The sequence below is a fragment of the Plectonema radiosum NIES-515 genome, from assembly GCF_025753815.1.
GTDB lineage: Bacteria > Cyanobacteriota > Cyanobacteriia > Cyanobacteriales > Nostocaceae > Hassallia > Hassallia radiosum_A.
In genome coordinates, this window is the sequence record NZ_JAOWRF010000170.1 from 1 (window position 1) to 47230 (window position 47230).

Here is a 47230-nt window from a genome sequence, read left to right on the forward strand (position 1 = left end):
GCGAACTATACATCGGTGGTGATGGTCTGGCACGGGAATACCTTAACCGTCCTAATTTGACAAATGAGAAATTTATCCCCAACCCCTTCAATAATAAACCAGGTGAGCGCCTGTATAAGACCGGCGATAAAGCCCGCTACCTAAGTGATGGCAATATCGAGTTTCTAGGTCGGATTGACAATCAGGTGAAGCTTCGCGGCTTCCGTATTGAACCAGGAGAAATTGAGGCGGCGATCGCCCAGCACCCAGCAGTGCGAGAAACTGTGGTCGTGGCGCGAGAAGATGTTCCTGACCGCAAATATCTGGCAGCTTATATTGTTCCTAACCAGTCTTCCGCGATCGCCACCAGCGACTTGCGCGGTTTTCTCAAAGAGAAACTGCCTGATTACATGATACCTGGAGCGTTCGTTATCTTAGATGTCCTACCGCTTACCCCCAACGGCAAGGTAGACCGCCGCGCCCTACCAGCACCAGACTTTCAACCCGAACTGGAACGTTCATTAGTAGCCCCAAGAACTCCTATTGAAGAGATGCTAGCCAGCATTTGGACGGATGTCTTGGGAATTGAACTTGTAGGCGTTCACCACAACTTCTTTGAACTGGGCGGACATTCCTTGCTAGCGACTCAAGTGATTTCTCGGGTGCGCGACACCTTGGCAGTGGAATTACCATTACGTAGCTTGTTTGAATCTCCCACTGTTGCCTCCCTGGCTGAACGTGTTGAGATAGCGATCGCTCCGGGGCAATCTATAAAAGTCTCGCCTCTATTACCGATTTCAAGAGCCGCCGAAATTCCATTATCCTTTGCACAGCAACGCTTGTGGTTCATTGAACAATTACACCCAAATAGTGCATTATACAATATACCATTAGCCTTGCGTCTTAGCGGTCAACTCAACGTAGCTGCTTTAGAATCCAGTCTCAACGAAATTATCCGTCGCCACGAAGCATTGCGGACAAACTTCGCAATAATAGAGGGTAAACCCGTTCAGGTTATCGCTTCTACTCTGAATTTAAAACTGCAAGTAGTGGAATTGCTTCATATCATGCCGTCAAGCGATATTGGAGTCGAGACGCAACGATTAGCCAGTACTGAAGCAATGGAACCTTTTGATCTGGAACACTCGCCTTTAGTGCGAGCAACTTTGCTACAGGAAAGCGAAACAGAACACGTCTTTGTGCTAACAGTACACCACATTATTTTTGACGGGTGGTCAATGGGCGTACTATACTCAGAGTTAGCAACACTCTACTCAGCATTCTGTGCAGGTTCAGATCCAGTTTTACCAGAATTACCCATACAGTACGCTGATTTTTCTGTTTGGCAGCGGCAGTGGTTGACTGGGGAGATACTGTCAACGCAGCTTAACTACTGGAAGCAACAATTAAAGGATGCTCCGGGTTTATTAGAATTACCCACGTCCAGACCGCGACCCGCTGTTCAGACAAATCGAGGGGCGTATCATTCTTTGGCTCTTTCCCAGGAGTTGAGCGTGGCACTTACTCGACTCAGCAAGCGCACGGGAGTCACCTTGTTTATGACGCTATTAGCAGCGTTTCAGACATTGCTTTATCGCTATACAGGGCAAGATGACATCGTAGTGGGCACGCCCATTGCTAACCGCAACCGTAAGGAAATCGAAGGGCTAATTGGCTTTTTTGTCAATACCTTAGTAATGCGTACTGACTTATCTGGCAATCCCAGTTTTAAGCAGCTGTTGAGTCGGGTGCGGGAAGTGGCAATAGGAGCTTACGCTCATCAAGACTTGCCTTTTGAAGAGTTGGTAGAGGCATTGCAACCAGTGCGCTCCTTAAGCCACACACCCCTGTTCCAGGTGATGTTTACGCTCGAAAACTCTCCCATGCCTTCTTTCGATCTGCCTGACTTAACTGTAAGTTCATTGGTAGTAGAAACCACAGCGGCGAAGTTCGATTTGACTCTATCAATGTCGAATACCTCCTCAGGATTGATAGGTTCATGGGAATACAATAGTGACTTGTTTGACAATGACACTATCGCTCGTATGGCAGAACATTTCCAGACCCTGCTATCAGGTATTGTAGCGAATCCAGAACAGCGAGTTTCTGAATTGCCTCTGCTAACGCAGCGAGAGCGACACCAATTATTAGTAGAGTGGAACAACACCACAAAAGAGTATCCCAAAGATAAATGTATCCATAACTTGTTTGAGGAACAGGTTACGCTTACGCCCGATGCCATTGCGGTAGTCTTTGAAGGAGAACAACTGACCTATAAAGAACTTAACCAACGGGCGAACAGGATAGCACATCACCTGCAACGCCTGGGCGTAGGGACTGAAGTGCTAGTGGGGATATGCGTAGAGCGATCGCTAGAGATGGTAGTGGGATTGCTTGGCATCCTCAAAGCAGGTGGAGCGTATGTGCCCCTTGACCCAACTTATCCTTCCGAGCGTTTGGTCTTCATGCTAGAAGACGCATCTGTGCCAGTGCTGCTAACGATGGCGAAGTTAGTAGAGTCGCTTCCTAAACATCAAGCACGAATTGTCTGTCTGGACACAGACTGGGAGGTCATTGCCCAACAAAGCCAGGAGAATCTTAAAACCAGCGTGACACCCGACAAAACGATTTATGTCGTTTACACCTCTGGCTCAACAGGGTTACCTAAAGGAGTTCCTGTTCCTCATCTGGCAGTGAGCCGTTTGGTAATTAACACAAACTACATTAATATAGGGTCAAAAGATGTAATTGCTCAAGTCTCGAACAGTTCTTTCGACGCTGCTACATTCGAGATTTGGGGAGCCTTACTTAACGGGGCGAAGCTCGTTGTGATAGCTAAGGATGTAGCGCTTTCACCCTTGGATTTTGCAGCCGCGATCAAAGAGCAAGGCATTACCGTATTGTTCTTGACGACCGCTTTGTTCAATTTGGTAGCAAGGGAAGTCCCGTGCGCTTTCTCTTCGGTGAAACACCTCCTATTTGGAGGAGAAGCTGTGGATCTGCGGTGGGTCAAAAAAGTGCTGAAGAATGATCCACCTGTACGGTTGCTTCATGTTTATGGACCTACCGAAAGTACAACATTCACCACTTGGTATTTGGTACAAGATGTTCCAGAAGGGGCAAAAACCATTCCCATCGGTCGCCCCATAGCCAACACTCACTGTTTTGTGCTCGACGACCACCTACAACCCGTCCCCATCGGTGTCCCTGGAGAATTGTACATCGGTGGAGATGGTCTGGCACAGGGCTACCTCAACCGTCCGGATTTGACAAATGAAAAATTTATCCCCAACCCCATAAGCAATGAGCCGGGGTCACGTCTGTACAAAACAGGAGACAAAGCACGTTACCTAAGTGACGGCAACATCCAGTTTCTGGGTCGCATTGACAATCAGGTGAAGCTTCGCGGCTTCCGCATCGAACTTGGGGAAATCGAAGCTGTGTTAGCCACTCACCCCCAAGTTCAAGAAACCACAGTCATCGTCCGAGAAGATATTCAAAGCGATAAGCGCCTCGTCGCCTATGTCGTTCCTAAGACCGAGACGGAACCAAACGCAGCACTACCCACACTCAGTGAGTTGCGCTCCTTCCTCAAAAGTAAGCTGCCCGACTACATGGTGCCAAATGCCTTTGTAATATTAAAGGCAATGCCCCTGACTCCCAATGGTAAAATAGACCGCCACAACCTACCAGTCCCTGACCACACGACTAGACCTGATGCAGCTTATGTAATGCCACAAACCAAGGTCGAACAAATCGTAGCTGCCGTTTGGCAAGAGATGCTTCAGGTAGAGAAAGTGGGGATTTATGACAATTTCTTCGAGTTGGGAGGTCATTCATTGCTCGTGGTTCAGGTTCACCACAAATTGCAAGAAATCTTGGGAGTGAAGTTGTCAGTAGTTGAAATGTTTCAACACCCAACTATACATTCTTTGAGCCAACATTTAAGTATACAAGATGCTTCAAAACAAAGCAATGGTCATGGGTTAAATGGTAGCGATAGCGAAGCGCTGCTGCGAAGCGCAGATCGCCAAGCTTCAATGCAGCAACAAAGGCAACTTAGGCAGCATCATCAGTCTGATATAGCCATTATTGCTATGTCCGGTCAGTTTCCAAAAGCCCAAGATATAGATTCCTTATGGAATAACCTATGCAACGGGATAGAATCTATATCATTTTTTTCGGAACAAGAAATGGTCGCCGAAGGTGTTAACATAAAGTGGCTAAATAACCCTAAACATGTAAGAGCCAGCGGTGTATTGTCAGACATAGAGCTATTTGATGCTTATTTTTTTGGTTATAGTCCCAAAGAAGCTGAATTGATAGATCCACAACAACGCTTATTTTTAGAATGTGCTTGGTCAGCCATAGAAAAAGCAGGTTATGACCCAGAAAATTACAAGGGATTGATCGGGGTTTACGCAGGGTGTGGCGGGAATGATTATTTACTAAAAAATCTTTATCCCAACCGCGAAATTTTAGAGTTGAACGACTTTGACGACTTGAGTTTTGGCAATGCTCCAGATCATCTGGCGACTCGGGTTTCTTACAAACTCAACCTCCGAGGACCTGCACTTAACATACAAACGGCTTGTTCTACTTCATTGGTCGCCGTACACTTAGGGTGTCAAAGTTTGCTGAATGGCGAATGCGATATGGCGATCGCAGGTGGCGTTTCCATCCATCTTCCGCAAAAGACAGGCTATTTGTATCAAGAAGGCTTAATTTTGTCTCCCGATGGACACTGTCGAGCTTTTGATGCCAAAGCAAAGGGAACTGTAGGCGGTAACGGTGTGGGAATTGTCGTTCTCAAGCGCCTAGCAGATGCGATCGCTGATGGAGACTGCATCCATGCAGTGATTAAAGGCTCATCCATCAATAACGACGGTTCGTTGAAAGTCGGCTATACAGCTCCAAGTATAGATGGTCAAGCCGCAGTAATTTCCCAGGCTCAGGCTGTAGCTGGGATCGATCCCGATACAATTACCTATATAGAAGCTCATGGCACTGCAACTCCGCTAGGAGATCCCATTGAAATCACAGCGCTAACACAAGCGTTTCGTGCCAGTACCCAGAAGAAAGGCTTCTGTGCAATCGGTTCGCTGAAAACCAATGTCGGACATTTGAATACCGCAGCCGGTGTGGCAGGTCTGATTAAGACTGTTCTGGCACTTAAATACAAGTTGCTGCCACCTAGCTTGCACTTTGAACAACCATCACCCCAAATTGACTTCGCCAATAGTCCTTTTTACGTCAATACCAAACTCTCCCCGTGGGAAACAAATGGCACTCCTCGCCGTGCTGGGGTCAGTTCTTTTGGTATGGGGGGTACTAATGCACATATCGTTTTGGAGGAAACTCCTGCTGAATTTGAGTACAAGATTCAGGGAACCGGGGAGCCGGGGAGAAAGTTTCAGTTGTTGATACTCTCCGCCAAAACTGAGAGGGCACTCGATACTGCAACTGCAAATTTGGTTGAACATTTAACTCATCATCCTGATATTAACCTGGCTGATGTAGCTTACACGCTTGGAGTTGGTCGAAAGGCTTTCAACTATCGACGGATATTAGTGTGCAGTGATAGAGAAGATGCTGTCAATACACTTTCTACCCAAGATCCGAAACGAATTTTTACCAACGTCCAAGAACCTAAACATCGCCCGGTCGCGTTCATGTTTTCGGGTCAGGGATCGCAATATGTGAATATGGCTGGGGAACTCTACCAAGAAGAATCGGCATTTCGCGAAAATATCGACCTTTGTGCAGAACTCCTTAAACCTCACCTAGGACTTGACTTGCGGGATGTGCTGTATCCGAGTGAAGAACTTGCTGAACAAGCGGCAGAACAATTGAAGCAGACTGCCATCGCACAACCTGCACTGTTTACCATTGAGTATGCCCTAGCTAAATTATGGATGTCGTGGGGCGTGCATCCCAAAGCGGCAATCGGTCACAGCATTGGTGAATATGTGGCTGCGTGTCTTGCAGGCGTTTTCTCCTTGTCAGAAGCATTGTCCCTCGTCGCTGCACGGGGGCAACTCACGCAGCAAATGCCTCCAGGGTCGATGCTTGCTGTACCGCTTCCCCAACAGCAGGTGCAACCCCTCCTTAACAATAAACTCTCCCTAGCTGCAATTAACGGGTCATCCCTTTGCACGGTTTCAGGTGCCACAGATGCAATAGAAGCACTGCAACAGCAACTCCTGGCACAAGGCGTGGAATGCCGTCGCTTGCATACCTCTCATGCCTTCCATTCCCAGATGATGGAACCCATTTTAGAGACATTCACCGAACAGGTGAAAAAAGTCAACCTGAAACCCCCTCAAATTCCCTATATTTCCAACGTCAGCGGAACTTGGATTACAGCAGAGGAGGCAACAAATCCAAATTATTGGGCTAGACATTTACGCCAAACTGTGCTTTTCAGTTCAGGCTTGCAAAGGTTGTTGCAAGAACAAGACTTTATTTTACTAGAAGTTGGTCCTGGAAGGACGCTGAGTGCGATCGCGAAAAAACATGTAGATAAAGCGGCAGAACAGGTTATACTTTCTTCGTTAAGACATCCCCAAGACCAACAATCTGATGTGGCTTTTTTGTTGAACGCATTAGGCAGACTCTGGCTTGCAGGAATACAAGTAGATTGGGCAGGATTCTATGCTGGCTCTCAACGTCATCGCCTACCGTTGCCGACTTATCCGTTTGAACGGCAGCGTTACTGGATTTCACCGCCAAAAGTTGCAGGGATGCAAAAAGAATTAAATTCCCATACGGTATGCTCTGATGATGCTGTCAAGACGCATGTTGAAACTTTGGAGACTTTGTATCCAAAGAAAGATTTATCCTCACTCCACGCAACAAGACCGAATTTACCGAATCCCTATGTTGCTCCCCGCAGTCAGCTGGAACGGACTCTAACCGAAATCTGGCAAAAATTCTTTGGGATTGAGCCGGTGGGAATCCACGATGACTTCTTTGAATTGGGGGGAGATTCCCTCCTGGCAGTTCACCTGATTTCCAAGTTATGCGAAACCCTGAAAATAGAATTATCTCCCCACAGCTTGCTAAGTTCGCCCACTATTGCAAGGTTTGCTGAATTAATAGAACAGACTGCTTCACCCGCTGCCATTTCTAACCAACCAGCCCTTCCCTCATCGCTGGTGGAAATTAAGTCCGGCAGCTTTAAACAACCTCTTTTCTTAATACATCCGGTTGGCGGACACGTCTACATGTATCGGGATTTGGCAAATTGTCTAGGCTCAGATTATCCAGTCTATGGGTTACAAGCACAAGGCATAGATGGAAAAACACAACCACTCACCCAAGTTGAGGAGATGGCGACTAAATATATCGAAGCACTGCGCGTTGTCCAGCCTGATGGACCATATTTTCTTGGGGGTGCTTCTTTTGGAGGCACTGTGGCTTTCGAGATGGCACAGCAATTGCTTATTCTAGGTCAACAAGTAGCGCTGCTCGCTCTTATAGATACTCCAGGTCCCGGTCAAATGCCGGTAAAAATAGAAGATGATGAGCTGCAAATCCTGACTTATATACTTAATGTCGGTGCCAACCTTTCTTTTTCTTCAGACCATCTCCGGCAGCTTGAACCAGACGAGCGATTGCTCCACTTTTTGGATCAGGCTAGGCAATCTATGAGATTGCCTGCTGATTACGGGCTGCCCGAGATCCGCTTCTTCCTTGACCTCTTCAAGGTGGACGTTCAAGCTATGCGGAGCTATATACCACGAATCTACCCAGGTCGCATCATCTTTTTCCGCGCCCACGAGCGGGATGCAACCAATCCCCAAAACCCAGAGCTCCCTTGGCGAGATTTGGCAGCGGGAGGATTAGAGGTTCATGAAGTTCCTGGAAATCACATTACTATGAATTACCCTCCCAATGTCCAAGTCATAGCTGAACGGCTGAGGACAGGTCTATTGTCTTTGACAGGTCGAAGTTCTTCTGGCTTACAGTTCCCTTACTGATAACTTGCACCATTCTCAATAATTGGGAGGCAGAGCCTCCCAACCCTCGTTCCCAGGCTGCTCCTGGGAACGAGATATCAAAGCTCCGCCTAGTTGTTGATACTGCTGCAAGATGTGAGCGCCCAAGGGGCGCGATTACACGCCCGCAACGAATGAAAGAAACACCATTTATTTCCCTGTTCCCTGTTCCCTGTTCCCTGTTCCCTGTGTTTCTTAGGAACTTAGGGACTTGCAGCCATATTGGTTTCTTCTCACCTTATCAGTACAATGTCGAACATCGTTTATTTCAACCTACGTGCCCACTCAACTGTTAATTCCACTCTCGGAATAGTGCAGGAGTTAGTGCGGCGGGGAGAACAGGTAGATTACTACTGTTATGAGGAATTCCGGAATCAAATAGAGTCTTTTGGTGCCCAATTCCATCAGCTTCCTGCCAATCCAGATTTGTGGTTGGATGAAACCGCAACGCCGCAATCTGCCTCAATGGAAACCAGTTTGGAAGCGATCCCGATTCTATTGGAACATTTCCAACGCGATCGCCCAAAGCTACTTATCTTTAATTCAGCGTGCTTATGGGGATGCCTTCTTGGTGAGTTGCTCAAGCTTCCCACAGTTGCTACCCACATTCATCACCTTGTACCACGCCGATTTATTCCACCGCTTCCAGTACTTTTAGCACCAAACTGCATCAGAAGATTTTCTGAAACCCCAAAAATTGTTGACAAACACAGAAGCCTTTGGACTCAGTTGAAGCAAAAATATCAGTTTGAGCGCGTGAAAAAGAACGATTTGTTCAAGCTAATGCGCTATATGCTCTTCTTCCACGGCGATCTGAATATTGTCTTCACATCTGAAACTTTCCAGATCAAGCGAGAAAACTTTGACTCCAGTTACATCTTCACTGGTCCGTGTTACAGCAAAAGCTCGCTTGAACCGGAGTCTTGCTGGGCGAAAATTGAAGGAAAGTCGGTGATTTATATTTCACTTGGGACAATATTCAATGAGAATATTCCCTTCTTTAAAAAATGCCTGCAAGCGTTTGGACATAGCCATCATATTGTGGTGATGACTGTTGGCAATTCTGTGGATATTAATTTGCTAGGAGAGATTCCTCCTAACTTTATTGTCAAGAATTTTGTACCGCAACTAGAAGTTATCAAGTACGCTAGCGTCTTTATTTATCATGGTGGTATGCAGAGTACTTTGGATGCGCTAACTCACCAAGTTCCACTAGTTTTGTTTCCCCAATATTCAGAGCAATATTTGACAGCCCATAGATTAGAGGAGTTGGGTGCGGGGATATGGGTTAAACAGGAAAACATTCAGCCGCAGAAATTGCGCGAATTGGTGGAAAAGGTAATGCAGGATTCGTCGATTCGTTGCAATGTGGAGCGATTAGGCAGATCCTTGGTAGAAGCAGGAGGGACTCAAAGAGCCGTTGACAAGATTCTAGAATTCAAACAGCAATTTAGCAGATTTTAAATAAAGGATAAAGTAATGAAAGAAATAAATGTTGTACAAAAGAATTATGATGAAGTTGCTGACCGATATGATGAAAAGGTGCAAAGCCCTGAATTAAACGTGCAATATTTGAACGAGGTTAAAAAAATATTTCAAAAGTATAATCTTCAAAGAGGAAGTATCTTAGATGTTGGATGTGGAACAGGACTGCTGAGTGATTTTTTGTCAGGAGATTTTGAGTATACAGGAGTTGATGTTTCAGCAGGCATGCTTCAATATGCTTCTCAACGAGGTTATAAAACTATACATCAGACAATAGAAGATGCTCTTCCTGAGATTGAAAATCAATCTTATGATTTTGTAGTTTCTCTAGGCGCACTGTTGTTTGTAGAAGATATTCAGGCTTGTCTCAAACATATCAATAGAATTGCTCGAAAAGCTATTGTATTGGGACTAGACTGTGCCACGGATGAATTAATTCAAGCTATTCCTATGACTATGTACGATCATTCAAAAGTTGAAGTTTTAAATGCTTTAGAAGATTATTTAATTTTGGGCTGGACATATGCGCCTCAAAGTATTCCTGTTAACACACGAATGATATATATAGAACTTGTGTAGAAGGCTAGGAACGTGAATGGCACGCTCGAAAGAATCGCTCTTTATACAAGTACTTTAAGCTGTTGGGTCTGGAGAGTTCCAGGAAATGAAGAAAATAGCTCTATAATAATCATCATTCTCATCCGGATGGACGCAGAATTCTTCTAAAAAACTTCTTGTGCTGTGGGGTTAACGATTAAATCGCAACCAAGTTTTTGAGATGTTTTCTTCCTTTAAATGAGGCAAGGATAGAATAAAATGTCAAATATAGTTTTCTTTAACGTTCCTGCTTGGTCTCATATTAATTCAACTTTGGGTATAGTACAGGAACTGGTTCGACGTGGAGAACAAGTAGATTACTATTGTATTGAGGATGAGGAATTGCGGCATCCGATTGAGAAAGCTGGGGCACAATTCCAACCACTTCCTACCTCTCTAGATGCATGGAGTTCTTCATCAGTCAAATCCTATTTGATAGAAACCAGCCTAGAAGTGCTGCCGATTTTGTTAAAACAATTCCGACGCAATCCGCCAAAGCTGCTCATTTTTGATTCAATGTGTTTGTGGGGACGCCTGCTCAGTGATTTGCTGAAGCTTCCCAGGGTGTCTACCTATAACCATGTCGCCCTACCACCTGATTTTTTTCCAGAGATATCGCTGGAGTGGTTGGCAGCGTTCTTAGCGCCTCGCTTTTTTCCAGCGTTATCGTTTCTGTTTCCAGATGCCAACTTCTATACAATCCCCAAAAAACTGCAATTGATTTACAATCACAGACACCTGTGGGCGCAGTTGAGACAACAATACTCAGTTGAGGGCTTGAAAATAGACGAGCTGTTCCACGTACCGGGCGATCTAAATATTGTCTTCAACTCAGAAACCTTCCAATTTAAGCGCGAATTGTTCGACAATAGTTACATTTTCATGGGTTTGTGCGGCGGCAAGAGACCCCCTGACTCTGACTTTCCGCTAGCAGATGTTGAAGAAAAGTCCGTTATTTATATTTCGCTCGGAACGCTCTTAAATGAAAACATTCCTTTCTTCAAGAAATGCCTACAAGCTTTCGGTCATAGCCATCATCTGGTGGTGATGGTTGTTGGTAAGTCTGTGGATATGCAGTTGCTTGGAGAGATTCCGCCTAACTTTATTATCAGACATTTTGTTCCCCAATTGGAAGTCCTCAAGCACTCCAGTGTCTTTATCACTCATGGGGGTATGAATAGCACAATGGAGGCGTTAATTGACGGAGTGCCGTTAGTTGTATTTCCTCAAGCTACCGATCAGTACTTAGTAGCTAGTAGGGTACAAGAATTGGGTGCGGGAGTATGGGTGAAACAGCAAAACATTCAGCCGCAGAAATTGCGCGATCTGGTGGAAAAGGTAATGCAGGATTCGTCCATTCGTCGCAATGTGGAGCGATTGGGCAAATCCTTGGTAGAAGCAGGCGGCACTCAAAGGGCAGTTGACAAAATTATAGAATTAAAACAACGAGCCAGCACACCTAAATAGCGCGGGATGCAATGAATATATTGCCCGCATTGGTGGCGATCGCTTGCGTTACCCTCTGGAATTTCTGGATCAACCTAAAGCTAAACTGGCAGGTGAGAGAAGGCGATTAGAAAAATTTTCTTCCAGTTTAGAGCGAGAAATGTAAAGTATTAGAAAGTATTATAAAGAATAGCCATCTTTGATTAGAGATTTCGATGGAAAACAACGCAAGTCAATCGATAGATCAGACACTCTCAAGCCAAAATGACCTCGTTCCTCGCTTCTTCCAACTGGCTCTAGCCAATGTCTTCTCCAACATCATGGTACCGCTGGCGAATACGCTCAGCGTGGCTTTCTTGGGTCATCTGTCAGAAATCGATCACCTAGCGGGGGTTGCGCTAGCAGGAAACCTGACTAGCTTAGTCTTCCTGCTTTTAATCTCTTTGCGGATGAGTACCACTGGGCTGACTGCTCAAGCGGTAGGACGAGATGACCAGGAGGCAATACTACTGGTAGTACTGCGTAATGGCTTAATTGCTCTAGTGCTGGGTGTTGCCATTGTAAGCTTGCAGTACCCTTTGCAAGAACTGGGGTTTGCCCTGCTGAATGCCACCCCACAGGTCAAAGCTTCAGCCATTACCTACTTCAACGCCCAAATTTGGGGAGCGCCTGCGGTTTTGCTAAACTTCGTCCTGATAGGTTGGTTTCTAGGACGGGAAAAAAGTGGTTTAGTTGTGCTGTTGTCCGTCGTTGGTAATGTTGCCAATATCGCACTTGACTACCTGTTTATTATCCGGTGGGGCTGGGAAAGTATGGGGGCAGGAGTGTCCTATACTACCAGCCAGTATCTGACCTTATTGCTGGGATTGATTGTTTTCTGCCTAGAAGTCAAGTGGCAAGATTTACGAGCCGTAGCTGGAAAAATTTGGGACACCTCAACTATCATCTCCAGTTTCACCCTAAATGGAAACATTTTTGTCAGCAATTTTATTTTTCTCTTAGTTGTCCTCATCTTCAACTACGAGAGTGCAGCACTGGGGACAATTACTTATGCAGAAAATGCCCTGATATTACAGATATTCTTACTGAGTAGCTATTTCACAGAAGGACTGGGATTTGGTACGGAAACCCTGAGTGGAAACTTTCAAGGAAAAGGAGAATCCGAACAGCTAGTAGCTCTAGTTAGGATTTCTGTGGGAACAAGCCTGTTAGTGGGACTCATTTTCGCTGGTGTGTGTGTGCTATTTCCTCAAACTGTATTTGGGCTATTAACCAATCACACCGAAATCACTGAACAAATTGATATTTATGTTTTTTGGTTACTACCCGTCCTAGGATTTAGTTCAGTTGCTTTCATGCTGGATGGATACTTCTTGGGCTTAGCAGAAGGGCATACCCTCCGCAATGTTAGTTTAGCCTCTTTTGCTGTAGGATTTCTACCTATAAATGTCGCCGCCTTTTATTTTCATATTAACAGTAACCACATGTTGTGGTTGGCTTTGTCTTTGTTCTTAGTAGTTCGGCTGGTGCTATTTGTGGTAGAGCTGCCCAGGACATTTATAGCCTACATTCCGCACCCACAACTGTCACACCCCAAGGAAACGGATATATTTAGTACATAAGAACTATTTATTAGGAGAATTTACTAGAGCTAAATAGGAATTAGTATTATTAAGCTGGATGTACAGCTAATACAAGTTTGATAGGCGCACACCAAAATCATAATCATTCTCATGCAGAGGGGTGGAAGAGAGAGGCTGCCAATGGCAGCCTCTCTCTTCCCCTTTTTTATAATTCGATTAAGTATAAGATTTCTTGCACAAATAGGAACCAAAAATGTGAAAATTTAAACTTATATCGTTGTGGATACTTTGTTGTCATGGTTAATGTCAAAGATATTGAAATTAAGAATATAGACCATTTAGGCATAGTCGCAGGAATAATAGATTCCATTGGCTTGGTGGGAATAATTAATGATTTAATAGGGCAAGAACCAGGAGAAAAAGTTAGTGCGGGACATGTAGTTAAAGCAATGATTTTAAACGGATTAGGAATGGTTTCTCAACCTTTATATATGTTTCCTAATTTTTTTGAGAACATCGCTTGCGAGCATTTAATTGGAGCCGGAGTTAAAGCCGAATATTTAAATGATGATAAACTTGGTAGGGTGATGGATAAATTATTTCTAAAAGGGTTAAATGGAATATTTTTGACCATTACCTTAGTTGTTGTCAAAATTTTTGAGGTCTCGTTAAAAACCTCACATTTAGACTCGTCTTCATTTCACGTACATGGCGAATACAAGTATAGTTTACCCGACGTAATCTTTAAAAGTTTTGGTGATTTTCAATCTCCAGAGTCATCAGAAACTAAATCACTTGAAGCCATAGACATTACATATGGTTATTCTCGCGACCATAGACCAGATTTAAAACAATTTATCATGCAATTGATATGTTCGGGAGACGGGGATATACCAATTTTTCTGAAAACCGCATCAGGAAATCAAGCTGATTCAGCCTGTTTTGGCGCAATTGCTGTAGAATATCAAAATCAAATAAAAGTCGATGGTTTGATGGTAGCAGATTGTGCTATATATACAGAACAAAATATCAAATTAATGTCTAATATTAAGTGGTTGTCTCGCGTGCCATTAACTATAAAATCAGCAAAAATATTAGTTACAACTTTACCAGAATCAGAGTTGGTTCAAAGTCAAATAGATGGATATTCATGAGAAAAAAGTCAGTTATGCCGGAATAGAGCAAAGATGGTTAATAGTACAAGGCCATCTTAGAAGAAAATCAGACTTACGTAAATTATCACAAAATATTGAAAAATGCCTCAAAAGTACTGAAGCCAAGTTAAAAACATTATCTCAAGAGAGGTTTGCATGTTCGGCTGATGCCATGAAGGCATTATCAAAAATATCGAAACAATTTAAACATCATCAAGTAGAGAATATTGAAATAGCCGAGAAAGAGCCAGACAAAAAAGATGAAAAACAAGAGAAATATTTTCAAATTTTCGCAACTGTCTCTAAAAACGAAAATGCAATTGATATCGAAATTAGAAGTGCTGGGCGTTTCGTTATTGCCACAAATGTTTTAGAATCAAGCGTTCTCAGCAACGATGAAATGATTAGAGAATACAAAGCGCAGCAGTCATGTGAAAGAGGATTTGGGTTTTTAAAAGACCCACTATTTTTCGCAGATAGTATTTTCCTTAAAAGTCCAGAAAGACTCTTTGGCTTTGGCAATGATCATGGGGTTATGCTTACTAGTTTACACACTTACCCAAAGACAAATTAGAGCAGCTTTATCAGCGTCCAAATCAACCATTAAAAATCAATTGGGTAAAGGGATAAACAATCCTACATTAAGGTGGGTATTTCAATGCTTTCAATCGATTCATTTTCTCAGGTTTAATCAGGAAACAGATATTTCTAATTTGACTCCAGATAGAAATTTTATTCTCACATTGTTACCAGAAAAATGCCGCCGTTACTACACATGTATAACCTAATTTATTGATTAATTCTTGATACTTTATATACAGCCCACCCCGTAGGGCACAGAAGTGTAGTGAGTACACAAGCATACTTGTAAGTACCCAGAATCAGTATTGGAGTACAGCTACCAAGAGGCGCGTTTGCTCTTTTGGCGGTCTTGAATATAAGTCTATAGTACACTTCATTGACATGAATGATGCATTCTTTATGCGTAGGTAGAACGCACACTGCGTAAAAATGCGGTGAAAATCAAGGGCTAAAAGCCAACGCCCGCAGATATTTTCAGGTCAATTACTATTGACGCTCTATATACGCTTTATACAGGCAGTAGTCATCAGCAATAGTTGAGGCGTATACGTGCAGCAGTAGAACTACCGACGCACTTACAAAGCTGTTTTATGTGAAATTTACCGCAGAGTCTAAATAAATTTATACATGATTTTTAACGTAGAGAACCTCTAACTTTTGCGATTCTTCGTTACTGTCTGCCACATAACATCTGCAATAATAAAATGTTGTTCTCTTCACACAGCTACTAAGTGAAAATCGACGGTCACGGGAAAGCCAAGGTATTGTCCTAAGATGAAATCCAGCGTTTGTTTACCTCCAGGTTGCCGACCTGGAGGGACAAAGTGCTGTGCGCGGTAATGCTGTATACCGCGACTCCTGGCAACTAGTTTCGGGGAGCAAAAAAAGCAACTGTTCGCATTTATATCGTACAGATAGAAGCTTTAGTAGCTGCAATTGCTGCGGACAAGAACTGCAAGCCTCAATTCTTCTTCTTCCGCGCTTGGGAAAAATATCCAGCAGTTAGTCCGCTATTGGCATTACAGACGATTCGGATAACATCTACTCCTCCAAATCAAATAGAAACTTATCAGGACGGTATCAACGATGGCGCTCAAGCGAACCAGTACTCGCACAGCGAAGTCTTCTATGCTGCCGTCAGATAATTGCCTTGAGCATTACCTGCAAAAACACCATTCCTACAGATAAAAAAGAGATTCTCAGTTTCGCTCTTGTGACTCCCTATACCATAATCTTATACTGAGAAAATGTCATCTCTGGCTATCCCCCACCATCCCTAAACTAACCCCCTACATAGTAGAAGTATTCCCAGTACAAAAGTATTATCACAAATCACCCCGCATTATGGGATAGTTGCGCCTACTCCCGTCATGCCACCGCATTGCTACTGATGCCCAACGACAAAAAACCGAACTATCGCGCCCTCCCCCCACCTGACAAGACTTACCGCCTGAGATATACTTATCGCATACCCCCGTAGATTCTCTGTAGCGAGCAATGGCGGCGTATTACATTTCTGGGTGTGATTTTTAGATTGTAGCGCCACCAAGCTCGCCAAAGTGGGTTCCACCCAGGGCAAACGCGCCTTAAAGTGTAACAATAGATATTGACTGTGTGATCAAAATGTGTCTTAAAACTTTAAATTGGATTGCTAGTATAATAATGTTCGTATTTATTTAGATTTTACTTAGTTTCGTAGCTCCTAAAGTAACTATGAGATTGATATTAAGAATAGCTATAAAGCCTATCAAATAAAGATAAAAAATTATCAATGTTGATAATAAATGCTTTAGGATAGCAATTCAAATTTTCGGAAAATTAGCGATTATTGGCAACAATTATAACCAACACTTAAGCGAGTCTGAATGTTTTAGCTGTGAGATAAAATACAAGTATTTTGGCAAGAAAATATCTTTGTAAAAACAAACACTGAAATCAAAAAATATTTCGTTAAACCCCGTCTTTAAAGACGGGGTATTACTCTTTACAAAAAACCATTATTTTATATGATTAAAGAGAAGAAATAATCTTTCCATGAAATGAAAAAATAAATAAAATTTAGATTTTTTCAGGAGGTATAAATTTTTCTAATTTTCATTTGATCAAACAATCAAATGAAACATCAAAGTATATTGGATCACATATTATTTGGCATAAATACAATTGACAAAATAGCTATAGGTCAAAAATCATCTGATTTTTTGAATATTTTATTTTTAATCCACATTTTGCATTTCATTTTGTAATATACGAAGATTATCAAGTATAGCGATCGCTATCACTATCACCTCATTTTACCGTTGTTTGTGGTTCAATTACCTGAAAATTGCTGTAAATCAATAATAAATAACAATGCTTTTTGTGTATTATTTCTAGTATTAATAATTTCCAAAAGTCATGAAACTAAAACCAAAAATAACAATTTCAGAACATTTTAGTGATATTGATGACCCCAGGATAGAGCGTTCAAAGTTACATAAGTTACCTGATATTATGACGATAGCCATCTGCGCTGTCATTTGTGGAGCAGATACTTGGGAAGACATTGAACTATTTGGTGACTCCAAATATAAATGGTTTAAAGAATTTTTAGAATTACCAAATGGTATTCCATCCCATGATACTTTTTCTCGGGTGTTCTCACTGATTGATCCTTTACAGTTTCAACAATGTTTCGTTAGTTGGGTTCAATCCATTCATCGGTTAACGAATGGAGAATTAATTTCTATTGATGGAAAAACATTACGCCATTCATTTGATACTAAGAATCAGAAAAGTTCTATCCACATAGTTAGCGCTTGGGTAGCTTCTCAAGGGTTAGTATTGGGACAAGTTAAGGTTGATGAAAAATCAAATTAAATAACAGCAATTCCTGAATTATTAAAGGTCTTATCTTTGAAAGGCTGCATTGTAACTATCGATGCTATGGGATGTCAAAAAGAAATTGTTAAACAAATTGTTGAGCAAGGTGGAGATTATGTTATCAACTTAAAAATGAATCAAGGTTCTTTATATGAAAGAGTTGATGACTTATTTAAAGAAGCAATTAAATCTAACTTTCAAGGCTTTGAAGATAGTGAATTACGACTAACGGAACAAGGTCATGGGCGCAATGAAACTAGACTTTGTACTATGTTAACTAATGTTCATGACCTTATAGATTTGGATGGAAAATGGAACAAGCTGACTAGCATAGGTATGATAAATTTCATGCGGACTTCTAAGGATAAAACTACACTCGAAACTCGTTATTTTATTACGAGCTTATCCTGTGAAGCTGATGTTTTAGCACAAATCGTGCGGGCTCACTGGAATATAGAGAACCAATTACATTGGACATTAGATGTAGCGTTTAGAGAAGACGATTGTCGTATTAGAAAGGGTAATGCTGCCCAAAACTTTGCAGTGTTAAGGCATATTTCCTTGAACCTTTTAAATCAAGAAACAAATCTCAAAAAGGGGATAAAGCGTAAACGAAATCTTGCTGGATGGGATAATGAATATTTGATAGAAGTTTTAGCTGGTATCAATCAATTATCAAATAAGAGTAATTAATAGTTTTCTCAATTGGGTTGATGCAATAAAAGCATTTTTCCCCTCGGATTCTCGCATCCTATTTTACTAATAATTAAATCAAATATTAGATTTAATTATTAACTAAACCAATAAATGTAATTTTAAGTATGACTCTGTAACCTGAAGTCTTATACGTAGAAGCTACGTACCTATTATTTTTGCTTTTCGCGCATTTTGGTGCGTTTCCCCTGGGGTTCCACCCCCTTTGGAAACCCCCAAAACTCGATAAAATAACAGTGGATTTAATATCACCGAACCACCTCGCTTTGGAAGCTCTGGCTTCTAGCCGTGGGGTTGCTTACCAATATTAAGCGTGATTATCATTAATCACCTATAAATTTATCGACTTACTATAGATTAAAAAACTTCTTTTATTTATAAAAACTTCCCTATATATAGATGGATAAAAAAACTGAAGCCAAAAAAGTTTTCTCTTCTGGACGCAAGTCAAAACCCAAACCAAAACGAACTAGTCTCGTCAGCTTGCGATTGACTGAGGAGGAAAAAGAAGCTTGGGAAGCCAAAGCCCTTGCTGCTGGTATGGGTAACAATATCTCGAAATTTATCCGCTACTGTGTCGAACACGATCGCATTTATATTGCCCCACCAGTACCAGCTATCAACGAACACATATATATAGAACTGGGGAGAATTGGCAACAACATCAACCAAATTGCCTATGCAATTAACCGTGCTGTCAAGTTAGGAGAGGCGATCGCTATCGCCGCTGACCCCAGGAGCGAAATCGAAGCCCTCAAACCATTGCTGCTTGAAGTCAAACAGATGCTATTGGGACTACCCAACCAACCCGACCAGATATTTCCTTCACTGAGGGAGGAATCCGATTGATTGGCAATATCACCAAGGGGAACGGCTTCTACGGTTGTGTTGCCTACGTCCTGGGTAAAAAAGACGCGCAACTAATCAATACTAATATGGCTGGTGGAACACCTGCCCAACTTGCCTGGGAGTTCCGCAAGTTCGCCAACTTTAACCAGCGTGTTAAGAAACCCGTACTGCACCTATCCTTCAGTCCTGCCCCTGGTGATAGAACCCTCGACGAGTGGGAATTGTGCCAGATAGGACAAGACTTGCTTGACGGGTTGAAACTATCGAACAACCAATTTATTTTGGTGCAGCACAACGATGCCGAATTTGACTCCCAACCCAGACCCCACGCTCATCTGGTCATTAATCGAGTATCCTACGACGGTGAGTGCAATGACGATTATTTGGACTACTACCGTACCGAAAAAATCCTGCGCCAAATCGAACAACAATACGATTTAATTATCCAACCGTCCAGTTGGGAAGTCCAGAAGAAAAAAGCATATCCCAAACACATCGAACAAGCCCAACAATCAGGAGAAACAAATATAGTCGAACGGTTGCAAAATAGTATAGAACAAGCGGCGGCAGATAAACCCGCGATGCCAGTATTTGTAGCACGGTTATTAAAAGAAAATATCCAAGTCGATTGTAAATTTACCCGTACTGGTAAGCTCAAGGGAATTAGCTACTGTGTGGATGGACAGCCGTTCAAGGGTGGGGATTTAGGGAAGTTATATACACACATTGGTATCCGGGAACATTTAAAAGTTAGCTATCTTGAAGATTATCGATATCCAATTGAGTCGGTAATTGAAAGTTTTAAACGTGGTAGGGAAATTGATGACGATCGAATAAATCACCTGCAATCGTGGGTGTATTGGCGCAAACAAGATTCTTCATCTGAGTCCGAATCTGAAGACACAACAACTATTGATACAAAGGATATTAACGACAACTCCCGCTCTCTTACATTCCCAACCGCACAACCTACCTGTAAGAAACTGCAAACATAAACGCTTCAAACTGCAAACAAGCCAATGAGCGAAACCACATTAACTGCAAATAGAGGGGGTCTCAAAACCACATTATCTGCAAATGAAACCAAATTAGCTGCAAACAAACCACATTATTTGCAAACAGACCACATTGACTGCAAATAGCCTGAAAGCCTTGTAGAGAGGTTTTTTTGTTTTTGAGCCTCAAAACTGTCCAAGTTATATGAACTTTTAAGCTGGACATTTTATGTCTATTTATCTATATATAAACTGGACACTTTTAAAACAGAAAAATTCCATAAGTGGTTTTTTCCATTTTTTTGTAAATTTAATGACTAATTTATTTAATTCCTCTCTGACGCATACAAAGGAATTCCAATTTTTAGCATCTGGTCTCTCAAATCTTCTGTTCGACCAGGAGGTAATTGAGAGTGTAAAAAAGAGTTAATCTCACTTGTCCGTACATTTAATAATTCAGCTAGTACTTTAGCACTATAGCCATGCCGTATTAAACGAGGTTCTAAATCGTTAAGTCCAACAGACAATACCGCTTCAACCATTTCAATAGTTACAGGTTTAGTTGCAGCGATATCACGCATCTTCAAATACTCTTTGTAAGTAATGTTCGATTTGTAACGGAGTCATTAATCGTTCTGCCAAAAAAGCAATTGCCTCATCGGTAATCAAATCTTCAGGCAGATGACCATCGTGAATACACTCATTTAATAGCCATTTTATATACTCAGCCTGATGCCCTCGGATACCTTCTAAGCTAAAAACATTTGTTCTAGCCCCAATTTCTTCTAATGATGGTCGGCGTAAATCGTTTTTTAGCTTAGGATGCCCTACCAAAACCACAGATAAAGTGCCACCATTGTTGCGTACCAATTCAATGATTCGCTTAATTTGTACTAAAGTGCTATGTTGAAGGTCATGAGCTTCATCCACAAAAAGTACTACAGTTTTGCGACATTTTTGAATTAAAGCTAATAATTTTCGTTCCCTAAGTTCTGGTTGGGTGGGTGGTTTGGCATCTTTTTCCGTACTTAAGTCCCAAAATAAAGCAGTCATTAAAACAGACATGCTAACCTTACCTTTTGACACATTTCCCTAATTCCATTGTTGGGTTGGCTATCTACCCAATCTTCAATCCGGGAATGGGATTCGCTGCGATGGGGACGACTATTGTAATGCAGCAAAAACTTCATCAACCAAGCATTAGCCTCTGCTTCGGTCTCCGGTTCGTGCAAGTGGTAGAGGGTTTCATGCATTTCTTTGACGGTGCGAAACGGTCGTTCCACCTTGCCTTTGGAACGAGCCGTTACCCGACGTCCATCTTTGCCATTGGGTAAATGGGTACGTACATCAATCCCTAAATCTGCCATCACTTTTTGAAATACCAAGCTTTTGGCAATGGGACCGTTATCCATATAGAGCATTTTGGGAATGCCTTCAAAGGGAAAGTCGGATTCTGCCTTTTTTGACATGGCAGCAAACATAAATCGCAGTGCTGCTTCTACGTCTTCACCGTAAACACCGTTGTACTCCTGGTAGGAAACACCACTACGGTCATCGACGACGCTATAAAGCATTAACAGGGGATGTCCCCGTCCCGGTTCTATCCAGGTTGGTGCTTTTACATGCTTGAGGTCGCTTGGGCTAAGGTCAAAATGCCAGCATTCGTTGCTATATTCGGCTTGGAAGCGGACAGCAGGTGGCTGGCGTATCAAGGTATCGCGGTCGTAACCCCATTTTTTGAGGTAACGATTGACGGTGGTTGGTTTTAATAGCCCTTCTGGGGCTGTGACATGACCGTCTGGAGTATTGATCCCGTCAGATTCTAAAAGGCGAATTGCCTGTACGGTGGATAAATGGCGACCTTTGCGGTTTGATGTACGTATCTTAATGGCAGCAATTATTTCGCAGTAGCGTTCCAGTCCAGCTTGGGGGATCACGCGGGGGACATCGCGGTCGGCACGACGCACTGACGAAAGGTGCATATTTTCTCGTAACGCCCGATACACTGTATCTTCGGAAATACCATACAAGTGAGCTATTTCCTGCACTAAGGCTCGACGTTCTTTACTACGCGGTGGTAATTGGTTGAGACGACGACGTAGGTCTACTATCGCTTCTGCTGGAATTTGTTTCTTTGGCATCAATTACGCCCTCGTAACAATTGGGGAGTGACGCGGGTGGAGATGTTTACGCCCTAACCAGTCGTAGAGAGTGGAAGGGGAGCAATCTACGAGTTTGGCAATGGAACGCTTACTGATACCTTTGTCTAAATACTTACGAATTTCTGCTTCCCTTGTGTCCAGTTTTAAATGTGTAGATTGTCGCCCTTTAGGTCGCCCCAGGATTTTGCCCTCAGCTTTGCGTTTGGCAAGGGCTTCAGTTGTTCTGAGTACAATTAATTCCCGCTCGATTTCTGCTGCCAAACCTAAAACTGTTGCTGTAATTCGGCTTTGCATTGAGCCATCTAATACCATACCTTGTTTGGCGATATGGACATTGATTCTCCGACGCACGCAGCACTCCAACATTTCTAATACTTGCAGGGTAGAGCGTGCCATCCGACTGACTTCTGAGAAAATTACGACATCTTCGGCAATAGCTGTTTCTGTTAGTAGCAGTCCTATGCCACGCGACTCCCATTTCTCCCGTCCAGAAACAGTATCCTCTATAAACTGAATCGGACTCAAAGCATGTACGTTGGCATATTCTAAAATGCCATGTCGTTGGTTGTGCAGGTCTTGGTGGTCGGTAGATACCCTCAAATAAGCATAAATAACCATATAGTCACTCAAGTTACAGTTTAAACCGCAATTTGTATTTAACCGAACGTATATAGTTCAAATTAAACCACAATTAGTGTACATATGTGTCCGGTTAAAAAGTTCATATAACTTGGACAGTTTTGAGGCTCAAAAACAAAAAAACCTCTCTACAAGGCTTTCAGGCTATTTGCAGTCAATGTGGTCTGTTTGCAAATAATGTGGTTTGTTTGCAGCTAATTTGATTTCATTTGCAGATAATGTGGTTTTGAGACCCCCTCTATTTGCAGTTAATGTGGTTTCGCTCATTGGCTTGTTTGCAGTTTGAAGCGTTTATGTTTGCAGTTTCTTACACCTACCCCCTTACAATCTCAAAAACCACAGCCCAACTTTCAATCCGCAATTGGATTGCAACCCCCTTTGAACACAACCGAAGAAACAACCCGAAGCCAAGAATTTGAGGAAGTACCAGCACTTATAACTCAGGAGGGCGATAGTGAAATTATTCAATGCGGTGCAGCCGAACCACCCGCACCACCACCGGAGGTACGCACTGTAGCACCAACTGGCGAAGTGACAATAACGTTATTGTCGGATGACAAAACACCGTCTCTTGAGGGTTTACCCTCTTCGATGGCGAGTGAGCAATCGCTCTACGCGGCGAACGCACGACTTGAAGCACCATTAGTTGCAACTCCAACCAACAGTGACGACAGCACAAAAGTGCAACACGAGAACGCGACTTTGATCGCACAAACTGTACTCTTGTTGTGGTCACAACAAGACCTAGTTAAAAAGTCGAAGAAGTACTCTCTTCTTCTCGGTGAGGACAACTTTATATATGTAAGCCACAAGTCAGGAGAAATAATTGCGTCCATTCCCCTCAATGAGAATCAAACCCCCCAAGGGATTGCGCTTACAAAAGTTGATGTAGATAATTTCCAAAAAATACAACAAATATTGGATGCTCGTCAGAAATTACAGACTAAACCAAGTAATTTAGCTGGTGGTATAGAACTGTAAAGCAGCCAGAGCTATAGTTATACGGGTTAGATTCTAAAAACACATTTTACAAGCGTCTCGGCACAATGCCATTACTGCTCAACCCTACCCCCCTACATTAATTGCGGTTGGGAATGTTTTTTTAAGAACGCTAACCTTTCCCTCTCCGGTTGAGAAAGCAATGCCCAAGCCACTTGCCTCTCCTTACGTTCATAAAGTTCAAGAAAATCCACGACCAATTCCCACGAGTCGCACCCATATAGAATTTCAGGCATACTCAATTCAAATTCTACTATTTGTTGCGAGTCGCGGTTTAGCCGAATTTCCTCCAACTGTTCTTTATCCACAGTCAGTTCGACTTTTATAAGCTTATTAACCAAATGAGGATTTTCTAACGGGTCTAAATCCGGTACAAAAACTGTCCCCGACTGGCTGGAGATATAGTATTTCTTATATCTTTGGCTAGTTGGGGACAGTTCTGGGCTTTGTGAAAATCTCTTGTCAATCGCCTGTAACACAAAACGTGTAGTACTGTCAAATTTCGGTAAGGTGGTAGGATCTAGATCGTAGAAATACTTTCTTTCACCCCCTCCAACACGACGGCGATCGCGCACTATTTCAATACCTATTTTCTCCAAAACTCGTCTTAGCAAATAAGCCGGATCGCTATCAGCAGCAGCATTAATCGCCAACACAGCACGCAATTTGTAAGAATTTTTAACACAAACCCGTTTAAAATCAAGAATTAATTCCTCTTCCCCAGTCCATCCCCCAGATTTTCTACTCAACTTATCAACCAAAGAAGGCACACCCAAATCACACAACACGCTTGCTTGCATTGCACGGGAGCGCATATCCCAAATCTCATCACCGTAATTAAGGGATTTTAGCCAGCGCTCAACATCAAACATTTTTTGTTTTTCCAGATTATCCATAGCCCAGCGTAATTCCAGCCGACTGATATAATCTGGGTCTTTAAAGTGTTTTTCGTATATAAAATCAGCATCAAAATCAAAACCTGGTAGTCTATGTTTTAAAATTGCTTTTATAGCTTTGTGTCTATCTGATGGTGTCAGCATCATCGATTCCCAAAGCTTTAGAGCTTGCTCGTAACTTATATCTGATGCTGAATAAATAGATGAAGATTCCTCTTTCAGCCATTCGTCGCGAGCCTCATTAATATTTTTAAAAGACTCATAAACTTGCATGGACATTTCTGAGGCATTATGCCCTATATTCTGTAAATCTCGAATCAGCGATTCTCGCAAATTAGCACGACTGTGATTATCAAGTGCTGTATAGCTACAAACAGCTTTAAAATGTGGTGATTGCCACTTCTTAGAATTAGGATTAATCAATTGTTCGAGATTGTCAATCACACTAGTAGCCTCGTTTTTCTCAGGTAAATAATTGCAGATTCCCAACAAATCTATAGCTTGTTGGTGGTTGTTAAAATAATTGCGAGCCACAACTTCTGGAAGCGGAGAGCGAGAGGCTTGATTATCCAAGAGAGAATAAGTTTTGCAGAAGACAATCCGCTCTACAGGCTGTCTGTACCGTGCCAGCATCTGCATAATTTGCCGGTGGTTTATCACCCCAAAAAATGCACCGTACACCCGCTCAAAATAAGGAAGAGTAATATCCAAGCTACTTTCAGCGGTAGGAGATATCAATACTACTTGCGGTTTATTTTCTGCTAAATACTCGTTGGGGTTTTGCAGGAACTTGTTAACAGCAGAACTTGTCTTGGGGTCAGCTTTTGTATAGCTATCAACCCGTAAAACATCAAGACCAAAAGACTCTAAAACAATTTGTAAACCAACTAAGTTGCGTTGTGCGTCACTGACAACTAGCAATTTATTGCCAAGAGCAGCATCATAAACAAGTCCTTTCTCAAAGCCCCCACGAGCATTTTTCATTTCTCGGACTTGACCATTTTTCAGTACTTTCTTTTCACCACCATATACGCTGACATTCCATGCTGGAACTTGTCCTTTATTCCAAATTCCAAATATGTTTTTCCCAGAAATTTCTTGTAAATATCTAGAAGAAATTGCAGTGAGGTCAGCATCGAAGCAAAATACATAATCAGCTTCATGTATCAGACGAACAAAACTTTCAATAATAATCCGACGACGCTTGCGGCAGGTGCTTCCTGCTAGCATGTGCTGCAATAGTTTATCGACTTCTTCGAGGATTAAGACTTTTCGGGATGACAATAAAAAGCAAGAATCAACACAAGCAGCAATCCAAGAACAAAGCGAGCGTAACCTTTTATTTAAACGCTTGTCGGTAGTGGAAATATGATGGAGGTGAATGACTTTATCTTGAGATTTTTCACAAAATTGTTGTAGTAAAGAATTGCGGTAAGATAGTACGGTGCCTTCGCTAAAATGTTCGACAATTTTGAGGGCAAGTGTAGATTTACCAGTTGCCATTCCCGATTTCAAAAGATAAACACCTTTGGCGAGATTATTGAGGTTTAAGTTAAGGAATCTCTCTTCTTTTATCGAATCTGCCCACGGGGAGAAATCTTCTAAATATTGTTGCGCTGCTTGAACTCTTTCTTGGTAATCACCAAAATTAAGTGCCTTTTTATCAAACCAATTATCCTCTGACTGGAGTCCACCATGCTCACGGGCATACGCTAGGAATTGCTGCCAACTGATATAATCAATTTCGCTTCCAGAAGGCAGTTCGTCGATATCCTGGTGCTGTTCCTTATCAAGCTGTCCCCACCAACCAACACGGACGAATAATCCCAGGCTGCGGAAGAATTCGTATTGACGAATCCAGCGACGGATCACTTGGGGGTTTTTCACGTCCCCGGCATCTGGGAGAATTGTCGCGGTGGTTATATTAAAAGATGTGACAATTTCTTGAAATTGTTCGGGGGAACCGCTGAAGTTACCACTTGCTGCACCAATTGTTAGGCGATCGCGTTTGTGAGCGGCAATTAGGGGTTTGAGTAAACCCTCGGTAATCCATGCCTCGCCAGAAGTGTCGCCACCTGGAATAATGGTGATAGGTAGTTCGCCGTTTTGAAGGTGGCTGGATTTATAGCCTTTTAGCCAGCGATATTTGCCACCGTCGGCTTCGTTGTCAAGCCGAATTTGTCCGCCGTGGATTTCCCCAAGTTTGTTTATTGCGGGGCAGTATATCCCCTCAGATGCCACGCTAAGACTACTGGAGCGTACACCGGGGTAGTTTACGGGAAATAGGGCAGGTAGCCTAGAGCCAGGGGAAACACTGAAAAATCCGACTTGATCGATTATTTCATCAGTTAGTCCGCGCAATCGCAGGTTGTCCCGGTGACGACGAGATAATCCGAAATGTTGGGCTAATTTCTTAGTTGCAGCATTAATGGATGCTGGGGGGAGCTTTCCTTTGGCTTCTGCTTCTATTGCTTGTCTACGGTTACTTTCCCATTGCGATCGCAATTCCTCCCAACGCTCTAGTGAGCGATCGTCTCGCCCAGAGTCGGCACTTTCTGCAACCAGAATACCCCAAAATGCACCGCCCTTGGCATCGCCTAAATATTTCCAGCCGGGAATACTTTGGTGGGTGTTGAGGCACATTATAAGAGTGCGATCGCGTTTAATTTGGCAATCCCATTTGTTATTACCGCAGGCTGGACACAATAAGTGACGGTTAGTGCGGATAAAATCTTTTTTGTTAAATAAAGCAACCATGTTTACATCTCCTGGCAATAAAAGCGTGTTGCCCCGTGGAGAGAGTTGGTGCTAGTTGGTTCGTTTGATGTCGTAGCCAGAATGAATGGAAATTATTCGCATTCACGATCCGCTATATTCTTCAATCAAGATTAAAAATTTATTTGCGTGTCCTGTATCAGGCATCGTACCGAAAACCGTGTAATTTCCTGCACTTTTGGTCTGAAAACCCATATCCTGTCTTTCTTTTGATAGAAATCGAAGCACGCAAGTAAACAGTTGTTTCAAGTAAAGAATTGCTTTGCTGGCTTTCCCTCAGGAACCAGCTATAGAGAAACCAAATCCTTCTCACGGGAAAAAGTTGGACTCTATAGATGGGTGAAAAAATTATCCGATTCGGTTAAGGAGCGAAAGTTAGAGTCGTTATCAAGCCAAAAGTCAGATAATTTGTGAAATGTCAGCTTTTTCACACAATTTGAAGCTTGCGTCTTCCTTTCTTTCTGTAATCGGTAGAAATTAATTTGTCCACAGCAAGAAAATCCCAACTCGCGTAATGCTTTTACTAGTGCTGGGATATACAGCTTCTTTAATTCGGAATTCTTAGGTAAATCTAGCTCCGATGCTTGTGGAGACTGATTTTTATAATTTTTATCTGCGGTCGATTTTGGTTGATGCTCTGTAAGTAATACCATTTTTCGCTACCGGATGATTGTGGTGGTCATCGGTAGCCGCTATGGATCGTTAGCAAAAAACTGCAATTTAGCCTAAAATTGAGCTGTTACACAAAAAAATATTTGATTTGATTTTCTCTATAAAGTCAAAGTTGGTTGGTATTCCAACTTTGTTGTGAGCGACTGGTAATCGTCTCATTGGACTAGTGACTGGCAAGGCAACAACAGCGGTTGTATTTAACAAAGCGGTTGTATTTTAGGCTTCCTTCAGTTTCTTGGACTAACAACAAAGCGACTACCAGCTTTTTTCTTTTTTAGGAAATGCAAATTTACTTTTGGTCTTCATAGTCTCTTCACCTCTTAGATGCTTTTGTTTAACCCACAGAGTAGTACAATGAGCTACTCTAAGTAATCAACACTACTATACTGTAAAAAGTAGCTGAACATTTCTCAACTACCTCCTGATTTATGTCCTTCGTAAAGATTGACCCAAAGGACTGCTCGCCACTGGGAAAATTTATCCTTGAATATATGGAAGAAACCGGCACACCCATGCAACACCTCGCTAACCGGGCTGGTTTAACACGACCTGGATTGCGAGGGATGTGCTTTGTACAAGGGAATCCGACAGAAAGCAGCTTGATAAAACTTGCTCGCGCAATGGGGGTAGCACCTGCCCAACTGTATAAATTAGCGTACCAAAACAGAGTTGAAAATCCCTACAACGCTGATGCAATCGACCTCTTCATTGAGGGAGTTGATACTATTCTTAAAGCAATGCGTAAAGTAGTTGAACAACAACCCGAACATCAAAGACCTTCCGAATCGGAGCTTCTTGAGAGAGCTATTAGGACTGTTAAGTCGTTACAAGGGTAGGAATTTTTTTGCTACCACGCTCCCATAGGTCACAACCAACACTCAGGCAAACACCAAAAAAGATAACAGACTGGAATTATAAGTTTAAAAGTCAGTTACTACTGTGAAAATCCAGATTTTTATAGTAGTAACTAAAAATATTGATGCAAACCAATTAACTATGGCACTTCTGTTATTTAAAAAGCTGAAACCCTTATAGAATCAGCAAGTGCAATAAGAGTCAAAAAAGTGCAACTACACGTTCTGGCAGTTCAATTTTAATGAGTGTGTCGCCACGTTGCAATGCCTGCACTCAACACATGTCACAACATCAAACCCTTATAAACACAGGGTTTAAATCTGCTGCAATAGTATAAGCAATACAAGAAGTAATCTAAAAATACTACAAACGGCAGAACTACTGTTTCAGCCCTATAGCTGTATGGCAATATGGCAGTTTTGGCAGTAAGAAAATAAACCAAAATTTAGGATTTTTCCTGCTTTTGTCGTCTTTGCTCCAAAGCTTCCTTCATTAGAACCACCATCATTTGACTGACGGTTCGGCTTTCGTCAACAGCCAAGTTATCGATTTCGCTATAAATTTCAATAGGTACAACTATACTAGTTTTCTTACTTTTTTCTGGATTGACGGGCATCCCTATCTTCCATGTGCTTCACTCATCAGCCCCGCTAATTATCGCATAAGTTTTTTGTCAAAAAACTTAATGACTCCAAGGTGAAGATTAGTGCTTCACTTAGCTTCACCTATGCTAGTATTATTCTGTTTGGTAATACGACAATTATGGCACTGACAAATAATGCACGATTGAAAGCTTTTTTTGAGCTTAAATACGGCAAGCCAATTTCAGATAGGTCATGGTACAGAATTAAATCTGATATTAGAGTTTTAGGGCTGGAAGTAAACCTTGAAACAGTAGGTATGGCAGCAGATTTAAAGAAAAAAACCATGTTCCTAAAATTGCCGTTATTCATACTTATGGAACAGTATTTAGCAGCTGTAAACGACACCAACAATATAGTTGTATCCGGTGAAGAGGTCTTCAAATATCTCCAAAAAATAACGGAGAGTAAAGCTCATAAGACAACAATTATTAGGTGGTTCGCTTCCGTTGAACCTGTAAATAATCGACACTTTGATAAAAACAGAAAATACGCAGGTAAAGAACTAATACCTGTAGTATTAGCAGCAAGATTATACGTCAAAAAACACTTGCCTGACGCAACCAACAAATCAGTAAATCCCCAGACTGTTAATATCAAATCCAAACAAGTTGCGTAACGGTCGCTAAAGGAGAAATCAAATGACCACCTACACCAAAAGAATCCAATCTCGGCTCAACCGCATGGGCATTAAAAAATCACTAGCTGAAATAAGAGAAGTTTACACTTATCTTGTTGTTGATAAAGATAACCCAACAGAAGAAGAAATTACTTCTATAGTAGAAAGTTTTATGACTGCAATCGCAGCAATTGAAACAACAGAAACAGCCTCAGAATTAACAACAATCCAATCTTCAGATGAACAACAATCGCCCCAGTCGGAAAAAGTAACAAATAATCCAATTCAGCCAGTGTCAGCAACACAAGCTGAATTAGATGGAGTTGACGAAATACTGAGTCAGGAGAGCGGTGAAGTAGTAGAAACATCATCCATAGTATTTAGTACCGAACAGAAGCAAGATTTAATCACAACCCAAGCATCATTTTTAGGGATTGAACTATCTGATGTAGAAGTAGCCGACTTAGCATCAACCGTTGGGGATAAATTCACAGATTATGCAGAATTTATTCGAGAAGTAACTTCAGCAATTAAATTGTATGCCGACCATCACTATGATTCTTTAGAACAATCCATCGAAGATACCCATAAAGATTTAAAGAATCATTTTGCATACCGAGAAAGGCAACTCAATCAAAAGTTTGTAGAAGGTTTAGGCAATGTGAAAACGGCACTGTCGGTGAGCCAGTCAAACCTCAAAAGAACAAAAGCTACAATCCTCTCACGGCTCAACATCAAGGGAGCATAAACTTTATTTCTTGATATTGGGGCTGTGTTTTTTACCGCTATTAATTCAATTGTTGTGGAGTTTCCGACCTTTGACCCCCAGCCAGCAACGACAAAGGTTAGTCGAGCTTTCTTTTCATCTGTAAAGAACATTGCAAGGATTAATTATGAAAAACAAAGCCAAAGTTCGTGACCACGTATCAGGCTACGGTAAGCAAATAACCAAAGCTACAAATCTTCATTTTGGCATCAACAATGCTTTGATTATCAAAGCCGTAAACGGAGACGAGAAAGCCCTTAAACAGATTGGCGATATGGGTAAGCTGGGGGAGAGACTAGCTACGTCTATGCCACTTATCCGCGAGAATCTTAAAGCTTATATCGAGGGAACAACCGAATACAACACAGCCCTAGCTGATATTTATAAAAGTGGTGGTAAAGGTGCTGCTTCAATTGATAAATCTGCTAGCGATGTAAAGATCGAAAACAGCCGTTACAACAACCTGATTTCAGAGTATAAAACTAGTTTATTTGCCAAGCTAGAGTCTGAGAATCAACGTCACGATGATGCGCTGGACGTGATTGAATTACAGGCTTGGATAGATACTCAAATGGCTACAGTTAACGCCAAAGCTAGCCTTGAATCTATCAGCAATAAGCCATTCTTAGCGCAAATGAAAGCCGACGCGGATTACGAAGATAAAAAGATTAAACACCTACTAGAGAATGGCTCAGACAGCGATTTAAGCCTGATTCCCAAAAAGCATTACTCAACAAACCCAGTAATTAAGTTTTGGAACAATATTAGAGATATTTTCAGTTAATTAAAAAACCTCCAGACAGAATTGTAACTGGAGGATATTTTCAGTTAATTAAAAAGCCTCCAGACAGAATTGTAACTGGAGGTAAAAAATAAACAATTCATTGCTTATTTTTATGATGCCTGAATTTGAATTAGGAGAGGATACCAGCCAAGAATCAAATTATCCAATCCAAGAAGATACTGCATTTACTCCCGATGAAATCTCAGCTATTAAAGCCTACAAAGATAATCTCAACCGAAAGCTGAGTAAGAATCGAAGTATCTTAAAGGGATTAGAGACAAGCTTTTGGGGAATTACTTCCTACAGTTTAGCTAGATTTTTGATTATTACCAGTGGAACACAAGGAATAGCATTAGCAATAGCATCAATCCTCTTAATCAATCAAATAACCAATAGAGAAGTATTTGATGGAATAAATATTAATCGTAAAGATGGACAATGGTCAGCTGACAATATGGGCAAACTTATCAAATTTGGATTTTCAACCTTAGTAACTGCATTTGTAATATGGAGTGCCTTGGGTAGTTTTTTGAACATTGTTAACTCATCAAAACAAACCTACAACCAATTGCAGGATACAGTTACAGCTTTCAATAAGCTACCAGAAGACAAGCAAAATGGATTTATTGTTGTAGGTGGTTTACTCGTCTTAGCTGGTATCTACACGATTATTGACTCAAAAAGAAGATGAAAGTCTACTCAGGGTTAACAGTTATCGGGGTAGTAATTGCTTTATCAAGTGCGATGTATTTAAGTCAGTCGAATCGTCCGTATGACCTAGTAGCAATTAAATTCTGCCCGAAAACTGCCAACTTACCACCTCGCTACGGTGAAGAATTTAGTCAACGTTCGCAAGAGACTTTAGATAAAAAGTATTGCTCTTACGAACATAAATTGCTCAAAGAGATATGGTCACAAAAGCAATTTGAATCGTCTACACCATTACCCGAATCATCATTCAGCATTCGTCACATTCCTGCTAGTAATAAGAATGCAATTTGGTTTTTAGTTGCTCCTGTAGCTTCTGGAATCGCTTACTTAAGTTGGACTAAAAAGGCAGAAATAGACGAACTCTCAGCACACTACGAGTTAGAAGCTTATAAAAATTGTATTAAATTAACCACAGTTTCGAGTCAAAATGAGAGAGAATTTAAGACGCTTCAAACTAATCAAACATGGGATAAACAAAAAGTAAAGCATGGTTTTATATCCATTGAAGCGATGCAAGATAAGTTAAAACGTTCCTCTCTTATACAGGATAAAACCCACACATCTACTCTCAAACAGTTTGACTTAGCCGATTCCGATATGGATAAAAAGATTGCTGAAAACTTGAAAGATAAACACAAAGCTGATAAAGAATCCCAAAAGATACTAGGTAAAAAGTCCGGTAATGATTCAGAAACATCAAGTAACCCAGATTCCTATATCCAAGAAAGAGTCAACCAACTATTAGAAGCATTAAAACAATGGGAAGATGGTTGGTTGTACACAATTATCAAAAATAATAAACCTTTGTGGTTAATTGGTTCCCAAGGAAGCGGTAAAACTAACACAGCAGGGTGTATTGCAATCATCCGTAAATATTGCTTTGATGCTCCAATATATCAGCTTATCGACCGTCACGCTACGGGTGAAAATTGGCAGGTGTGGCAATTATTAGATGCACAAATTAAAGCAGAATCAGAATCAGAAATCGGACAGGCTTTAGAGGATGCTTGCTCACGTTGGTTAACGAGAATTAAAGAAGTACCAAAACAAAAGCAACAGCTAGTTATTGATGAATTTACCAACCTCAAGAAAATAGCATCTTGTAAAGAATCAGCTATGAAGTTTTTCTCCATGCACCTTACTGATACCAGAAAAGCGGGCATAGTATTTTATTGGCATCAATCATTATTTTACCAATGAAAGCACCGTAGAAGGTACATTTGAAGCACGTAAGGCTGGCACGATTCAAATCAAAAAGTTTTCTGCAAATGGTGAAACACCATTACCAAGAGTACAAATTGTACATGGTTTGGTGGATAGCAATGGGAATGAATTAGAAGAAGTTGAGGTGACGCTACCTAGTTGGTTTGAGGCAGTCAAGATTTACAACCATTTCAACGGTAGTAAACTCGACTTTGAAGGATAACTAATGAATAACCAACCAAATTTATTTAAGATGACTTAATTCAGATTGATAGCATCAATTAATTCATTTTCATAAAAATATAGCTACCATAACAGGATTTATATTTATTCAGACAATTGTAATTAACATACGTTTACAACCCGCGATTGCATCGCTGGAAGGATTATATTGTCGTAAGTAAGAACGTTTGCATACAAGCAACTGGAATACATTATTTTTTTTGATAAAAAAAGGTAAAATAATACTAATTGTATCTACAAAATTTCAGATAATAAAATTAAATGACGCGCTTTATACATGACAAGTTCGCCAAGGACTATCTTGAAGAGTTACTAAAAGATTACGGAGAAGTCAAGCCGTCGGAAAAAGTTTCAGGAGAGATTAAAGAAATAGATGTTTTATTCACTCCTTCTAAACAGCAAAGCTCTAATTTACAAGTGCTGGGATTACTCGGAAGATTTGCCGAATATCCTGCAATATTAGAACCATTCCGCAATCCTGCCTCTACCGACGAAATATGCGATTGTATTCTAAAATTATTAGAAGTAAAGGGTGGATTGCGACGAGAAGCCAAAGCAAATAAAACCAAACTCCAAGAAGAGAAAATACCCAAATTGTGGATTTTTACTCCAACCATATCTGAACGCTTATTATTTAGCTTTAACGTTAACCAAAAAGAGGGGTGGTTATCAGGAGTATACTTTTTAGGTGATGCCTTACGGACAGCAATTGTAGCGATACATCAATTACCGGAAACACCGGAGACGTTGTGGTTGAGATTATTGGGTAGAGGAAGTAAACAAGAACAAGCTATTGTCGAGTTGCAAGCGTTACCATTAAATCATCCATACCAAAAGGCAACACTCGAATTAGTTTACAACTTGCGTGAAAATTTGAGAATTAATCAAGAATTATCAGAAGATGATCGGGAGTTAATTATGCGATTAGAACCACTTTACCAAAGAGATAGGGAACAAGCTATACAGTTCGGAAATAAACAAGGAGAACAACGTCTAGTTCTACGCTTACTCAATCGCCGTATTGGTGAAATTGATGCATCATTAATCGAGCGAGTTCAAGGATTATCTATTGAACAATTAGAGAATTTAGGAGAAGCATTATTAGACTTTTCTAGTGTTGCTGATTTATCAGCTTGGTTGAGCCAACAAGAAGAATAAATAACCGGGAAAATAGTTAAATTTTGACACTCTCAAAATAGAATTCGGGAGAGTGTCAATGACAAATAGTTTATTACATTAAGCTGTCGTCAATGCCCATACCCCATACCCTTCTTAATCCCATAACGACACACTTGGATGTGAGTCGCCCCGTCAGTTTAAATGTTGATAAAAATTATTTCTTATGATAAAGAATCCGCAAGGAATAGGGTCATCCCAACGTCAATTCACCCGATGGCATATCAACAACCAACCGTCGAGTAGTTAGCCATTGACGACCGAGTAAAACTTCAGTTAAATCTTTACCAACGTGAACGGGAATGTCGAACTCACGTTGCATCAATTCGTACCTTACCTGCGTAGATGTCAAATCTTACATCTCCCCGTGCAGGGAGCATAATTTGTTGGTCAAAATAAGTCCAACCAAGTGCATCTAAATCTTGGTCATTAATTGCCAACCAGTATGAAAAACCTGTGTCGAGCATCGCATCAACTGGTAATTCTAATCCATCGGATGTTATTAAATTAATCTCGAAAAGTAGCGCATCCTCATCACCAAAAAAACCGTCTATCATATCGTGCCGCAAGCCCCAGATTCATTAATTCGGAAAGTATGGTGTATTTTACCAGGATGCTTTTCACGACACTGTTGCCAAACCACTTCTAAATTTTTATCGACGAAATACTCTCCACTATCGGGTTCAACCGTCATATACCAGTTGTAATGAGTCTCAATCAATTCCGATTTGACTTTATCAAATATTGGTTTACAACGTTGGTAAAAAGCTTCGCGTTCGGCTGAACGTTGCGCTTTTTGTTCCTCTGTCCACTGGATTGAAGGGAATATTCGTCCCCTGCGTGCGGTACGAGTCGGTTTGGTTTCAGTCATGGTTGGTTCAAAGCACAATTGCAATATCTATATTGGACAGCATTTTTCACCCACGGTAGTCGTGACCGATGCGAGAGGGAGCAAACCACCCGAAGCGATGGTGGGTGTTGGTGAGCGCTGGTGCTTTTATAATAGCGACTATCTTTGATTTTTATTTAACTATCCTTTTTCAACATAGCAGTCAACAAATCAGACATCTCCAAGGAGTCTCTATTTCGATTATCATCATAAATCATCAATGTCCTGGGGTCAGCATGGCGACTTAACTTCTGCACCTTTCTAATATTCCCATCCGTCGCATCCAACGCCGCCGTAATCGCGCTATGCCTTACCCTATGCGGTGACATCGGCTTTTTGACACCCGCCGCCTTAAAAGCACGCGCCACTATTTTATGAATAGCATCCCCCGTCAACCTATGCCCAGAGTTATGGAAATCCAACGCCGTAAAAATTGGTAAATTCTCATTATTATCCCCCCTAGCAATCAACCAAATAGCAATAGAATTCGCCACATCCTTAGACATATCAATATACTCTTCATTCGTCCCCTGACCCTTACCCAAAATTCTTAACTTCCGCCCATAAAAATCAAAATCACTCACATTTAACTGACACACCTCATTCCTTCTTAAAGCCAAACCCCACAGCACCAGAAAAATGGCATAATTGCGCTTACCAATCAACGTTTCCCTATCAAATTGTCCAATAACTTTAGCTATTGTTTTACTATCAACACCCCTAGTATCCCGGTAAGCTTTTACTTTCTCAGACTCCACATCTTCCAAAGAATAGTTACAAACACCCAACTTTCTACCCATCTTCGCTAAGGATTTAATAGCAGCCAAACGCCGATTAACAGTAGCTTCCCGCACCCCACTTTGAATTAACAGCGCCTTATATTTCAACACCACATGCACAGCCTGCTCCCGCGTCAGGTGTAAAAACTCCAACACACTATCCCGATTGGGTAACACAGAAGTCATCTTCAAAAAAAAGTCTTTAATATCTTTCTCATAAGCCCTTCTGGTATTCGGATTTCGCTTGTCTGCCAAAAGTTGAGCCAACACATCTGGATCTGAGTGTAGCGGCTGGGAAAAATACCTGACAACCGGCGCATCCAAACAAGCCTCCAACGAGAGCTTGACAATTTCACCCCTTTCTGATTCATTTTGCATAATACCCGACGCAGACGTTAGCGATAATGTAGGTTTCCAATAACGCATATCATATTACGTACACTCATTACCACAAAAGTTATATTTAATAATCCACTTCTTCTCGGGGTGCGGAATTCATCTGGTGTTTGATATCAATGCCTTCTATGTGAAATTGCTGCCTTGATATCAAGATTGATAGCTTTAGCAACGGTCAGCAGAGTATAGAAAACTGTACAGAAAGTTGTCTGTCATGATAAGGGACAAGGACCAAGGCTTTTACCTAGAAAAAAGATACCAGCCGTCCCACAAGCGATCCGCAACACCCAACAGATAATTCAAAAACACGGCTGGTATCTTTTTTTTACGGTTTCCCCTAAGAAGAAATGCAGAACCTTGTTTATTAGATCCACAGGCACAATATACGATACCGAGAGCGTGAAGGTTCTGCATTTTATAGAGCTATTTTGATTGTGGGCGATCGCTCATTGTTTGTTCGTCGCTCCACAGTGCCGGTGTGGTGTACATATATATAGATGCAGTTCAAATTTTTGTTTGTTGCTCCGTTTTACTTTGACGAGTTACTCAGCATCGTTATTAACCTTTTAAGTTGACCAACCCGCTTACGCTGGTCGTACCTACGTTTGGCATCTGTGGTAATTTTCTCACGTAACGTATTATCTTCACTAGCCACTGTCCAAGCTGCTTCTAGGAAGGTTTCAACTGTAATTCCCCGTATGCGGCAAAATTGTGTCAGTTTTTGGTCAAGGTCTTTTTCTAAAACAATCGCCGAGTGCCGCTTGGTTTCTGGGTATTGTTCGAGTTCGGCGATTAGTGCAGCTTCTCTATCAGCACCATTAGTTGTAGTTGGACTTTCTACTGACTCTACTGGCAACGGTAGTGTTGCAGCTTCTTCAAGTTCAAGTTCTTTTTCTGATTGAGATCCTTGCTGAACGAGCGCATCAATTCTTGGTTCAACAGTTCGGCGGTTGCGTTTGTTGCGGAGTTGGTTAAGTATATTATCATCCATTGTTTATTCCCAACCCAATGTGTGTGCTAATTTTCTCGATTAAGATTTCAAACGGATATTCTAAGTCTTGATATCCCAACTCGCTAAGGGTTATACGTTTGTTGATTGCTTGTTTGAAACGTTCCGATTCCCGGATGGAGGGTAGAACTAATTGTTCGCCAACTTCAGAGCGCATAGAGTCAACAGATGCCCGACTTTCTTGAGCTTGGGTGTTACCAAACCAGCGATCGCGAAATGGCAGAACACCTAATACTTCGGCATCGGTTGCTCCCACATCGCGCAGACCATTGAGTAAGTCAAGGGTTCTGATTAAGGAACCATAACCTTTTACTGATGCTTCTGCTGGGATGACCAAAAAATCTGCTGCCCCCAGAACCGTTAAACAAATTTGCGATCGCTGCGGTGGAGCATCGATAATGCACACTTTGAAGATTTTGGCAACTGCTTCTAATCTACGTTTGAGTAGGGTTGCACCCACCCCGCTATTAGATAGATAGTCCTGTACGGTATCGAGTTGGTCGTCGGCGGGGATGAGAAATAAATTGTCGTTATATGCGGTGGGGTATATGCTATCTTCGGCGGGAACTGTTTTTTTGAGAAATTCCAGTAAGGTTGGTTGGTTGGCTTCCAACTCAAACCCTAAATAAGTAGTGAGGTTGTGCTGCGGGTCAGAGTCAATCATTAATGTGGGACAACAGGAGCGTGCAAGCAGCCGACCTAGAAATAAGGCTGTTGTCGTCTTCCCCTGTCCCCCACTGAGGCTGGCGATGCTAATTGTCAGCATATATAAATTTATTAAATTAACTTTTTAACTTAAAGTTATTTGGTTATTTTGTCAAATGGTAAATTAATAAAATTAGCTTTTAATAAAATTAGCTTTTTAACAAAGAGTAAACCTTCTTTCTTTGAGTCCGCACTTTAATCCTCTATCGATGACAACTTAATATCCATGTAGGTGAACGTATTTACAGCATTACAACTCGTAGGCAGCCATCAGTGAGAGGTTAAGGTAATTGCACTTTTGTCAATCAGTTAAAATACTCAAAAATTTTTGGAAGTCCCTTATTTACCAGTTGACGCAATAGGGTATCCATATATGGTTGAACCTGCTCCGGGGAAATATTGGTGATGCTTGCCAATACCCGAACGATATTCTCTAACTCGTCCCGATGTTGTTCTCGCAAACTTTGTAGGTGGTGGTAAACCAGGGCTTCCTGGGTGCTGCCTTCATAGGTATCTGAATTCATAAGCGTCCCATTGTCGTATGCGCTCTTCTTATTATGAAAGGTTTTAAGGCTTCATCAATGACTGTGTAAGGTGTGTAAGATAACGCCTGTTATGCTTGTTTTTGTATTTTTTGGCGTGACGATGACGCTTCCGCGCCCGTGAAGAAAGCGATCGCATGAGTCCATGCGATGATTGTATGGACTCATCACATGGCAGCCAAGTTTACCTAAATACCTCTCCGTGCTAGGATTTTCTGATGATACCGTTTGGGCGCTGCTCCCGTAACCCGTTAGGGGGGTGTGTAGACCATTGTAGACTAGATCGGGATACCGTTACTTTGGATGAAATTCGTTCTTGGTCTATTCCGAAATAGACCAATTCTTCAGTACACTCAAAAACAGACCAGGATGTTCAAACCAAAAACGAGTTGGTTGATCAGGCGCTATCCCAGTACGCCAAAGTTGACAGACTCAATGCGCTGTTTGTCGCACACAGTCACTTTGACCATGCACTTGACGTTGCCTATATCGCCAAAAAGACTGTAGCGCAATTGTACGGGTCAGAATCGACCCTGAACATTGGTCAAGGGGGAGGCGTACCCGAAGATCAAATGACGCTGTACGATCCGGGCAAGGAAGTGAAAGTTGGCAAGTTTAATGTGACCGTCCTGCGTTCCCAGCACTCGCGTTCTACTCCCATCAACGATGACCTGGGTCAGGTCATTAACACACCGCTCACACAACCCACAATGCTCCGCAACTATGTAGAAGGTAATTCGTTTGACTTTCTGATCAAGCATGGTCATCACTCTATTCTGGTGAAACCCTCTGCCAACTTCATCTGGGGTGCGCTGGAGCAAGTGCCGCCGGTTAATGTCCTCTTCCTGGCAATGGGAACGGCAGGCTCCCAGACGGCAGGCTCCCAGACGGCAGGCTCCCAGCCGGGGGAGTGCCCTGAGTACCGGGACTTACTAAAGCACTTCTACGATCAGACCGTGGGCAAGTTAAAGCCTCAGCTTGAGCTTGTGATTCCCATACACTGGGATCACTTCTTTTGTCCACTGAAACCGGACGAGACCCTCTATGCCTTGGATAATAACGATTTGACCGTTGGCTTCGACTTTCTGGTGGAACACCTTACAGGCGACGGGATCAATTTCGGAATCATGCAGAAGGGCTTTCATAGCGTGATGTTGTCTGACAATAAACGGGACTGCACCTGATCACTTCGTCCATGACAAGAAGTCAGCACTCAAGCCCACTCCTAGATTGAGTGGGATGAGCTTAATTTCAGGCTCATACTGCTCTACTGAAAGACAACCTCTGTTGAAGTACCATCACCAGAAATATCACACTTTCATGTTCGGCTGTGGGATTTTCTCATGATAAACTGACTTGAAAATAAAACTTTGGCTATAAACCAACAGAAATAGGTGACTGTTAACCATAAATATGAATGTTTATAAACCGCAAGATAGTAAAATGACCCTAACTCAACAACAAACATACTGGCAACAGCAGCTTGGGGGTGATATGCCTGTGTTAGAAATTCCATTAGATTATCCACGCTCACCGCAGCAGTCATTCATTAGAGCCAAGGAAGCTGTTGAGCTTGATGAGAAGCTCTGCTTAGAACTCAATAAATTTTGTCTAAGTGAGAACGTCACTCTTTTTACTACGCTCCTTGCTGCATTTAAGGTTCTTTTGCTTCGTTACACGGGACAGAAAGATATCATTGTAGGGTCCCTGTCTGCTGATAGTCTTCAGGAAAAAGAGGGAGCAAACCCTGAAAGATTCATCAATCCAGTAGTGCTCAGAACAAATTTAACCGAAGAGCTAACTGCTAGAGAACTTTTAAAGCGGGTTGGTAACAAAGTTGAGGCAGCGGCACAGAATCGCGATTACCCCTTTGAGAAGTTGGTTGCAGCAGTTAATGGGGAGCAGAATTTAACAAGAGCGCTGATTTTTCAAGTGATGTTGGTGCTATGCGATGTACCGTTTTGTCTTTCACAAACACCAATTTGCGAAGAGAATCTGGTGGAACAGGAACATAGCGCTTTGTGCGACTTAGTTGTTTTGGCTTCTAAAAAAGAAGGGAACTTAATCATAATTGGTGAATACAACGCTGAGTTGTTTGAGTCAGCCTCGATTAGGCGAATGTTAGGGCATTTGCAGATCTTACTGGAAAACCTCATCGCCAATCCAAATCAGTGTATTTCCACCTTGCCCCTGCTAACTCTTCGAGAGCGACACCAATTATTAGTAGAGTGGAACAACACCACAAAAGAGTATCCCAAAGATAAGTGTATCCATCAGTTGTTTGAGGAGCAGGTAACGCTTACGCCCGACGCCATTGCGGTAGTCTTTGAAGGAGAACAACTGACCTATAAAGAACTTAACCAACGGGCGAACAGGATAGCACATCACCTGCAACGCCTGGGCGTAGGGACTGAAGTGCTAGTGGGGATATGCGTAGAGCGATCGCTAGAGATGGTAGTGGGATTGCTTGGCATCCTCAAAGCAGGTGGAGCGTATGTGCCCCTTGACCCAACTTATCCTTCCGAGCGTTTGGTCTTCATGCTAGAAGACGCATCTGTGCCAGTGCTGCTAACGATGGCGAAGTTAGTAGAGTCGCTTCCTAAACATCAAGCACGAATTGTCTGTCTGGACACAGACTGGGAGGTCATTGCCCAACAAAGCCAGGAGAATCTTAAAACCAGCGTGACACCCGACAAAACGATTTATGTCGTTTACACCTCTGGCTCAACAGGGTTACCTAAAGGAGTTCCTGTTCCTCATCTGGCAGTGAGCCGTTTGGTAATTAACACAAACTACATTAATATAGGGTCAAAAGATGTAATTGCTCAAGTCTCGAACAGTTCTTTCGACGCTGCTACATTCGAGATTTGGGGAGCCTTACTTAACGGGGCGAAGCTCGTTGTGATAGCTAAGGATGTAGCGCTTTCACCCTTGGATTTTGCAGCCGCGATCAAAGAGCAAGGCATTACCGTATTGTTCTTGACGACCGCTTTGTTCAATTTGGTAGCAAGGGAAGTCCCGTGCGCTTTCTCTTCGGTGAAACACCTCCTATTTGGAGGAGAAGCTGTGGATCTGCGGTGGGTCAAAAAAGTGCTGAAGAATGATCCACCTGTACGGTTGCTTCATGTTTATGGACCTACCGAAAGTACAACATTCACCACTTGGTATTTGGTACAAGATGTTCCAGAAGGGGCAAAAACCATTCCCATCGGTCGCCCCATAGCCAACACTCACTGTTTTGTGCTCGACGACCACCTACAACCCGTCCCCATCGGTGTCCCTGGAGAATTGTACATCGGTGGAGATGGTCTGGCACAGGGCTACCTCAACCGTCCGGATTTGACAAATGAAAAATTTATCCCCAACCCCATAAGCAATGAGCCGGGGTCACGTCTGTACAAAACAGGAGACAAAGCACGTTACCTAAGTGACGGCAACATCCAGTTTCTGGGTCGCATTGACAATCAGGTGAAGCTTCGCGGCTTCCGCATCGAACTTGGGGAAATTGAAGCAGCACTTTTGCAACATCCAAAGGTGCGGGACGCCGTTGTTATTGTCCGGGAGGATACCTATGGCGACAAGCGCCTAGTGGCTTATATCGTTGGTCACTCACAAATCTTTACAGCGCCTACAACGACCGGGGACTTGTATGCCGAACACATCTCGAACTGGCAAACACTCTACGAAAAAATTTATAGTCAGACCCCTACCCATCGAAACCAGAATTTTAACATTATTGGCTGGAACAGTAGCTATACAGACAAGTCTATCCCAGAAGACCAGATGCGCGAGTGGGTAGAGCATACCGTTGAGCGGATTCTATCATTAAAACCCCAACGCGTGCTAGAAATTGGTTGCGGAACCGGACTGCTACTATCCCGAATTGCTCCCCACTGCACCCAGTACTGGGGTACGGATTTCTCGCAACAAGCGCTCAAGCATACTGAGCAACTGACAAGATCGCAGCCGGGATTGAAACAGGTGTCTCTTAAGATGAGGATGGCAGATAACTTTGAGGGCATAGAGGCAGACGCCTTCGATACAGTCATCCTTAACTCAGTGATTCAATATTTTCCCAGCATCGACTATTTACTGCGAGTTTTAGAGGGGGCAGTGAATGCGGTAAGCAGTGGAGGTTGTATTTTCGTGGGGGATGTGCGGAGCCTGCCGCTACTTGAGGCATACCACGCTTCTATTGCGCTGTATCAGGCACCGCAGGAGCTTGAGCGAGATTTGCTGCTCGAACGCGTGCGAAAGCAGGTGGCTACTGAAGAAGAACTGGTCATCAACCCAGCTTTCTTCACCGCACTGGCGCAGCATCTACCACAGATCGGTCATGTTCAGATTCTACCCAAGCATGGTCGCCATCATAATGAACTTACCAAGTTTCGCTACGATGTGATTCTGCATATAGGCTCGCGGGTTCCTTCGACCAAAAATATTCAATGGTTGGACTGGCAGCCGGATTGGACAAGTGCATCCATCCGCCAGTTGCTGCAAGCAACCGAGCCAGAAATGCTTGGATTGCGACACGTACCGAATGCACGTTTAGAGGCAGAAATCAAAACTCTCAAATGGCTGAGTAGTAACTCTGAACACCAAACAGTAGGGGAATGGCGTTCCAATGCAGAGCAACAATCGCCAGTAGGAATAGATCCAGAAGAGCTATGGTCATTAAGCCACGACTTACCATATAGTATCGACATTAGCTGGTTAGGAGCTAGTGCAGATGGTAGTTATGACGTAATTTTTCGACACCATGCCATAACAGAAGAAGTAGAATTTCCGCCAGCAGACTGCACTGATATATCCACAGTTTTCCTTAAATCTTGGAGCAACTATGCCAACAAACCACTACAAGGTAAAGTTGCTCAAAAGCTGATCCCACTCCTCCGCAGCTTCTTACAAGAAAAACTACCCGATTATATGGTGCCAAATGCCTTCATGCTGCTGGACACCTTGCCGCTGACCCCCAACGGCAAAATTGATCGCCAAGCGCTGCCAGTACCCGACTTCACCACACCAAATCTGCAAGAAAATTTTGTCGCACCGAGTACGCATATTGAAAAGGTGCTAGCAGAAATTTGGTCCCAAGTGCTGGGCGTCGAGCGAATTGGCATCTACGACAAATTCTTGGAATTGGGCGGACATTCCTTACTGGCTATTCAGATAGTAAGTCGGTTGCGCGACATCTTAAAGGTGGAGTTACCTATGGATAGCTTGTTTGGCTCTCCAACAATAGCCGAACTGCAAGAGCGCATTGAGGCGGAACGCGATCTATTGCCTTTCAAGCAAACTCCCCCGATCCAAAGAGTTTCTAGGAACCAAAACTTGCCTCTCTCATGGAGTCAGGAGCAACTGTGGTTCCTTGCACAATTAGAACCCGATACTCCAGTTTATAACGAACCCTGCACCATTTGCTTTGGGGAAGCGATCAACATTAATGCCCTAGAAAAAGCCCTCAACGAAATTATTAAACGTCACGAAAGCCTGCGAACGCACTTCATTACAGTAGATGGAGAACCATCTCAGGTTATTGCTTCACCAACCACTTTTAATCTACCAGTAGTCGATCTGAGGCAACTCCCACAACAAGAGCGCTGTGCTGAAGCTTTGCGGCTAGCCACAATAGATGCCTTGCAGCAGTTTGATTTAACAACAGGACCACTGCTGCGAGCTACGTTAATGCAGATAGCAGACGTTGACTACAGGTTATTCCTAACTTTTCACCACATTATCATTGATGGTGTATCTATAAGCAGCGTATTCCTTCCAGAGCTAGCGGCACTTTACAAAACTTTCTCTACGGTCGTGTCATCATCTCTTCCAGAACTGCCCGTACAGTACGCCGACTTTGCTGTTTGGCAACGGCAGTGGTTTACAGAAGAAATTCTGGCTCGTCAGCTTAAATACTGGAAGCAGCAGCTAGCCGACTTGCCCGTACTACAGTTGCCATATGACCGTCCACGGTTAGCTGTCCAGACTTTCCGGGGTGCAAGGCAATATTTGACGCTATCCAAAGAGTTAACCCAAGCGCTCAAAACACTCTCGCAGCAGTCGGGGGTCACGCTTTACATGACGCTGTTGGCGGTATTCAAAACCTTGCTCTACCGCTACACTGGGCAAGAAGACATTGTTGTAGGTACTGTCAGTGCGGGTCGCAACAGACCGGAGATTTCGGGGCTAGCGGGGTATTTCGTCAACACCTTGGTGTTGCGTACCGATCTGTCGCTTAATCCTAATTTCCGAGAGCTACTGTCTCGGATACGCGAAGTAACCTTGGGGGCTTATGCCCATGAAGACTTGCCCTACCAGAAGCTAGTAAATACACTCCAACCGGAGCGAAACCTAAGCCAGAACCCCCTGTTCCAAGTAGCCTTTGTTCTAGAACCTCCTATGCCATCTTTGATTTCGGGTTGGACTGTAAGTTACGCGGATATCCAAACCGACACTGCAAAGTTCGATCTGACGCTTGCACTGGACTCTAGATCAGAAGGGATTATTGGTAACATAGAGTATAATACAGATTTGTTTGAGGCTGCCACTATCTCGCGAATGATAGGACATTTTAAGACTTTGCTTGCAGGAATTGTTGCTAACCCTCAAGCGCGAGTTTCAGAATTGCCCCTGCTGACAGAAGCAGAGCGATATCAGTTGCTAGTGGAATGGAACAACACCACAAAAGAGTATCCCAAAGATAGGTGTATCCATCAGTTGTTTGAGGAACAGGTTACGCTTACGCCTGATGCGATTGCGGTAGTCTTTGAAGGGGAACAACTGACCTATAAAGAACTTAACCAACGGGCAAACAGGATAGCACATCACCTACAAAGCCTGGGCGTAAGACCAGAAGTGCTAGTGGGAATATGCGTAGAGCGCTCCATAGAGATGATAGTGGGATTGCTTGGCATCCTCAAGGCTGGTGGCGCGTATGTCCCTCTTGACCCAACTTATCCTGCCGAGCATTTGGTTTTCATACTAGAAGACGCTCAAGTACCAGTGATGCTAACTCAGGCAAAGTTAGTAGAGTCTCTTCCCAAACATAACGCGCTGATCGTCTGCTTAGACACTTCGGAGCGAGCAATCGCTCTTAAGAGCCAATTCAACCCTATCAGCGAGGTGAAACACGATAACCTCGCGTACGTCATCTACACCTCTGGTTCTACTGGTAAACCCAAGGGGGTGTCTATCGAGCATCATAGCACAGTTGCTCTGTTGACTTGGGCAAAAGAAGTATTTGCAACTGAAGATATAGCTGGTGTTCTGTCCTCAACCTCCATCTGTTTCGATTTGTCAGTATTCGAGCTGTTTGTTCCCCTGAGTTGGGGTGGCAAGGTCATTCTAGCCCAAAACGCGCTCGCCTTGCCCACCTTGCCTGCTGCCAAAGAAGTCACTGTGATCAATACAGTTCCCACTGCGATCGCGGAGTTATTGCGCTCACAAGACATACCTGCTTCTGTGCGAATGATCAACCTTGCAGGTGAACCACTCCAAAAACAACTGGTGCAGCAGATCTATCAGCA

The 47230-nt window shown here is 42.5% G+C and carries 30 protein-coding genes and 3 pseudogenes; 19 read left to right on the forward strand and 14 right to left on the reverse strand.

Going from position 1 to position 47230, the window contains the following annotated elements:
* From OGM63_RS11060 to OGM63_RS11100, 9 genes and pseudogenes are all read left to right on the forward strand, one after another.
* Positions 1-7961, forward strand: a 7961-nt coding sequence (locus OGM63_RS11060) for a non-ribosomal peptide synthetase/type I polyketide synthase (RefSeq protein WP_263745587.1), incomplete at its 5' end; no start/stop codon positions are given.
* A gap of 267 nt (positions 7962-8228) precedes the next feature.
* Positions 8229-9443, forward strand: coding sequence for a macrolide family glycosyltransferase (locus OGM63_RS11065; protein WP_263745588.1), 1215 nt, complete (start codon positions 8229-8231; stop codon positions 9441-9443).
* A gap of 15 nt (positions 9444-9458) precedes the next feature.
* Positions 9459-10043, forward strand: coding sequence for a class I SAM-dependent DNA methyltransferase (locus OGM63_RS11070; RefSeq protein ID WP_263745590.1), 585 nt, complete (start codon positions 9459-9461; stop codon positions 10041-10043).
* 237 nt (positions 10044-10280) lie between these two features.
* Complete coding sequence (locus OGM63_RS11075; RefSeq protein WP_263745592.1) at positions 10281-11528, forward strand: macrolide family glycosyltransferase; 1248 nt, start codon at positions 10281-10283, stop codon at positions 11526-11528.
* A 194-nt stretch (positions 11529-11722) separates the two neighbouring features.
* The gene (gene gntT, locus OGM63_RS11080; RefSeq protein ID WP_263745593.1) at positions 11723-13129 is read left to right on the forward strand and encodes a guanitoxin biosynthesis MATE family efflux transporter GntT; all 1407 of its coding nucleotides are present in this window, start codon (positions 11723-11725) and stop codon (positions 13127-13129) included.
* Between the two features lie 257 nt (positions 13130-13386).
* Positions 13387-15032, forward strand: a pseudogene (locus tag OGM63_RS11085) (IS1634 family transposase).
* A 2191-nt stretch (positions 15033-17223) separates the two neighbouring features.
* A pseudogene (locus OGM63_RS11090) lies at positions 17224-18381 on the forward strand (ISAs1 family transposase).
* Positions 18382-18801: 420 nt separating this feature from the next.
* The gene (locus OGM63_RS11095) at positions 18802-19251 is read left to right on the forward strand and encodes a plasmid mobilization protein (protein ID WP_263745594.1); all 450 of its coding nucleotides are present in this window, start codon (positions 18802-18804) and stop codon (positions 19249-19251) included.
* Positions 19248-20246 (forward strand): relaxase/mobilization nuclease domain-containing protein, encoded by a 999-nt coding sequence (locus OGM63_RS11100; RefSeq protein WP_263745595.1) that lies wholly within the window; start codon positions 19248-19250, stop codon positions 20244-20246. Before OGM63_RS11095 ends, OGM63_RS11100 begins: the two co-directional genes overlap by 4 nt.
* A 326-nt stretch (positions 20247-20572) precedes the next feature.
* Here OGM63_RS11100 and OGM63_RS11105 read toward each other — a convergent pair whose 3' ends face one another.
* The 4 genes and pseudogenes from OGM63_RS11105 to OGM63_RS11120 form a co-directional block, all read right to left on the reverse strand.
* Entirely contained in the window at positions 20573-20827 is a 255-nt protein-coding gene (locus OGM63_RS11105) for a hypothetical protein (RefSeq protein WP_263745596.1), read from the reverse strand.
* A complete protein-coding gene (locus OGM63_RS11110; protein ID WP_263745598.1) occupies positions 20820-21311 on the reverse strand; it encodes an AAA family ATPase in 492 nt (163 codons plus the stop codon). Before OGM63_RS11110 ends, OGM63_RS11105 begins: the two co-directional genes overlap by 8 nt.
* Before the next feature lie 17 nt (positions 21312-21328).
* A pseudogene (locus tag OGM63_RS11115) lies at positions 21329-22372 on the reverse strand (transposase family protein); the annotation flags it as partial.
* 18 nt (positions 22373-22390) lie between these two features.
* Entirely contained in the window at positions 22391-23026 is a 636-nt protein-coding gene (locus tag OGM63_RS11120) for a recombinase family protein (protein ID WP_263745600.1), read from the reverse strand.
* 318 nt (positions 23027-23344) lie between these two features.
* On the opposite strand from OGM63_RS11120, the gene OGM63_RS11125 reads away from it, so the two are divergent.
* The gene (locus tag OGM63_RS11125; RefSeq protein ID WP_263745601.1) at positions 23345-24028 is read left to right on the forward strand and encodes a hypothetical protein; all 684 of its coding nucleotides are present in this window, start codon (positions 23345-23347) and stop codon (positions 24026-24028) included.
* A 92-nt stretch (positions 24029-24120) separates the two neighbouring features.
* On the opposite strand, the gene OGM63_RS11130 is transcribed toward OGM63_RS11125, so the two are convergent.
* Positions 24121-27699 (reverse strand): plasmid replication protein, CyRepA1 family, encoded by a 3579-nt coding sequence (locus OGM63_RS11130; RefSeq protein WP_263745602.1) that lies wholly within the window; start codon positions 27697-27699, stop codon positions 24121-24123.
* A gap of 347 nt (positions 27700-28046) precedes the next feature.
* A complete protein-coding gene (locus OGM63_RS11135) occupies positions 28047-28370 on the reverse strand; it encodes a hypothetical protein (RefSeq protein ID WP_263745603.1) in 324 nt (107 codons plus the stop codon).
* A gap of 510 nt (positions 28371-28880) precedes the next feature.
* Between OGM63_RS11135 and OGM63_RS11140 the strand changes: the two genes are divergently transcribed.
* The gene (locus OGM63_RS11140) at positions 28881-29225 is read left to right on the forward strand and encodes a hypothetical protein (RefSeq protein ID WP_263745604.1); all 345 of its coding nucleotides are present in this window, start codon (positions 28881-28883) and stop codon (positions 29223-29225) included.
* A gap of 464 nt (positions 29226-29689) precedes the next feature.
* On the opposite strand, the gene OGM63_RS11145 is transcribed toward OGM63_RS11140, so the two are convergent.
* A complete protein-coding gene (locus OGM63_RS11145; RefSeq protein WP_263745606.1) occupies positions 29690-29860 on the reverse strand; it encodes a ribbon-helix-helix domain-containing protein in 171 nt (56 codons plus the stop codon).
* Positions 29861-30006: 146 nt separating this feature from the next.
* Between OGM63_RS11145 and OGM63_RS11150 the strand changes: the two genes are divergently transcribed.
* The 6 genes from OGM63_RS11150 (at position 30007) to OGM63_RS11175 (ending at position 35369) form a co-directional block, all read left to right on the forward strand.
* Positions 30007-30504: a hypothetical protein gene (locus OGM63_RS11150; protein WP_263745608.1), complete on the forward strand. Its 498-nt coding sequence runs from the start codon at positions 30007-30009 to the stop codon at positions 30502-30504.
* A 22-nt stretch (positions 30505-30526) separates the two neighbouring features.
* Positions 30527-31252 (forward strand): hypothetical protein, encoded by a 726-nt coding sequence (locus OGM63_RS11155; protein ID WP_263745609.1) that lies wholly within the window; start codon positions 30527-30529, stop codon positions 31250-31252.
* A 145-nt stretch (positions 31253-31397) separates the two neighbouring features.
* Positions 31398-32054, forward strand: coding sequence for a hypothetical protein (locus OGM63_RS11160; protein WP_263745610.1), 657 nt, complete (start codon positions 31398-31400; stop codon positions 32052-32054).
* Positions 32055-32166: 112 nt separating this feature from the next.
* Entirely contained in the window at positions 32167-32745 is a 579-nt protein-coding gene (locus OGM63_RS11165; RefSeq protein WP_263745611.1) for a hypothetical protein, read from the forward strand.
* Entirely contained in the window at positions 32742-33965 is a 1224-nt protein-coding gene (locus tag OGM63_RS11170) for a hypothetical protein (protein WP_263745612.1), read from the forward strand. The genes OGM63_RS11165 and OGM63_RS11170 overlap by 4 nt, the downstream gene beginning before the upstream one ends.
* A 507-nt stretch (positions 33966-34472) precedes the next feature.
* Positions 34473-35369 carry a DUF4351 domain-containing protein gene (locus tag OGM63_RS11175; protein ID WP_263745613.1) on the forward strand — a complete coding sequence of 299 codons (897 nt, stop codon included), beginning with the start codon at positions 34473-34475 and terminating at the stop codon, positions 35367-35369.
* A gap of 211 nt (positions 35370-35580) precedes the next feature.
* Here the strand turns inward: OGM63_RS11175 and OGM63_RS11180 are convergent, their stop codons facing one another.
* From OGM63_RS11180 to OGM63_RS11210, 7 genes are all read right to left on the reverse strand, one after another.
* Positions 35581-35709, reverse strand: a complete 129-nt coding sequence (locus OGM63_RS11180) for a hypothetical protein (protein ID WP_263745614.1) — start codon at positions 35707-35709, stop codon at positions 35581-35583.
* Positions 35699-35944, reverse strand: a complete 246-nt coding sequence (locus tag OGM63_RS11185) for an aspartyl protease (RefSeq protein WP_263745615.1) — start codon at positions 35942-35944, stop codon at positions 35699-35701. Before OGM63_RS11185 ends, OGM63_RS11180 begins: the two co-directional genes overlap by 11 nt.
* Positions 35941-36258: a hypothetical protein gene (locus tag OGM63_RS11190; RefSeq protein ID WP_263745616.1), complete on the reverse strand. Its 318-nt coding sequence runs from the start codon at positions 36256-36258 to the stop codon at positions 35941-35943. Before OGM63_RS11190 ends, OGM63_RS11185 begins: the two co-directional genes overlap by 4 nt.
* A gap of 155 nt (positions 36259-36413) precedes the next feature.
* A complete protein-coding gene (locus tag OGM63_RS11195; protein WP_263745617.1) occupies positions 36414-37433 on the reverse strand; it encodes a tyrosine-type recombinase/integrase in 1020 nt (339 codons plus the stop codon).
* A 547-nt stretch (positions 37434-37980) separates the two neighbouring features.
* The gene (locus tag OGM63_RS11200) at positions 37981-38442 is read right to left on the reverse strand and encodes a carboxysome distribution maintenance protein McdB (protein ID WP_263745618.1); all 462 of its coding nucleotides are present in this window, start codon (positions 38440-38442) and stop codon (positions 37981-37983) included.
* Positions 38435-39226 carry a ParA family protein gene (locus OGM63_RS11205; RefSeq protein ID WP_263745619.1) on the reverse strand — a complete coding sequence of 264 codons (792 nt, stop codon included), beginning with the start codon at positions 39224-39226 and terminating at the stop codon, positions 38435-38437. Before OGM63_RS11205 ends, OGM63_RS11200 begins: the two co-directional genes overlap by 8 nt.
* Positions 39227-39470: 244 nt before the next feature.
* On the reverse strand, positions 39471-39689 hold the full coding sequence (locus OGM63_RS11210; RefSeq protein ID WP_263745620.1) for a hypothetical protein: 219 nt from the start codon (positions 39687-39689) through the stop codon (positions 39471-39473).
* A 407-nt stretch (positions 39690-40096) separates the two neighbouring features.
* Here OGM63_RS11210 and OGM63_RS11215 point away from each other — a divergent pair, with 407 nt between their 5' ends.
* A complete protein-coding gene (locus tag OGM63_RS11215; protein ID WP_263745621.1) occupies positions 40097-40891 on the forward strand; it encodes an MBL fold metallo-hydrolase in 795 nt (264 codons plus the stop codon).
* A gap of 259 nt (positions 40892-41150) precedes the next feature.
* On the forward strand, positions 41151-47230 hold a 6080-nt coding region (locus OGM63_RS11220; protein WP_263745622.1), incomplete at its 3' end, for a non-ribosomal peptide synthetase.

Bases quoted from the DNA above. Each gene is read 5' to 3' on its own strand.
- OGM63_RS11065 (WP_263745588.1), top strand. From the start codon at position 8,229: ATGTCGAACATCGTTTATTTCAACCTACGTGCCCACTCAACTGTTAAT.
- OGM63_RS11135 (WP_263745603.1), bottom strand. From the start codon at position 28,370: ATGGTATTACTTACAGAGCATCAACCAAAATCGACCGCAGATAAAAAT.
- OGM63_RS11200 (WP_263745618.1), bottom strand. From the start codon at position 38,442: ATGGATGATAATATACTTAACCAACTCCGCAACAAACGCAACCGCCGA.
- OGM63_RS11195 (WP_263745617.1), bottom strand. From the start codon at position 37,433: ATGCAAAATGAATCAGAAAGGGGTGAAATTGTCAAGCTCTCGTTGGAG.
- OGM63_RS11105 (WP_263745596.1), bottom strand. From the start codon at position 20,827: ATGCGTGATATCGCTGCAACTAAACCTGTAACTATTGAAATGGTTGAA.
- OGM63_RS11120 (WP_263745600.1), bottom strand. From the start codon at position 23,026: ATGGTTATTTATGCTTATTTGAGGGTATCTACCGACCACCAAGACCTG.
- OGM63_RS11165 (WP_263745611.1), top strand. From the start codon at position 32,167: ATGATGCCTGAATTTGAATTAGGAGAGGATACCAGCCAAGAATCAAAT.
- gntT (WP_263745593.1), top strand. From the start codon at position 11,723: ATGGAAAACAACGCAAGTCAATCGATAGATCAGACACTCTCAAGCCAA.
- OGM63_RS11175 (WP_263745613.1), top strand. From the start codon at position 34,473: ATGACGCGCTTTATACATGACAAGTTCGCCAAGGACTATCTTGAAGAG.
- OGM63_RS11140 (WP_263745604.1), top strand. From the start codon at position 28,881: ATGGAAGAAACCGGCACACCCATGCAACACCTCGCTAACCGGGCTGGT.
- OGM63_RS11075 (WP_263745592.1), top strand. From the start codon at position 10,281: ATGTCAAATATAGTTTTCTTTAACGTTCCTGCTTGGTCTCATATTAAT.
- OGM63_RS11185 (WP_263745615.1), bottom strand. From the start codon at position 35,944: ATGATAGACGGTTTTTTTGGTGATGAGGATGCGCTACTTTTCGAGATT.
- OGM63_RS11145 (WP_263745606.1), bottom strand. From the start codon at position 29,860: ATGCCCGTCAATCCAGAAAAAAGTAAGAAAACTAGTATAGTTGTACCT.
- OGM63_RS11205 (WP_263745619.1), bottom strand. From the start codon at position 39,226: ATGCTGACAATTAGCATCGCCAGCCTCAGTGGGGGACAGGGGAAGACG.
- OGM63_RS11160 (WP_263745610.1), top strand. From the start codon at position 31,398: ATGAAAAACAAAGCCAAAGTTCGTGACCACGTATCAGGCTACGGTAAG.
- OGM63_RS11130 (WP_263745602.1), bottom strand. From the start codon at position 27,699: ATGGTTGCTTTATTTAACAAAAAAGATTTTATCCGCACTAACCGTCAC.
- OGM63_RS11210 (WP_263745620.1), bottom strand. From the start codon at position 39,689: ATGAATTCAGATACCTATGAAGGCAGCACCCAGGAAGCCCTGGTTTAC.
- OGM63_RS11170 (WP_263745612.1), top strand. From the start codon at position 32,742: ATGAAAGTCTACTCAGGGTTAACAGTTATCGGGGTAGTAATTGCTTTA.
- OGM63_RS11095 (WP_263745594.1), top strand. From the start codon at position 18,802: ATGGATAAAAAAACTGAAGCCAAAAAAGTTTTCTCTTCTGGACGCAAG.
- OGM63_RS11155 (WP_263745609.1), top strand. From the start codon at position 30,527: ATGACCACCTACACCAAAAGAATCCAATCTCGGCTCAACCGCATGGGC.
- OGM63_RS11190 (WP_263745616.1), bottom strand. From the start codon at position 36,258: ATGACTGAAACCAAACCGACTCGTACCGCACGCAGGGGACGAATATTC.
- OGM63_RS11180 (WP_263745614.1), bottom strand. From the start codon at position 35,709: ATGCAACGTGAGTTCGACATTCCCGTTCACGTTGGTAAAGATTTAACT.
- OGM63_RS11110 (WP_263745598.1), bottom strand. From the start codon at position 21,311: ATGTCTGTTTTAATGACTGCTTTATTTTGGGACTTAAGTACGGAAAAA.
- OGM63_RS11070 (WP_263745590.1), top strand. From the start codon at position 9,459: ATGAAAGAAATAAATGTTGTACAAAAGAATTATGATGAAGTTGCTGAC.
- OGM63_RS11150 (WP_263745608.1), top strand. From the start codon at position 30,007: ATGGCACTGACAAATAATGCACGATTGAAAGCTTTTTTTGAGCTTAAA.